The 56,371-nt window shown below is 69.1% G+C and carries 54 protein-coding genes and 4 pseudogenes (2 of these 58 cut by a window edge); 20 read left to right on the top strand and 38 right to left on the bottom strand.

Annotated features, from left to right (window positions below; translation table 11 throughout):
• From ACQEUX_RS12060 to ACQEUX_RS12085, 6 genes are all read right to left on the bottom strand, one after another.
• Window positions 1-177 carry the 5' end (the start) of a lantibiotic dehydratase gene (locus ACQEUX_RS12060; RefSeq protein ID WP_433045710.1) on the bottom strand. Its footprint begins 2,607 nt before the window's first position, so the window shows 177 of its 2,784 coding nt (coding positions 1-177); the start codon lies at window positions 175-177; its stop codon lies off the left edge, out of view.
• Window positions 178-202: 25 nt separating this feature from the next.
• Window positions 203-1,783 (bottom strand): nitroreductase family protein, encoded by a 1,581-nt coding sequence (locus ACQEUX_RS12065; protein ID WP_433045713.1) that lies wholly within the window; start codon window positions 1,781-1,783, stop codon window positions 203-205.
• Between the two features lie 35 nt (window positions 1,784-1,818).
• Complete coding sequence (locus ACQEUX_RS12070; protein WP_433045716.1) at window positions 1,819-3,735, bottom strand: TOMM precursor leader peptide-binding protein; 1,917 nt, start codon at window positions 3,733-3,735, stop codon at window positions 1,819-1,821.
• Entirely contained in the window at window positions 3,725-5,905 is a 2,181-nt protein-coding gene (locus ACQEUX_RS12075; protein WP_433045719.1) for a TOMM precursor leader peptide-binding protein, read from the bottom strand. Before ACQEUX_RS12075 ends, ACQEUX_RS12070 begins: the two co-directional genes overlap by 11 nt.
• Window positions 5,906-5,967: 62 nt before the next feature.
• Complete coding sequence (locus ACQEUX_RS12080; protein ID WP_433045721.1) at window positions 5,968-7,719, bottom strand: BTAD domain-containing putative transcriptional regulator; 1,752 nt, start codon at window positions 7,717-7,719, stop codon at window positions 5,968-5,970.
• Window positions 7,720-8,027: 308 nt separating this feature from the next.
• Window positions 8,028-9,290, bottom strand: coding sequence for an amidohydrolase (locus ACQEUX_RS12085; protein ID WP_433045724.1), 1,263 nt, complete (start codon window positions 9,288-9,290; stop codon window positions 8,028-8,030).
• 213 nt (window positions 9,291-9,503) lie between these two features.
• On the opposite strand from ACQEUX_RS12085, the gene ACQEUX_RS12090 reads away from it, so the two are divergent.
• Together ACQEUX_RS12090 and ACQEUX_RS12095 are read left to right on the top strand one after the other, a co-directional pair.
• Window positions 9,504-10,544, top strand: coding sequence for a LuxR C-terminal-related transcriptional regulator (locus tag ACQEUX_RS12090; protein WP_433045727.1), 1,041 nt, complete (start codon window positions 9,504-9,506; stop codon window positions 10,542-10,544).
• Window positions 10,545-10,705: 161 nt separating this feature from the next.
• Window positions 10,706-10,834, top strand: coding sequence for a hypothetical protein (locus tag ACQEUX_RS12095; protein WP_433045730.1), 129 nt, complete (start codon window positions 10,706-10,708; stop codon window positions 10,832-10,834).
• 518 nt (window positions 10,835-11,352) lie between these two features.
• On the opposite strand, the gene ACQEUX_RS12100 is transcribed toward ACQEUX_RS12095, so the two are convergent.
• On the bottom strand, window positions 11,353-16,053 hold the full coding sequence (locus ACQEUX_RS12100) for a PQQ-binding-like beta-propeller repeat protein (protein WP_433045733.1): 4,701 nt from the start codon (window positions 16,051-16,053) through the stop codon (window positions 11,353-11,355).
• 34 nt (window positions 16,054-16,087) lie between these two features.
• Window positions 16,088-17,224: a HupE/UreJ family protein gene (locus tag ACQEUX_RS12105; RefSeq protein ID WP_433049772.1), complete on the bottom strand. Its 1,137-nt coding sequence runs from the start codon at window positions 17,222-17,224 to the stop codon at window positions 16,088-16,090.
• A gap of 192 nt (window positions 17,225-17,416) precedes the next feature.
• Here ACQEUX_RS12105 and ACQEUX_RS12110 point away from each other — a divergent pair, with 192 nt between their 5' ends.
• The 3 genes and pseudogenes from ACQEUX_RS12110 to ACQEUX_RS12120 all read left to right on the top strand — a co-directional run.
• Complete coding sequence (locus ACQEUX_RS12110; RefSeq protein ID WP_433045736.1) at window positions 17,417-17,890, top strand: DDE-type integrase/transposase/recombinase; 474 nt, start codon at window positions 17,417-17,419, stop codon at window positions 17,888-17,890.
• Window positions 17,891-18,152: 262 nt separating this feature from the next.
• Window positions 18,153-18,952, top strand: a protein-coding gene (locus tag ACQEUX_RS12115; protein ID WP_433049775.1) for an IS5 family transposase whose coding sequence is annotated in 2 segments (ribosomal slippage) — window positions 18,153-18,489 and window positions 18,489-18,952 — 801 coding nt in all. Because the reading frame shifts where the segments join, the coding sequence is not laid out codon by codon here.
• Between the two features lie 533 nt (window positions 18,953-19,485).
• Window positions 19,486-19,869, top strand: a pseudogene (locus tag ACQEUX_RS12120) (transposase); the annotation flags it as partial.
• 342 nt (window positions 19,870-20,211) lie between these two features.
• Here the strand turns inward: ACQEUX_RS12120 and ACQEUX_RS12125 are convergent.
• Window positions 20,212-20,619, bottom strand: coding sequence for an SRPBCC family protein (locus ACQEUX_RS12125; protein ID WP_433045739.1), 408 nt, complete (start codon window positions 20,617-20,619; stop codon window positions 20,212-20,214).
• Complete coding sequence (locus ACQEUX_RS12130) at window positions 20,616-20,921, bottom strand: ArsR/SmtB family transcription factor (RefSeq protein ID WP_433045742.1); 306 nt, start codon at window positions 20,919-20,921, stop codon at window positions 20,616-20,618. Before ACQEUX_RS12130 ends, ACQEUX_RS12125 begins: the two co-directional genes overlap by 4 nt.
• A 125-nt stretch (window positions 20,922-21,046) precedes the next feature.
• Here ACQEUX_RS12130 and ACQEUX_RS12135 point away from each other — a divergent pair, with 125 nt between their 5' ends.
• Window positions 21,047-21,400, top strand: coding sequence for a hypothetical protein (locus ACQEUX_RS12135; protein WP_433045745.1), 354 nt, complete (start codon window positions 21,047-21,049; stop codon window positions 21,398-21,400).
• Window positions 21,401-21,586: 186 nt separating this feature from the next.
• Here the strand turns inward: ACQEUX_RS12135 and ACQEUX_RS12140 are convergent.
• From ACQEUX_RS12140 to ACQEUX_RS12150, 3 genes and pseudogenes are all read right to left on the bottom strand, one after another.
• Window positions 21,587-22,689 (bottom strand): annotated as a pseudogene (locus ACQEUX_RS12140) (IS630 family transposase).
• Between the two features lie 119 nt (window positions 22,690-22,808).
• A complete protein-coding gene (locus ACQEUX_RS12145; RefSeq protein ID WP_433045748.1) occupies window positions 22,809-23,000 on the bottom strand; it encodes a hypothetical protein in 192 nt (63 codons plus the stop codon).
• A gap of 62 nt (window positions 23,001-23,062) precedes the next feature.
• Window positions 23,063-23,407, bottom strand: a complete 345-nt coding sequence (locus tag ACQEUX_RS12150) for a DUF1801 domain-containing protein (protein WP_433045750.1) — start codon at window positions 23,405-23,407, stop codon at window positions 23,063-23,065.
• A 374-nt stretch (window positions 23,408-23,781) separates the two neighbouring features.
• Between ACQEUX_RS12150 and ACQEUX_RS12155 the strand changes: the two genes are divergently transcribed.
• The gene (locus tag ACQEUX_RS12155; RefSeq protein ID WP_433045753.1) at window positions 23,782-24,246 is read left to right on the top strand and encodes a MarR family winged helix-turn-helix transcriptional regulator; all 465 of its coding nucleotides are present in this window, start codon (window positions 23,782-23,784) and stop codon (window positions 24,244-24,246) included.
• A 527-nt stretch (window positions 24,247-24,773) separates the two neighbouring features.
• Window positions 24,774-24,998: pseudogene (locus ACQEUX_RS12160) on the top strand (sigma-70 domain-containing protein); the annotation flags it as partial.
• Between the two features lie 336 nt (window positions 24,999-25,334).
• On the opposite strand, the gene ACQEUX_RS12165 reads toward ACQEUX_RS12160, so the two are convergent.
• Entirely contained in the window at window positions 25,335-26,372 is a 1,038-nt protein-coding gene (locus ACQEUX_RS12165) for a fatty acid desaturase family protein (RefSeq protein WP_433045755.1), read from the bottom strand.
• 599 nt (window positions 26,373-26,971) lie between these two features.
• On the opposite strand from ACQEUX_RS12165, the pseudogene ACQEUX_RS12170 reads away from it, so the two are divergent.
• Window positions 26,972-27,363 (top strand): annotated as a pseudogene (locus ACQEUX_RS12170) (phage holin family protein); the annotation flags it as partial.
• Window positions 27,364-27,634: 271 nt separating this feature from the next.
• On the opposite strand, the gene ACQEUX_RS12175 reads toward ACQEUX_RS12170, so the two are convergent.
• The gene (locus ACQEUX_RS12175) at window positions 27,635-28,084 is read right to left on the bottom strand and encodes a winged helix-turn-helix transcriptional regulator (protein ID WP_433045757.1); all 450 of its coding nucleotides are present in this window, start codon (window positions 28,082-28,084) and stop codon (window positions 27,635-27,637) included.
• Between the two features lie 115 nt (window positions 28,085-28,199).
• On the opposite strand from ACQEUX_RS12175, the gene ACQEUX_RS12180 reads away from it, so the two are divergent.
• A complete protein-coding gene (locus ACQEUX_RS12180) occupies window positions 28,200-29,048 on the top strand; it encodes an enoyl-CoA hydratase/isomerase family protein (RefSeq protein WP_433045760.1) in 849 nt (282 codons plus the stop codon).
• Window positions 29,049-29,434: 386 nt separating this feature from the next.
• Here ACQEUX_RS12180 and ACQEUX_RS12185 read toward each other — a convergent pair whose 3' ends face one another.
• Both ACQEUX_RS12185 and ACQEUX_RS12190 read right to left on the bottom strand, forming a co-directional pair.
• Window positions 29,435-29,638: a hypothetical protein gene (locus ACQEUX_RS12185; protein ID WP_433045763.1), complete on the bottom strand. Its 204-nt coding sequence runs from the start codon at window positions 29,636-29,638 to the stop codon at window positions 29,435-29,437.
• Window positions 29,639-29,703: 65 nt separating this feature from the next.
• On the bottom strand, window positions 29,704-30,282 hold the full coding sequence (locus tag ACQEUX_RS12190; protein ID WP_433045766.1) for a S1 RNA-binding domain-containing protein: 579 nt from the start codon (window positions 30,280-30,282) through the stop codon (window positions 29,704-29,706).
• Between the two features lie 31 nt (window positions 30,283-30,313).
• Here ACQEUX_RS12190 and ACQEUX_RS12195 point away from each other — a divergent pair, with 31 nt between their 5' ends.
• Entirely contained in the window at window positions 30,314-30,724 is a 411-nt protein-coding gene (locus ACQEUX_RS12195; protein ID WP_433045769.1) for a hypothetical protein, read from the top strand.
• Between the two features lie 70 nt (window positions 30,725-30,794).
• Here ACQEUX_RS12195 and ACQEUX_RS12200 read toward each other — a convergent pair whose 3' ends face one another.
• Window positions 30,795-31,745 (bottom strand): hypothetical protein, encoded by a 951-nt coding sequence (locus ACQEUX_RS12200; RefSeq protein ID WP_433045771.1) that lies wholly within the window; start codon window positions 31,743-31,745, stop codon window positions 30,795-30,797.
• A gap of 22 nt (window positions 31,746-31,767) precedes the next feature.
• Window positions 31,768-32,229, bottom strand: a complete 462-nt coding sequence (locus ACQEUX_RS12205; protein WP_433045774.1) for a DUF4913 domain-containing protein — start codon at window positions 32,227-32,229, stop codon at window positions 31,768-31,770.
• Between the two features lie 232 nt (window positions 32,230-32,461).
• Between ACQEUX_RS12205 and ACQEUX_RS12210 the strand changes: the two genes are divergently transcribed.
• Genes ACQEUX_RS12210 through ACQEUX_RS12235 form a run of 6 tightly spaced genes read left to right on the top strand, consistent with a single transcriptional unit; the run spans window position 32,462 to window position 36,649 of the window.
• The gene (locus ACQEUX_RS12210) at window positions 32,462-32,728 is read left to right on the top strand and encodes a hypothetical protein (RefSeq protein WP_433045777.1); all 267 of its coding nucleotides are present in this window, start codon (window positions 32,462-32,464) and stop codon (window positions 32,726-32,728) included.
• Between the two features lie 48 nt (window positions 32,729-32,776).
• Complete coding sequence (locus tag ACQEUX_RS12215) at window positions 32,777-33,328, top strand: RNA polymerase sigma factor (RefSeq protein WP_433045780.1); 552 nt, start codon at window positions 32,777-32,779, stop codon at window positions 33,326-33,328.
• Window positions 33,325-34,203 (top strand): zf-HC2 domain-containing protein, encoded by an 879-nt coding sequence (locus ACQEUX_RS12220; RefSeq protein WP_433045782.1) that lies wholly within the window; start codon window positions 33,325-33,327, stop codon window positions 34,201-34,203. Before ACQEUX_RS12215 ends, ACQEUX_RS12220 begins: the two co-directional genes overlap by 4 nt.
• Window positions 34,200-34,895, top strand: a complete 696-nt coding sequence (locus ACQEUX_RS12225; RefSeq protein ID WP_433045785.1) for a hypothetical protein — start codon at window positions 34,200-34,202, stop codon at window positions 34,893-34,895. Before ACQEUX_RS12220 ends, ACQEUX_RS12225 begins: the two co-directional genes overlap by 4 nt.
• Complete coding sequence (locus tag ACQEUX_RS12230) at window positions 34,892-35,707, top strand: ABC transporter permease (protein WP_433045788.1); 816 nt, start codon at window positions 34,892-34,894, stop codon at window positions 35,705-35,707. Before ACQEUX_RS12225 ends, ACQEUX_RS12230 begins: the two co-directional genes overlap by 4 nt.
• 33 nt (window positions 35,708-35,740) lie before the next feature.
• Window positions 35,741-36,649: an ATP-binding cassette domain-containing protein gene (locus tag ACQEUX_RS12235; protein ID WP_433045791.1), complete on the top strand. Its 909-nt coding sequence runs from the start codon at window positions 35,741-35,743 to the stop codon at window positions 36,647-36,649.
• On the opposite strand, the gene ACQEUX_RS12240 is transcribed toward ACQEUX_RS12235, so the two are convergent.
• From ACQEUX_RS12240 to ACQEUX_RS12305, 14 genes are all read right to left on the bottom strand, one after another.
• Window positions 36,591-36,785, bottom strand: coding sequence for a hypothetical protein (locus tag ACQEUX_RS12240; protein ID WP_433045794.1), 195 nt, complete (start codon window positions 36,783-36,785; stop codon window positions 36,591-36,593). The two genes, ACQEUX_RS12235 and ACQEUX_RS12240, sit on opposite strands and share 59 nt — an antisense overlap.
• 247 nt (window positions 36,786-37,032) lie before the next feature.
• Window positions 37,033-37,614 carry a dihydrofolate reductase family protein gene (locus ACQEUX_RS12245; RefSeq protein WP_433045797.1) on the bottom strand — a complete coding sequence of 194 codons (582 nt, stop codon included), beginning with the start codon at window positions 37,612-37,614 and terminating at the stop codon, window positions 37,033-37,035.
• Window positions 37,615-37,680: 66 nt separating this feature from the next.
• Window positions 37,681-38,520 carry a helix-turn-helix domain-containing protein gene (locus ACQEUX_RS12250; protein WP_433045800.1) on the bottom strand — a complete coding sequence of 280 codons (840 nt, stop codon included), beginning with the start codon at window positions 38,518-38,520 and terminating at the stop codon, window positions 37,681-37,683.
• A gap of 360 nt (window positions 38,521-38,880) precedes the next feature.
• A complete protein-coding gene (locus tag ACQEUX_RS12255; RefSeq protein ID WP_433045803.1) occupies window positions 38,881-39,591 on the bottom strand; it encodes a hypothetical protein in 711 nt (236 codons plus the stop codon).
• A 235-nt stretch (window positions 39,592-39,826) separates the two neighbouring features.
• Entirely contained in the window at window positions 39,827-40,384 is a 558-nt protein-coding gene (locus ACQEUX_RS12260) for a hypothetical protein (RefSeq protein WP_433045806.1), read from the bottom strand.
• A gap of 270 nt (window positions 40,385-40,654) precedes the next feature.
• On the bottom strand, window positions 40,655-40,921 hold the full coding sequence (locus tag ACQEUX_RS12265) for a hypothetical protein (protein ID WP_433045809.1): 267 nt from the start codon (window positions 40,919-40,921) through the stop codon (window positions 40,655-40,657).
• Window positions 40,922-40,947: 26 nt separating this feature from the next.
• Complete coding sequence (locus ACQEUX_RS12270; RefSeq protein ID WP_433045811.1) at window positions 40,948-41,904, bottom strand: sugar kinase; 957 nt, start codon at window positions 41,902-41,904, stop codon at window positions 40,948-40,950.
• Complete coding sequence (locus tag ACQEUX_RS12275; RefSeq protein ID WP_433045814.1) at window positions 41,901-42,677, bottom strand: NAD-dependent epimerase/dehydratase family protein; 777 nt, start codon at window positions 42,675-42,677, stop codon at window positions 41,901-41,903. The genes ACQEUX_RS12270 and ACQEUX_RS12275 overlap by 4 nt, the downstream gene beginning before the upstream one ends.
• 5 nt (window positions 42,678-42,682) lie before the next feature.
• Window positions 42,683-43,819 carry a mandelate racemase/muconate lactonizing enzyme family protein gene (locus ACQEUX_RS12280; protein ID WP_433045817.1) on the bottom strand — a complete coding sequence of 379 codons (1,137 nt, stop codon included), beginning with the start codon at window positions 43,817-43,819 and terminating at the stop codon, window positions 42,683-42,685.
• Window positions 43,816-44,709 (bottom strand): SMP-30/gluconolactonase/LRE family protein, encoded by an 894-nt coding sequence (locus ACQEUX_RS12285; RefSeq protein ID WP_433045820.1) that lies wholly within the window; start codon window positions 44,707-44,709, stop codon window positions 43,816-43,818. Before ACQEUX_RS12285 ends, ACQEUX_RS12280 begins: the two co-directional genes overlap by 4 nt.
• Window positions 44,693-45,511, bottom strand: coding sequence for a carbohydrate ABC transporter permease (locus tag ACQEUX_RS12290; RefSeq protein ID WP_433045823.1), 819 nt, complete (start codon window positions 45,509-45,511; stop codon window positions 44,693-44,695). Before ACQEUX_RS12290 ends, ACQEUX_RS12285 begins: the two co-directional genes overlap by 17 nt.
• Window positions 45,511-46,497, bottom strand: a complete 987-nt coding sequence (locus ACQEUX_RS12295; RefSeq protein ID WP_433045826.1) for a carbohydrate ABC transporter permease — start codon at window positions 46,495-46,497, stop codon at window positions 45,511-45,513. The genes ACQEUX_RS12290 and ACQEUX_RS12295 overlap by 1 nt, the downstream gene beginning before the upstream one ends.
• Window positions 46,494-47,969 carry an ABC transporter substrate-binding protein gene (locus tag ACQEUX_RS12300; RefSeq protein WP_433045829.1) on the bottom strand — a complete coding sequence of 492 codons (1,476 nt, stop codon included), beginning with the start codon at window positions 47,967-47,969 and terminating at the stop codon, window positions 46,494-46,496. Before ACQEUX_RS12300 ends, ACQEUX_RS12295 begins: the two co-directional genes overlap by 4 nt.
• Before the next feature lie 213 nt (window positions 47,970-48,182).
• Window positions 48,183-49,154, bottom strand: a complete 972-nt coding sequence (locus ACQEUX_RS12305) for an acetylxylan esterase (protein WP_433045832.1) — start codon at window positions 49,152-49,154, stop codon at window positions 48,183-48,185.
• A 270-nt stretch (window positions 49,155-49,424) separates the two neighbouring features.
• Here ACQEUX_RS12305 and ACQEUX_RS12310 point away from each other — a divergent pair, with 270 nt between their 5' ends.
• Window positions 49,425-50,243 (top strand): IclR family transcriptional regulator, encoded by an 819-nt coding sequence (locus tag ACQEUX_RS12310; RefSeq protein WP_433045835.1) that lies wholly within the window; start codon window positions 49,425-49,427, stop codon window positions 50,241-50,243.
• A 94-nt stretch (window positions 50,244-50,337) separates the two neighbouring features.
• On the opposite strand, the gene ACQEUX_RS12315 is transcribed toward ACQEUX_RS12310, so the two are convergent.
• From ACQEUX_RS12315 to ACQEUX_RS12335, 5 genes are read right to left on the bottom strand one after another with little or no spacing between them, the layout of a single operon-like run.
• A complete protein-coding gene (locus ACQEUX_RS12315; protein ID WP_433045838.1) occupies window positions 50,338-51,942 on the bottom strand; it encodes a family 16 glycosylhydrolase in 1,605 nt (534 codons plus the stop codon).
• 22 nt (window positions 51,943-51,964) lie between these two features.
• A complete protein-coding gene (locus tag ACQEUX_RS12320) occupies window positions 51,965-52,594 on the bottom strand; it encodes a YesL family protein (protein WP_433045841.1) in 630 nt (209 codons plus the stop codon).
• Window positions 52,591-53,385 carry an SDR family NAD(P)-dependent oxidoreductase gene (locus ACQEUX_RS12325; protein WP_433045844.1) on the bottom strand — a complete coding sequence of 265 codons (795 nt, stop codon included), beginning with the start codon at window positions 53,383-53,385 and terminating at the stop codon, window positions 52,591-52,593. The genes ACQEUX_RS12320 and ACQEUX_RS12325 overlap by 4 nt, the downstream gene beginning before the upstream one ends.
• On the bottom strand, window positions 53,382-54,521 hold the full coding sequence (locus ACQEUX_RS12330) for a mandelate racemase/muconate lactonizing enzyme family protein (protein WP_433045847.1): 1,140 nt from the start codon (window positions 54,519-54,521) through the stop codon (window positions 53,382-53,384). The genes ACQEUX_RS12325 and ACQEUX_RS12330 overlap by 4 nt, the downstream gene beginning before the upstream one ends.
• Window positions 54,522-54,534: 13 nt before the next feature.
• Window positions 54,535-55,452 carry a dihydrodipicolinate synthase family protein gene (locus tag ACQEUX_RS12335; RefSeq protein ID WP_433045850.1) on the bottom strand — a complete coding sequence of 306 codons (918 nt, stop codon included), beginning with the start codon at window positions 55,450-55,452 and terminating at the stop codon, window positions 54,535-54,537.
• A 329-nt stretch (window positions 55,453-55,781) separates the two neighbouring features.
• Here ACQEUX_RS12335 and ACQEUX_RS12340 point away from each other — a divergent pair, with 329 nt between their 5' ends.
• Together ACQEUX_RS12340 and ACQEUX_RS12345 are read left to right on the top strand one after the other, a co-directional pair.
• The gene (locus ACQEUX_RS12340; protein ID WP_433045853.1) at window positions 55,782-56,030 is read left to right on the top strand and encodes a hypothetical protein; all 249 of its coding nucleotides are present in this window, start codon (window positions 55,782-55,784) and stop codon (window positions 56,028-56,030) included.
• A gap of 288 nt (window positions 56,031-56,318) precedes the next feature.
• On the top strand, window positions 56,319-56,371 hold the beginning of the coding sequence (locus tag ACQEUX_RS12345; RefSeq protein WP_433045856.1) for an immunoglobulin-like domain-containing protein. 2,764 nt of this gene lie beyond the right edge of the window; 53 of the gene's 2,817 nt are visible here — the first part of the coding sequence; its start codon is at window positions 56,319-56,321; its stop codon lies off the right edge, out of view.

Below are 56,371 nucleotides of genomic sequence, written 5' to 3' on the forward strand. Positions count from 1 at the left end.
CTCGTGCAGCATCTCCTCGGCCCAGCGGCAGCTGTCCGGGCAGCGAAGAGCGCCGACGGTGACCAGGGGCAGGCCCGCGACCCGGGCCATCAGGCGGGGTTGCAGGGTCCAGCGGGTTTCCGCCGGTCTGCCGGCGGTAGCTGCCGGTGGGAGATCGGGCTCGGTGGTCAGGGTCATCACGGACTCCGTTCGACTCGTTTGATCAGGCGATGTCATAGCGAAAGTCCGCGGGCCGGGCCCGTTCGTGCCCGAGCAGCATGATCAGCAGGGGCGCCTCGCCAGTGACGCCGAGGTCGAGCTCCTCGATGAAGGAGATGTTGTCGAAGCCGAGGGCCACGCCGGCGCCGACGTCCAGCGCCGACGCGGCGGTGTAGAAGTTCTGCGCGACGGCGCCGATCGTGGCGTTGACCAGGCGGTAGCCGCGATCCCCGACGGCATCGAGCACCGCGGTCGTACGCACGGTCGGCACGATCACCACACCCGCCTGCTCAAGGTTGTAGTTGGACAGGAAGTAGTTCCGCTGTAGGAATGGCCCGGGCCGACCCGCCTTGACCAGGTACAAGGCATGTCCGTCCGGGTCGTACTCGTACACGCCCGGGGGCACGCCGTCGACGTGGTTGACGAAGGCATAGAGCTTTGTCAGCCGGGCCGCTCCGGCGCCGCTCGCGGCGTCGGTGAAGGGTGTACGGGCGCTCGCCGCCAGCCCCGTGCCGAGCTGCTGCGCGGTCAGTGGCACCTTCGCGTCGAAGCGGCCGAAGCTGCTGCGCCGACGGCGCAGCGCGGTGCGAACTGGGATGTCGAGCGCGAGCGGGCGCGGCAGCTCGACCCGCGCGCGGCCCGACTGCGGCGGATGAGCCGCAGCAGCCACCAGTTGCCCGGGTGCGGGCGCCACGGTCGCGTCCTGCACCGTCCCTGCGTGGATCTTGGTCATCGTGTCGAAGGTCAGGACGGTCCGCGACCGCTCCTGGTCGCGGTGGCGGACCGACACCCGCCCCGTCGGCCTGCCGGGCCGTCCCGCCGAGCCCCAGGCGAGCGGAACGACGGCGAAGATGCCCTCCTCCTCGTTCGCCACGCCCAGCAGATCGGCGATCCGTGGCTCGTCGAACCAGAGCTCCGGATCCACCACGCGACCGCGGGCACCGGCCCACAGCCGCCAGGTCTGGACGATCGTGCCGATGTCCATCGTGACCGCGTGGAACGAGAAGCTGTTGTACTTGAAGGCGTTCTGCCAGTATTTGACGCTGAGCACAAGGAACTGGTCGTCGTCCTGGCCGGCGCGGGCACCGAGCGCCTCGCGGACGACCGGCGTCACGTCGCCGGTGAGCAGACGCTGCATCGCGTGGTGCTTCGTCGAGTAGTGGTAGACACCCGGCGGCATCGGGCCACTCGGCCCGCAGACCCAGTAGACGCTCACCGGGTAGAGGCCGCCGCCCGACGCGGTGCCACGGTTCCAGTTCGCCGTGGTGTAGGTCGGCAGCGCACGCAGGTCGGTGTTGGCCTGGACGCCGAGGCGACGGCCGACCAGCCCGTACGAATCGTGCAGCATCGCGCCGAGGAACGGCAGGTCGAAGGGTTGTGCCGCGTCCTGTCCCGCGCCGTCGAGCCCGTCCTGGACGGTGGCGTCCCCGGGTGGGCTCCCGTCGTACAGGGGGAAGGTCTCGACGCCGGGGAAGTACTTCCCCTTGCGCGGCTGGTCGGGCCAGTTCGGGACAAAATCCTTCGGCTCCATCAGGACACGACCGCGGTGCATGATGGCGGTCGCGTAGTCATATGCGTAACCCATGTCGGTCCTTGTCTGTCGCGTGGTGGCTCGCGCACTCACGGGAACGGATGCGGGACGAGGTGCAGGTCCGCGACCTCCAGGTCGTGATCCCGCAGGCCGGCGGCGGCCAGTGCGGCGCGCATACGCGGCATGTGCGGCGCCCGCTGCCGGGTCCAGCCGAAGTCGATCGGCAGGAGCCCCGGCGCCAGGACGCTCACCGTGTGCAGGCCCAGGTCCCGCTGCTCGGGCAGCGTCTGGTCGACCACCACCACGTCGAAACCCTGCGCGGTGACGTCGTCCACGCAGCGCCGCAGGTCCACGGCGAGGTCGTCGGAGAGCAACTCGGTGCGGCCGGCGGCCGGGTAGACCTCAGCCATGGCCCGGGACTCCCGAGCGGCCACGAAGAACCCCCCATGCTCGGCCATCTCGGGCAGGCCGTAGACGAGCGGGTGGTCGTGCAGCGCCTGGACGTTGGCGAAGTCGGCGACCATCGCCCGGTACCGCTCCTCGTCCCGCTCTGTCCGGCTGCGCAGGTTGACCGAATCGGTGGCGATCTCGCAGAGGGCCGCCGCCATCGCCGTCTCCGGGTCGAGGCTCGCGCCGGCCCCGAAGCAGATGGCGCCCAGGCCACCGCCGATGCGGGTCGCCACCCCGACGACGACCGGGATGCCGAAGGAGATCCGGGCGTCGAAGAACCGCGCCCGGTATCCGCACATCTCCAGTCGGTCGACCATCCAGCGGGTCTCGGCGCGGGCACTCGTCTGCGGGTCGATCTCCGGCAGCGTGACCCGGCCGTACCAGGAGAGCAGGAACGCGTCGCGCTCGACGACCTCCATCAGGCCGTGGTAGATCGCCTCCTCGGCGCTGCCACCCGACGCGCAGCCGTTCGAACTCTCCTGCACGAACCGGTTCTCCAGCCCCGGCGCGTGGTAGTAGGCCAGAATCTCCGGCACCAGCACCGGCCGGTCGTCCCGCAACGAGTGACCCCAGACCCACGGGATCGACCGATCCGGCGCGAACGGGGTCACCCGGGGGTTCGCCGCGTAGAACGCGTCGGAGTAGAGACCGCAGACCCGCGGGTCGACCGCCGCGTCGCCGAGTTCGTCGTACGACGCCGACACCACGGTCCGTTTGGCCTTGGCGCGCATGCCAGCGATCCGTTCTAGCCCTTCCAGGACGCCGATCCGGGCGCTGCGGGCGTAGCTGTCGGCGTGCCCACCCCAGTAGGTCTCCCGCAGGTAGCTGCCCGAACGCAGCAGGAATCCGCCGCTGACCGCCGACGTGGAGGGTGACAGCGGGTCGTAGGCGACCATGGGACCGACCGGCCCACACACCGGGTTCGCGAACGCCTCCACAGTGAACGGATAGTCGGCGACGGACCGCAGCCGAAACGAGTCGGGCGCTGACTTGCGGGTGGTCCCGATGGGCGGGCGCGCGGCCTCCGGTGTGTCCGGCACGCTGCGGCCGCAGGACGGGCACTCGGCGTCCGGCACCACCGGGAAGCGGCGCACCGCCAGCACGGCGAGGTCGACCACGTACACCGAGGCGTACCCGTCCCGGTCCGTCGTCGGGCCGGCCGCGCGGTCGGCATGCGCGTCGACGAGTGCCGCGATGGCATCGCCGCTGAAGTCTGACCGGAATGGTGACGGTCCGGCCTGCCGGGTCGGGCCGCCCAGCTCCAGCGCGTCGCGCAGCGAGCGCTGCCGAACCGCCTGCCACCGCCGGGCGAGGCACCGGGGGCATGCCGGGTGGGCGGCGTCCTCCCGGAAGGGCCCAACGAGGGCGTACTGCCCGTACAGGTGCACGGTCACGGACGACGCTTCCGGGCCGTCCGACACGGCCAGTTCATCCCGTACGCCGAGCGGCACGACCGAAACCGTCAGGTCCCCGCTGAGTCGCCTCCGCAGCAACTCCTCGAGCTCGGCGCAGTCCCGCGCCCAGTGCTCCGGGGAGCCGACGAGATCAGGCCGCATGGGGGGATCCGCCGGTCAACACGATCCGGACCGTGTGCAGGCCGCCGGCAAGTAGGTCAGGCGGTGTGGTGCGGATCAGCAACACGTCGCCGCCCGCGTTGCGGACCCCGTCGAGCAGGTCGTCCCACGTCACGTCCGGAATGTCGGCCGGGACGCCGGTCACCGCGAGCACGGCCGGGTCGAAGTCGGCGACGAGATCGTCTCCCGGGTCGACATCGGCACCACGCTCCCGGCCCAGCTGCGCCCGGCCGAGCAGGTCTCGCACGGCGGTCACCACGGCGGCGTTCCAGGTCAGCTCACTCCCGGCTGTCCAGAGGACGCCGCCGGTCCGTGGGTCGGTCGCGTAGGCGATTGCCACCGGCGAGGTGCCGAACCGTCCGCCGCGCAGGTTCAGCACGGTGACATCCAACCCGGCGTTCGCCGCGGACCGGCGCAGGAAGACGGTCTCCGGGTTCTCGACGTCGGACAGCCGCGCCGGCGCCACCTCGGCGTGGCCACGGACCGCGTCGATGATTCGGGTGTACGCGACGACCGACAGCAGGCCCCGCGCGGCGGCCTCGGCGGGGGATGTCCCCGCCCCGCCGCCCGCCGAGGTGGCGATGACCGGCCGGTCCGCGTTGTGCTCACCGAACGGCCGGACCGCGGCGGCCGGCACTCCGATCTCCTCCTTCGTGAGCAGCGACGTCGCCGTCACGACCGGCCCGGTCGCGGATGCCGTGCCACTGCACGTGACGATTTCGGCGACCGACACCGTCCGGGCCGGCGCGGCCTGTTCGGCGGGCAGGGGGACACCATGGTCCACGTAGCTGACCGCGGCCGTCCGCAGGGCTGCGAGCCGGGCGCCGGCCAGGGTGTGCAGGTCGAACGTCGCCACCTCTCGGGTACGCCCGGGGCCGGGCGAGAACCGCAGGGTGCTCACCTTCAGCGGAGTCTGGGTCCACGGCTCGTCGCTGAACTCGGCGAAGACGCCGACGTTCGGCTGGATCAGCACCTCGCGGCTGGTCAGTTCGGCCAGCAGCTCCGACGCCTCGACCTGTGCCTCGACGACCCGGGTCTGCGGAATGGCGAGGTCCGTCGTGACCGGCTCGTCGAGCACCGCGTCGCCGGAGCAGAACCCGCAGGCCGGGTGCGGCAGCAGCGGCTCGGCGACCACGTCGAGCGACTCGAGGTCCTGGATGATGACCCTGCCGGTCGTCTCCGCCGGCAGGGCGCCGGTCAGGGTCCGGAACACCTCGTACCCGAGGAGGTTCCCGATCATCGCGGCGAGCGGCCGGCCCACTGCGGCGTCCCGGCGGGCCGTGGCAAGGGACACGCCCTGCCACAGGTCGGCGGCGGCCGCCGGGTCGCCGTTGGCGGCGAGGCGCAGTGCGGCGCACAGCCAGCAGCCGGTGCTGCCGGCCGTCATGTGCGGGCCGATCACAGCGCGCCTGCCGAATGTCCACGCGGTGAGCAGGTGACGCCCGGCCGGCACCCGCTCGCTCAGCAGGTCCAGCGTCTGTCGGGCACCGGCGGACCCGCCGGTCACGACGACGACGTCGTACGCTGCGAGTTCCTCCCAGGTGTAGCGGGGGCCGGCGGCCGCGACGACCTCGATGTCGACCGGGCAGCCCTCGTCGGTGAGCACCCGCGCCTCGGCCCGCACCTCGGCGAACCGGTTGTCGGGGTGGTCCAGGCTCGGCATGATGCCGATGCCCGCCGACCCGTTGCGCACCAGACTCAGGACACACCAGCGTGCCACCAGGTCGTCACCCAAAACCGCCACCCGGGCATCGCGGAACGTCATGAACCGGGCATCCGCGCCGTCGGCGTAGTGATCCACGTACGCGATCTGTGGCGCGAACCGCCCGGCGACCGCCGCCTGTCCCTCGCCGGTGGCCAGGGTTGCCAGCGGCACGTCGCGGGCGAAGCCACGCTCGTACAGCGTCCCGACCAGGTTGGCGACCATGGCCCGCTGCTCCGCGCCGAGCGCCGCGCCGAGGTCCGCCACCTGGTGGTCGCCGGTGAGGTAGGGGACGATCAGGGTGGCCAGCCGGTACGCGCTCCGGCCGCTCAACTGGAAGCCGCCGAGGGAGTTGTGGAACAGGACGCCGTCCGGCGTCTGGGTGTAGAGGACGTCCCGGCGGATGCGCGGCCGGGTCTGGGCGATGTCGTCGAAGGTCGCTGCGGCCATGCGGAAGCACCTCTGTTCTTGTGGATGACGGCAGACGCCGTCGGGACGGGGTGGACCGGCGGTCACGCCGCTAGAGCGGTGCTCGGTTCGCCGTAGCCGTCGACGGCGAAGGCCCGGACCAGTTCGTGCATCGTGTAGGTGCCGGAGCCGCCCTCCAGGGCGCCTGCGTCAGCCAGCAGGTCGAGGATCTGACCGGTGGCGGTGACGGGCTGGTCGAGGACGCCGGCGAGGTCGGCGAGGGTCATGGATTCCGGGTACGAGCATCGGGCGATCCGTACGAGCGCGTCGCTGAGCCGGGGATCGAGTTCGTCGAGCCAGGCCCCGAAGGTCCCGGTGATCGACATCCGCGGGTCGTCGATGAGGGACATCCGGGCAAAGCGGTCGCCCCGCAGCCAGGTGACACAGTCGGCGATCCGGGTGCGCGGGCGTACCTGTAATCGAGCCGCCATGATCCGTAGGGCCAGCGGAAAGTTCCCGCAGAGCGCCGCCAGTTGGTGCACCGCGCCGGGTTCGGCTGCGGTCCGGTCCGGTCCGAGCAGGACCGAGAGGAGTTCGAAGGCCTCGTCGTCGGTGAACGGGTCGAGCCGGTGCACGCGGCCGCCGTGCGTCGCCACCAGCCCGGTGAGGCTCATCCGGCTGGTGATGAGCACGGAGTGTCCACCGTCGAGCGACAGGACCCCGCGGATCTGCTCGGCGTCGAGCACGTCGTCCAGGATGAGCAGGGCCGGGTCTGCCGCCCCGGCAAACTGGAGCCGCACCAGCTCGGCGGTCAGCTCCACGGGCGTCCGGGCCGTACCGTCGGGCCGGCGCATTCGGAGCGTGGCGTGGCCTGCCACGGACCTGGCCCGGAGTTGGTCCGCGACGTGTAGCGCCAGCGCCGTCTTGCCGATGCCTGGCGCGCCGGTCAGCACGACTGTCCGCGGGCCCGGCCGATCGTCACCGAGCCACCCGGTGAGCAGCGCGACATCCGCCGCCCGCCCGGTGAAGTCGCTCGTCGCCATCGGTGGAGGTGGCTCCTCCGTCCTCGCTGCGCCACCGGTCGTGATCGGGACATCGTTGGCCGCGCCGACTGGCGTCAACTCGTCACCGCGCAGAATCGCGGCCTCCAGCCGTTGCAGCGACGGTCCCGGGTCCAGGCCCAACTCGTCGAGGAGGTACTGCTTGACGTTGCGGTACTCGACCAACGCCTCGGTCTGCCGGCCGGTGCGGTACAGCGCCTCGATGAGCTGCTCCGCGAAGCGCTCGTGCCCCGGGTGCGAGCGGGCGGCTCGCCACAGGTCGGGCAGCACCTCCCGGCAGCGGCCGAGCATCAACTTGAGGTCGTGCACCCGTTCGGACGCCCGCAGCCACTCCTCCGTCAGCCGCGGCGCCTCGTCCCGGCACAGCGCGTCGGACGGCACATTGGCCAGCAGCGCGCCACGCCACAGCCCCAGGCCCTCCGTCAGGCTGTGCAGCTCGGACTCGGGATCCGTCTCGTTCTCGGCCCTGCCCACCAGTTGGCGGAATCGCAGCAGGTCGAGCGTCTCGGCGTCCGCGACAATGCGGTAGCCGCCCGGAACGGACTCGATCACGTTGCCGGCGATGCCGTGCTTGGTGAAGAGCCGTCGCAGGCGAAGGACGCAGGTCTGCAGCGCGGCCTTGGCCGACGCCGGCTGATGCTCGCCCCAGATCGCGCCGAGCAACGAGTTGATCGACACTACCGCGTTGGGGCGAAGCAGCAGGGCCGCCAGCAGAGTGGTCGGCTTGGATGGCGGGAGCACGGCGACGTCACGCCCGTTGGTCAGGTTCAGCGTGCCTAGGATTTGAAAACTCATGCGCCGGAATTGGGCTGCGCCTACAGTTTCTACATTCGCGAGACTCGTCATCGCGTCGTCCTGCTCAACAGAGACACACCGTTTCTCCCCCCACTCGACACCGATGACCATTGCGGGATGATTCGACCGCGCTCCCCTCTTGCGGGGATTAGCGCTTTCGCTCTGCGGTGCTCTCTACAAGTTTGTTGAGTCGGCAATAGGAGGGTCAAGGAACGGCCGGCGGTAAGAAGCTGCATGGCAGCTTTCCCACGAATGGCATGGCCGCCACGTCGCAGAATCGCCGCTGGTAGCGGGCCCGTCGTCCGCGGTCACCGCCTCAGGTGGGCGAGAGCGGCGAGCGTCATCGCCGAGATGCCGGTCGGCAGGGCCAGCGCCACGTGCGGGGCGAACGCGGGAGAGTGGTTGGCGGGCACCGGGATCGTCGCCGCCGTCGACCATTGGCGAGGGCTCGCTACGCCCAGCAGCCAGTAGACCGTCGGTATGCCCGAACGGCCGTGCACGCCGCTGCCCTCATCGCCGAAGAGCGGGAAATCCTCGGTCGCCATCGCACGTGGCCAGGGCGCGATCCGCGAAGCGCCGAAGGCGGCCTCGTGCGCCGCGCGTACGACGGCGGTGGCCCTGGCATCCGGCAGGTTCACCGGCGAGGAGGAGACCGTTCGAATCTCGGGTTCACGGTCCACTCCGGACGCCGAACACTCGGCCCTGACTATCCGGGTGACCGCGGCGACGACGCAGTCCAGGGTGGCGGTGGCGAACGCGCGAATCGTCAACCCGATGACGGCCTCACCGGGGATAACGTTGCCCGTCTCGCCAGCTCGCAGCGAGCCGATGGTGAGAACGACCTGCTCAGCCGGGTTCACCTCCCGGGACACGACCGTCTGCAGGCGGAGCACGACGGCCGCCGCGATGACCACGGGGTCGATGGTGAGGTGCGGCGTCGCCGCGTGACCGCCTCGACCGAGGATCGTGATTTCAAGGGAGACGCTGCCGGCCATCACCGGTCCGGTGCCGAACGCCAGCATCCCTGCGGGAAAGGGTGCGCTGTGCTGGGCGAGGACGACGTCGGGTCGACCGGTCAGCTCGTACAGGCCCGCCGCCAGCATGGCCCGGGCCCCCTCCAGGGTTTCCTCAGCGGGTTGCCCGATGATGGCGAGTGTTCCACTCCATTCCTCGCGATCGGCGGCCAGCACGTGGGCGGCCCCGGACAGACAGGCGAGGTGCAGGTCATGCCCGCAGGCGTGCGTCGCCGGCACCTCCCGGCCGTTGGGGCCGGCGGCCATTTCCCCACTCGCGTACGGCAGGCCGGTCTCCTCCTTGACCGGCAGCGCGTCGAGTTCGGCGCGGAGAAGGACGGTCGGACCGGCGCCGTTACGGAGGACGCCAACCACGCCGTGACCACCGATCTCTGTGGACACCCGGTAGCCGTCACGGCGTAGCCGCTCGGCGAACTTGCCCGCCGTACGCGCTTCCGCGCCCGACAGCTCGGGATGGGCATGTAGGTCGATGTAGAAGGCGGCCGCCTCCCGTAGGGCCGCGCTCGGGCCAGACAGGGGCTCAGGGGCTGATTTCATCCAGAAGTCCTTTTAGTACCGGCGATTCCCGGGAAGGTCGCCGAAAGAAGGTGACCACTTCCTGTCCCGTACGGAAAAATTTCCCCAGGCGAGTCCCGCCATCGGCGGATGAGCGGAATTGCAGTGGTCGATCGGTTCTTGCATCACCGCACGGCGACTGATAACTTGCGGGCATTTCAATATGTTGAGCTGTCGGGGTGGTGAGGTGACCCGGTGAAGGCTGAGGACCACCGACAGGTAAGCCGGCCAGAGGGCACAATCACTGTTGAAGCGGCCAATCTCTACCAATGGATTCTGCAACGGGGCCAGGTATCCAGTGGAGAACTGGGGGACGCGGCGGCCACCCTTGGGCAGTCGCCGGAGGAGCTGGCCGAGGCCCTGGCTTCGCTGCTGGCCCTGCGGCTGCTGCGGCGCGCGCCCGAAGAGCCCGACGTGCTGCTGGCGAACAGCCCGGACGCTGCCGTCGCGGAACTCGTCGCCCCCCTGGAGTTCGAGGTGCGCCAGCGCCAGCGCCGGATGGAGGCACTGGAGGCGACCCTGCTGGCCTTCAACCCGATCTACTTCAACACCCGCCATGTCCGCAACCGGCGTGAGGCCATCGACATCATCGACGAGGTGGACCGGGTACGCGCCACTCTCGCCGGGATCGCCCGACGGTGCTCGGTCGAGGTCTTCAGCGCGCATCCCGGAGTGCTATCGGACGGCGCCATCGAGGAATCCCTGCCAAAGGACCTTGAGATGTTGGCACGCGGGATTCGAATAAGAACAGTTCACCAACATCCGGTGCGTGTCCATCCGCGCATGCGCCCTTTCCTCAAAGAGCTCGTCGATGCGGGCTGCGATGTGCGCACCCGAGAAGAGATCACCGACCGGATCATCATCTTCGACCGTGAGATTGCGGTCATTCCGAACCTGCTCGCGAGCGGTGCCGTCGTGTTACGGGAGCCTTCCGTGGTGGATTACCTGTACCGCTCGCTGGAGCAGGTCTGGGCCTCGGCCCTGCCCTTCGATGACGAGACCACGCCAAACGGCGGCTACGGCGTGGCAGGCGACGACCTCAAACGGGCGCTGCTACACCTGCTGGCGGCCGGCCGGAAAGACGAGTTCATCGCTCGCAAGTTGAGCATCTCGGTGCGCACCTGCCGGCGGCACATAGCCGAGATCATGCATGACCTGGGTGCGGAGAGCCGGTTCCAGGCCGGGGTACTCGCGCGGCAGCGCGGGCTACTGGACGATCTCACCGAGGCGGGGTGAGGACGACCGCGCCAGTCAGTCCCAACCCGTGGAGTTCCCGCCACTGAGGATCCGCATCTCGCTCCCCCTTCCGATGGCGATCTTGCCGGTCATTTCACCTGCCCTACCCAAATTTTGCCGAGGGCTGGGCGGCGGCGAACAGCCGCAGGAAGCTGCGTGGCATGTTGTTCCGTGTCCGGCTGCCGCGCGAGCCCGACATGGGTGAGGACGTCGACTTTGATCACGATGACGAGATGCGGCATCGGCTGCCCCGGCTCGCCGAGTTGTTCCTCGGCCCCAGCGAGGATTGATCTCGGCAGCTGAGCCGACGCCTGGAGACGGCGTGGCCACGCCAGGACAGAAGCCTTTCGTGGTGAGCCGTTACTTCCGTCGCCGGTCATCGAGCAGGAGGTTGCCGACCTGCGACAGAGGACCCGCGGGCATGCGGAGGCGTTTCAGGCGTGCATGCGCCGACTTTCCCGCCGCCGTGGACGAGGTGGTCGCCGCCTACCGCACCGAAGATTGCCCGCCTCGCCGTACGAAGACACGATCGACCTGGCGGTGTTCTCCACGAATACGAGCATGTCGCGTGACCCGCAAGGACGACGTTTTCGGCAGGTGCAGCTCCCCTGCGCCAACTCGGCCCCTTGGCGAGCAACTCGTCGTGGCGTTCCTGACCTGGTTCAACGCCTCCGCCGAGCCCCTCGACATCGTGCTGCCCGAGAACGACCGGGCCCAGCGCGGGGTCGTCGTGCTGTCGACCGACGCCGCGCACGGGGCCGGCCCGGTTGGAGTCCGGGCCGGCCCCGTGTGGTGCGGTGCGTGTGCGTTACGGCGCGGAGATGCCGTCGAGGATGCCCACCGCGTCGGTGCCCGGGGTGACGACGAGCTTGCGGGTGAGGGTGTACGAGCCACCCGCCGGCACGTCGACGTTGAACCGACTCATCACCCAGTTGCCCGCGGCGTAGACGTCGAAGGCGCTCGCCGGTGTGCCGTAGACGAGACCGAAGACCTGCGGGTCGGTCCCGGTCATGCCGATGTACGGCTTGCTCGGGGCGTACGCCGCCGTCGCACCCGGCGTCACGATGCCGGCGCCCGGGATGACACTGGCCTGGCCGGCCGCGTCGTGGTCCATCGCGTCACCGGTCCACACGCTGAGTGGAGCCGAGCCGGAGTTGCTCAGCTCCGTCGAGACCGTGGCGAAGTTGTCGCCCGGCTTCAGCGTGTACGTCGTCGTCGCCGTCAGACCCGTGATGCCCTTGACCGGCCCGGACACCCGGACGACGGCCTTGTCACCGGTCGCCTGCACGATCTGGACGTCCGTCGCCGCCACCGACCGGTTGTCCCACGCGCTATCGCCGGTCGGCTGGGTCGCCGAGACGTAGGGCAGGTTGACCCAGTCGAACTGGTCGGCCATGCCGCGGACCGCGATGTCAACCGGCTTGCCGCGGGTGCCACCGGAGAGCTGCGAGTCGTTGTAGGCGTCGGCGATCGCCATCGAGAGCTTGTCGTTCTCGAGCATGACGTCGCCGTAGCCCGCCTCGACCAGACCCGAGCCGATCTGCTTGCCGTAGCTCGCCTCGACCGTGACCGGGCTCAGCGCGACGTCGGCGACGCCGCTGCCCGCCGCCGGCACGGTGACCGTGCCGGCGGCCGCCTGGTAGCCCAGCTTGGACACCCGGACGTCGTACTGACCGGTCGGGGCCTTGACGAGGTACCTGCCCTGGGCGTCGGTGCTCGTGGTCGCGACCACCGTGCCGGCCTGCTCGAGGGCGACCCGGGCACCGGAGACGGCGGCGCCGCCCGCGGTGATCGTGCCGGACGCACGAGCGGCATCCGGGACAGCTGCGTCGTGCAGGTCGATCTCGTCGACCCATTTCGCGATGTTGCGGGTGGGGTCGCCGCCGGCGGTCGCGTAGTCGGCCAGGTGGTAGAAGCTGAACTGCCTGGTCGCACCGGACGCCATTGTGGCGTCGTAGTAGAGGCCCTCGACGTAGCCGTACGCACCGACCGCGGTCGGCATGTCCTGCGCCCACGCGAGACCGTGGGCGGCCTGGCCGTTCGTGGTGGCCGCGTCAGCACCGACGTAGACGTAGTTCCCGGTCCAGCCCGAGGTCTTCAGACCCGGGTTGGTGCCGCTGAACCCGGGGATCCGGCCGTTGTCGACCGAGCTGTCGGGGTCGATCATGTAGTTGAAGTAGCCTTGGTAGTCCGTCGTGCCGGTGTTGGTCAGCTTGACCGTCATCTTCACGATCGGAGCGTCGGGCAGGGTCTCGTAGCGGACCTGCGCCTTGATGGCCGGGTTCGCCCGGTACTGACCGTTGCCGACCACGGCAGCGCCGTCGACCGCGAGGTTGGGCAGATCGAGCTGGTCGTTCGGCCGGTCCCACGAGTCGGGCGGCGTGAGGCTCGGACGCAGCAGCATCTCGCCCCAGTCGAGGGTCTCGGCGCCGTTGGCGTCGTTGAGCATGAGGTCCGACAGCGCGCCCTGGCCCAGACCGCCGACGCCGTTGTTGCCGGCGGCGTACGGCGTCACGGACGCCCGGATCTTGTCGTTGGCCAGGTAGTAGTACTCCGTGCCCGTGACGACGTCCGTGCGCGTGCTGCCGTTGCCGTAGTCCGGCGCGTACGTCGACGTGCCGGCGGTCGGGTGGAGCACCTTGATCAGCTTGAGGTCAGCGGTCGCGTTGCCGGTGGTGCGGACCGTGACGCTGGCCGCTGAGCGGTCGTCGGCGATCAGGCCGCGCTTGGCCGCCGTGACGGTCCAGGTCGACGCCGGCAGACCGATCCGGTATCGGCCTCTGGCGTCAGTGCTGGTCACCGCGGTGTCCTGACCGGTGGCAACGGCGGTGACCTTCGCGCCGGCGATCGGAGCGCCCGTCTCCGGGTCGCTGACCGTGCCGGTCACGGTCGCCCAGCGCTGCGCGGACTCGCCGCCCGGCACGTAGGCGTAGAGGTTGCCGTCCCAGGCGCCTGTCACGACGGTGTTGCCGCTGGCGGCTGGACCGGCGCCCACCCAGGTGCCGATTTCGTGGCTCCACAGGATCTGGCCGGTGTCGGTGGCCAGGGCGTAGAACTTGCCGTTGTTGGCGCCGACGAAGAGCGTGTCGCCAGCCACGACCGGGCTGGACATGACGCCACCGTGGTAGACGTCGCCGGGCAGCGCCCGCTCCCAGAGAACGTTGCCGGTCTGGGCGTCGAGGGCGACGACGGCGCCGCTCGGGAAGCCCATGTAGACGACGCCGTCGGTGACGGCCGCGGCGCTCGGGGTCGAGCCGCTCGAGACGAGCGAGGAACGCGAGCTCCGGTAGGTCCACAGCGTCGCGCCGGTCTTGGCGTCACGGGCGGCGATGCCGTTGTTGGCGCCGATGAAGACCTTTCCCTCGGCCGCGGTCGGTACGCCGTCCTGCCAGCTGCCGAGCGACTCGGATCCGGTCCACTTGCGGGCGCCGGTGGCCAGGTCGTAGGCGAGCACGCGGTCGGCGGTCTCGTTGCCGACGTACACGGTGCCGTCCATGACGGCGGGCGTGCCGTCGCTCATGGTCGCGCCGGACATCGGGGAGGCCCAGATCTGCCGCCCGGTGCGGGTGTCGAGCGCCTTGAGGACGCCTTGGCTGCCGATGCCGAAGCGGGTCTGGTAGGGCCAGAGCACGGTGTGGCCGGAGACGGCCGGCGAGTAGTAGCCGTAGGTGCGCTGGTTGTTCGGGGCCGGTGCCTGCTCGGGCAGGGCCTTCCAGCGCTGCTTGCCGGTCTTCGCGTCGACGGCGTAGAGCTCCGAGCCGAGGGTCGGCGCGAAGATCAGGCCGTCGCCGTAGGCGAGGCTGCCGTGGATCGACTGCGGCACCTCGAGGTTCCACAGCTCCTTGCCGTCCTTGAGCTGGACGGCGTGGATCCGGCTGTTACCGTCTCCGTTCTCGTCGCGGGTGCCTGCGTAGACGACGCCGTCGTGGATGACCGGCGACCCGGTGAGGAAGGTGCCGTCGGTGCGGAAGCTCCAGGCCAGGCGGCGGCCTGCCTCCTGCGCCGGCGCGACACCGGAGTGGGCCTCGTTCCCGTGGTGCTGGTTCCAGTCACCGCCGGCGACCGGCTTGAGCGCCGGCTCGTGGGTGAGGGTGAAGTCCGCCGATTTGGTCCAGGTTTTGCCCGCCGCGTCGACCACCATCACGTCGATGTGGTGCTTACCGACCTTCTGCAGGCTGTTGGGCAGGTTGCTCTGCCAGGTGAACTCGCCGCTGTGGTGCAGCGGCATCCAGTTCTTGCCGCCGTCGATCCGGTAGCGCGCCGAGACCACCTCGTCGCCGGTGTCGTAGGCGTTGATCTGGATGCCCGGGAACTTCGCGGCCGGCACCTTCGAGTCGGGCGCGGGGCTGACGATGGTGAGGTGCTCATTCTCGCCGTACATCCGGAACGGGTTGTCGAAGCCCGGACCCGCCATATGGATGTAGCGGAAGCCGCGGGGCGCGTTGTCGATCGTGTAGGAGCTCGACACGGTCTGGATGTGCTTGGCGGTCGAGGCGAACGCCGAGTTGTTCTCGACGTGGTTGGAGTGCTCGTGGCCGACCAGGATCAGCTGCGCCTTGTACTGCTCGAGTACGTCACCAAAGGCGTCGTACGTCGATGGCGAGCCGAACGGGACGTTCATCGGCTGGTGGGTGAGGACGACGACCTCAATGTCGTTGCCCGGGTCGCGGTCGAGCGGAACGTTCGCGGCGAGGTCGTCCTTGAGCCAGTTCAGCTCCTCGTCGAACGGCGCCGAGCCGTTGTTCTCGAGCACCACGAAGTGCCGGTTGCCGTAGTTGAACGAGTACCACTCCGGACCGACGTTCTTGCGATAGTTGTCGATCTTGGCCGCGTACTCCGACCCGCCCGCGTACTCGTGGTTGCCGACGGCCGGCCACACGCCGACGGCCGACTGCTGGGTGCCGCGACGGTACGTGTCGAACTGCCCCTGGCTGGCGTCGTTGGTGAGGTCACCGCTGACCGCGATGAAGCGCAGGTCCGTGCCCGTAGAGTTGATCTCGCGGATCTGGTCGGGCAGCTGTGCGTTGACGTGCGGGTCGGCGATGTTCGCCCAGGAGAAGTTGTCCCCGTCGGAGAACCGGTCGCGCTCGAGGGCGAAGTCCGCCGCGGGCGTCGCGCCATCGACGAGCTGGCCGAGGTTGGCCCAGAACCTGGGCTCCTTGAATTCGTCGAGGCCGAACTGGTAGCCGCGGGGCTGAGTGGCCCACACGATGTCGGTCGTGCGGCGGTCGGTCGAGATGGTCAGAGAGTAGGTGCCGTCGGCTGCGGTCGTGGTGGCGACCACGCCGTCGGAGACGCGGACGCCGGCCAGACCGGCCTCGCCGTCGTTCCGAACGCCGTCGCCGTTGGCGTCGACGTACACGACGCCACTGACGGTGGCTTCCGGCGGGTCGATCGCGTACGCCACGTATGACGTGAGCGGGCCCGCCACGACGCTGGCGGCGAGCCCCAGCGTAGTGGTGTACAGGACGACGCGCAGGCGCGCGCGTGTCCAGGTGAACGCGAACATCGGGATCCTTCGGATGGGGGGTGGGGACTGGGTGTCAGGTCAGGATCGGCGACCGTTCGACGAACCAGACCAGACCGGCACCAGCGACGGCGACAGTCGCCGCGACGGTGCCGAGCGTGAGGACGCGAGCGGCGGCCGGCGCGGTCGCGGCCCTGCGCAGGAACAGCAGTCCCGGGAAGGCGAGCCCGATGATCGTCAACTGGACGAGTTCGATGCCGACGTTGAAGGAGACCAGGTCGGCCAGCGTCGAGGCCGACAGCGGCCCGTCGACGCTGATCGCGCCCGCGAAGCCGAGCCCGTGCAGCAGCCCGAAGCCGAAGACCACGGGCAGCCGGTGGCTCGTCCTCGGCGACAGTAGATTGTCGACCGCGACGAACGCGATCGACAGCGCGATGAGCGGCTCGACGATCCACCCGGGCACGCTGACCCAGCCGACCGCGGCCAGCACCAGGGTCACCGAGTGTGCGACCGTGAAGGCCGTGGCGACCTCGACGACGTCGCGCAGCCGCTTCGCGCCCAGCAGCAGAGCCAGCAGGAACAGCACGTGGTCGAGCCCGAAGAGCAGGTGCTCCGCCCCAAGCCGCACGAACCGCGGGATCTCGCCGAGCAGGTCAGTACGACCCACCGTGACGCTGGTGCGGGCGGTGTCGAGCAACACCGCACCGCGCCGGCCGCCGATGTCGTAGGCCACCATCGTGGTCGTGTCGTCGATGACGCCGTCGGAGACGCGGAAGATGTCGCTGCGGACGGTCAGCGCGCCGGACGCCGGACAGTCGTAGGCGAGCGCGACCCGCACCGCGCCGGAGTCGGCGAGTTCGACGCGGGCGTCGTCCTTGGCGGTACACCCGATCGAGCTGCGGCTCAGCCGCAGCCGCTCGCCGACGTACGTCGCCACGTCGCTCGCGTGCGCGTCCAGCGCACTGCGCCGCACCTCGGTCGGTATCTCGGCGGCCGCGCCGTCCACGCCGACCGCGTCCGGGCTCAGGGCACCGTCGAGGCTCAGCAGCCGGGCGAGGACGTCGTACTCCACGTCGACGACAGCCGTGACGCCGTCGCCCTGGCTGCGCAGGTCGACCGCGACCGAGGTCGCGCGGACGTGAGCCTGCACCTGCGCCGGAGCGGCGACGAGGAACACGGCAACAAGGGCGGCGAGGAACGCCAGCAGACGCACAGGCAAGCGCTTCCGTGGTGGGGGGAAAGGCGGTCGGTCCCCAACCCTGCAGTGCTCGCTCCACACTCGGCAATGCGAGACGACCCAATTCACCGAACCTTCCGCTGCCGATCATCCACCGGCCGAAAGCCGGTTCCTGGGCGCCGAAGGCCGGGCTTTGGGCCCGGCCACGAGGCCCGCGTACGAAGCCGCGTGAGCGTTCGCCATGTCGTCGTGCACGAGCGGTCCGGCCCGTCTGGTGCAACGCGCTTCACCGCCGACGCACCCAACCGGGTGTGGCCGACCGACATCACCGAACACCCCACAGCCGAGGGCCTGCGGTACCTATGCGCGATCAAAGGCGTGCACTCCGGCCGGATCGGCGGCTACTCCATCGACACCCGGATGAAAGCATCCCCGGCCGTCACCACGCTGCGCAACGCGGTCCGGCTCCGCGATCCCGCCAAGGCGTTGGTGCCTTCCGACCGGGGCAGCCAGTCCCGGTCTCGGAATTTCGTGAAAGCGTGGCACCGCAGCGGATTGATCAACTCAATGGGGCGGGCCAGCGCCTGCGGAGACGCCGAACGAACGTCCAAATCGGTCTTGGCTGGCGGCGGGCGCAGCGTCGACCGACCCTCGCGCGCTTTCATCCGTCTGGTAGTCGTTTGGGTTCCTCCCGCGCCGTAGAGTGCGGGTGCCGCATTCCTGTCGCCACTCGGTTCGTCGTCCCGGCGCCGCTCGGCCCTGCGGGCTACGCGGCCCCTCCGACCAGTGCACGCGTTTCGAGCGGCGCGGCGCGGGATCGAGCTCTTGAAAGTCAATCATCTGCACTCCAAAGATTGCCGATGGCCGACACCCTTAGAGCTCCTAACGAAATGATGTTGGGCGTAACCCTGGGACGTGAGGGTCGTTCTGTCTGAACGTGAGGAGGGGTGAGCAGCCGCCGTGGATCGTCTCGGACGACCTGTGGGCCGAGATCGAACCGCTGCTGCCACCTCGACCACCGCGCCGCCAACGGTTTCCTGGCCGTAAGCCGCTGGATGATCGCAAGGTGTTGTGCGGGATTCTGTTCGTGCTCTACACCGCGATCCCGTGGGAGTACCTTCCCCAAGAACTCGGGTTCGGGTCGGGGATGACCTGTTGGCGCCGGTTGCGGGACTGGAACGACGCCGGCGTGTGGCAACGCCTGCACGAGGCACTGCTCGGCAAGCTGCGGGCCGCCGGGCAGTTGGACATGTCGCGGGCGGTGATCGACGGCTCTCACGTTCGGGCGCTCAAAGGCGGCCCAAAACCGGTCCGAGCCCGGTCGACCGCCGCAAGCCAGGCTCGAAACACCACGTCATCACCGACGCGGGCGGCATCCCTCTCGCCACGGCGCTGACCGGCGGCAACCGCCACGACGTCACCCAACTCATGCCCCTGGTCGACAAGATCCCACCGATCAAAGGCACCCGCGGCCGACCCAGACAGCGACCAAAGCACATCTACGCCGACCGCGGCTACGACTACGACTGCTACCGCCGCGACCTACGCGACAGGGGCATCACCCCGGTCATCGCCCGACGCGGCACCGACCACGGCTCCGGACTCGGCACCCGACGCTGGGTCGTCGAACAGACCATCGCCCTACTGCACTGGTTCCGCCGCCTACGCATCCGCTGGGAGATCCGCGACGACATCCACGAAGCCTTCCTCACCCTCGCCTGCGCCATCATCTGCTGGCGCCGACTCCAACACTCAAAGAGTTAGGAGTTGTTAGTAGGCGGCGCCTAACCCGCCGAGTCGACCGGCTGCACAGCTCGACCACCGCCAGGGGACCCGTGACCCGACCAGTCAGGGAGCATCTCGACCCGCTCGCCTTCAACGACGGCGTGTTCTATATGCCGGCCATGGTCGAGTTGCAGCCGCGACTCGCGCTCTGGGGTCACCCCGACCAACCCGATCTACGCGATCGGCTCGCCAACGACCGCCCCCACGGCGTCGGCGGCGAAAAGCTGCTCTGCCTGCTCAGCATGCGCTATCAGGTCCAAAGAGGACTCGCCCGCGCTCCGGTCTTGCTAACCTTCATCGAAGGGCAGCATGGTCCAATCTTCCGACACGAGAATGGCCGCTCGCCGCACCCGGAACATCAGCCCGAGACCGACACCACAAGGCGCTCAAAGAACGCAAGGCGCGCACGTGGGAGTCCGTCGGCGGCAACGTGCAGGTCGAGGCGTGGCGACCACGCGCCCGCCGCCGATCGGACGTCCTGGCCATCGGCCCAGTCCTGACCGTGGCCGGGGACCGACCCGAATGGGCTGCTGAAGCAGTTGACCAAGACGGTCCTGGAGACCGCGTTAAACGACGAGATGACCGAGCACCTCGGCTACGCCAAACCCGATCCGGCCGGCGTCGGCGTGGGCAACATCCGCAACGGCACTAGGCTGAAGACGGCGCTGACCGACGCATCGGGGCCGGCGCCCATCGATGTGCCGCGAGACCGGGCTGGCACGTTCGAGCCCCAGATCGTCCGCAAGCGGCAACGCCGGTTGTCGGGGGACGACGAGGCCGTGTTGTCGTTGTATGCCAAAGGGCTGACCACGGGCGAGATTTCGGCCCACTTCGCCGAGATCTATGGGGCGCCGGTCAGCAAGGAGACGATCTCCCGGATCACCGACAAGGTGGTCGTGGGTCAAAGCAGCATTACGGTGGAGCACGAAGGCCTCCTGGTTGGCGGAGCGGTTCCTCGACAGCTCCACTCCACAACCGGAGGCCTTCACCTACCTACGACATCAGACCGTGTCGTCACACAACCTCGACCAACCTCCCCGGACAGCACACCTAGTGCGCTGTCCACGAACGTTCACCGGGTTGGTGACACGCCGGAGATGGTCCACTCGGTTGGATGGGGTTGGCCGCGCTCTCGTTAGCGATCACGTTCGTTGTCGGGAGTGGGGTGAGGGGATGGCTGAGCTGGTACGAGCACGGCGGCTGAGCGATGAGGAGGACCGCCGGCTGCAGCAGATCGCTTAGGCGTTCGCGGCTTCAGCTTTAAGAGTGTCGAGGAAGCCGGCCCAGCCGGTGTAGGTGTTTACGACGAGGTTGGGCGGCACGCTGGTGTGGTGCAGGGTCAGCAGGGTGCCGCCGGCGTGTGCCGACAGGGTCACCTCGACCTGGGAGGAGTCGGGCGGCAGGTCGGGCACGCCAGGCGTCGGTTCCCAGCCGAAGGTGAAGACGATCTTCTCGTATGGCCGTAGCTCGGTGAAGCGGCCGCGCACGACGGGCCGTGGGCTGTCGGTGAGCTGGACCGTCAGTTCGCCGCCCGGCGTGGGGTCGAGGTCGGCTGGACCGAGCCAGCGGGCCATGCGTGCCGGGTCGGTGAAGAAGCGCCAGACCACCTCGGGCGGGGCTTCGATCTGGATGGTGCGCTCGATCATCCGTGGTGTTCCTTTTCCACTTCTCGCTTGAGGTGGTCGAGCCGGGCCGCCCACATGGTGTCAAGGAAGCCGACCGCTTCGGCGAAGCCTTCGGCCCGCAGTCGGTAGAGGCGGCGGCTTCCGTCGCGTCGCATGTCGAGCAGGCCGGCGTGGATCAGGACGCGCAGGTGCTGCGACACGGCTGGCCGGCTGATCATCGGGAACTGCGCGGCGATCTCGCCAGCTGCGACCTCGCGGTCGCGGGTGAGAAGGAGGATCCCGCGGCGGGTGGGGTCGGCGACGGCAATGAGTACCTCGTCCATCCACACCCCCTTTGTGTAAGCTCGCGCTTACAAGCTTACACGATGATGGGAGTGTGATTCTGATGATGGAGCGGCTCGAACCCCTGATCGGACGGTGGCGATCCAGTGGCCGCACGGTGGATGCCGTGCAGATCGCCGGCACGGACGCCTATGAGTGGTTCCCGGGTGGCGGGTTCCTGGTGCACCACGTCGACGTGCAGATGGGCGAGGACCGGGTGCAGGTGATCGAGATGATCGGCGATCCGGACCCGAGCGCCGGTGGCCGGCTGCGGATGCGGGCGTTCGACAACCAAGGCGGATACGGCGAGATGTGGGCAAGTGTTGACGAGGCCGGTGTCTGGACGTTCGCCGGGGATGCGACGCGCGCCATGCTGACCATCGACTCGGACGGCAAAACGATGGCCGCGAAATGGGAGCGCTCGCCCGACGGCGCGACCTGGGTGGACTGGATGGACATGGAGTTCGCCCGCGAAGCGTGAGCGCTGGCGCCGCTCGGAGTCAGCGCCTGGCGGCCCAGCCCAGGCAGACACGCGCGCCCGTGACCGGCGTCACCGCACCGGCCCACACCCGGGACGCCGTACTCTGCCAGGCGACCTCGTGCGTCACCGCAGGCATTGCCGCGCAAGCAAGTGCGCTAACGAAGAGAAGGTTCACCGGATGTGAGTTCAGGCGGCCTTGATGCGGGGGCGTCCCCAGCGTTGTTGGCGCTCGCTGCGGATTCGGACGCGTTCGCGGCGTTGAGCGGCCAGGACGTCGGGGTGGCGGGCGTTGGCATTGCGCCAGCGCAGGTACTGCTGCATCTCGCGGGCCAGGACGAGATGGTTGGGATGGTTGGAGCCGGCCATGGTGAAGCGGCGCAGCGGCCCGAACTGGGCCTCGATCGGGTTGGCCCAGGACGCGCTGGTCGGGGTGAGGCACAGCTCAACCTTGTGCCGGACCGCCCAGGCCCGGATAGTCGGGGTCTTGTTCGCCGACAGGTTGTCCAGGATGACGTAGACCGGTGCGCCGTCCGGTCGCGCCTTGCGGATCGACTTGAGCGCGGACAGGGTGTGGTCACCACCCTTGCGGCGGCGCATCACACCCCAGAGTTGGTCGTCGCCGAGGCTGTAGCAGCCGTGGAAGTAACGAATGCCGTGCGTGCGGGTGTAGGTGGCCGTGTTTGCGGTGACCATGACGAGCCGTGGTTCGGACGGATCGACAGCGGCCCGAACTGGTCAAAGGCGAAGCACCGATCCGGGAACCGGGTGGTAACCTCCTCGATCCGGTCGAGCTTGGCTTCCTTGTCCGGATCTGTGGACTCCTTCCACGTGCGGGTGCGCTGGAACGAGATGCCGTTGCGGCGCAGCAACTGCCGCAACCGTTCCCGCCCCAGGTACACCCGCCGGTCCTGGTCTGTGGACAGGTAGTCGGCGAGCTTGCGGACGCTCCAGTGGGTGAACGGACGACCCAGCTTCTTCGGCCGGGCCTTGGCCGTCTCGACGATGTAGGTCTCATCGTCGGGACTGATACGGCGGGGACGACCACCCGCCCAGTTAGGGTCCAGCGCACGCAGCCCGATCTCATTGAACCGGTGAATCAGATCCCGCACGGTGTCCTCATGCGCCGCGACCAGGCGGGCGATCGCCGGCACCGGCGTGCCCGACGCCGACGCCATGATGATCAACGCCCGGCGGACCCGGATCGACTCATGCTTACCTCGCCGCATAGTCTGCTGCAGTCGGCGACTCTCCTCATCGCTCAGCCGCCGTGCTCGTACCAACTCAGCCATCCCCTCACCCCACTCCCGACAACGAACGTGATCGCTAACGAGAGCGCGGCCAACCCCACCCAACCGAGTGGACCATCCCCGGCGTGTCACCAACCCGGTGAACGTTCGTGGACAGCGCACTAGGTCACGTGAGTTGAGATCTCCACACCGCAGGTGGTGTGCGGTTCATGCTCCGGGGGAGGAAACGGATGAGACTTGTCGAGCAGCGTGTTGCTGCGTAATCGGCCTGAGGGCGGGATGTCGCGGCCGGGCACGTTCGTGCCCATCACCAGTCGCTTGATCGGTACGACCTGGGCGTAGGTGCCGGACACGAACGGCCGCCGCCTGGGCTCGCGGTGCCAGGACCAGACCCTGCACGGCATACATCTGGCAGCTACAGGGCAGCCGCGGTCTTTTCCAGGATGCTGGCAAGTGCGCCGTAGTCAACGGTTTGTCCATCTCTGACGTCAACGGCTTTGCGCTCACCGTTGCCCAATGCCCGAAGGAACCCCTTGACCTCCGGAATGTCCGTTGCGTTGAATACCATAAACGAGACCTTGTCCTTGGCCACCGCGATGACGGCCGCGTAGTGCCCATTCTTGAGGTAGTGCGGCTTGCCGTACTGGAGCCGCTCCTCGACATCTGGAATGGTCTGACCGACCATCGCACGTAATTTCTCACACACATCAATCTGCCACGGCTGCGCCTTGTTGATGTACCGGGTGACATCGTCATTCATGGTCTTCTCCTTCATCATTGTTGCCAAAAGTGTGGTCTATATCTAGACCGATAAACATCGATTAACTGGGACTCGTAGCGGTTTCGACCACGCCATCACCTGCAGGCTGGACAAGATGCGGGTCCCGCCGGGGATGACCATGACCGCGCTCCAGGCTCCGCCGGCTCGGACGTCCAGGATGGCCTGCTCGGCGCTGGCCCATCGCGTGTACTTGTCGACGTTGACCCAGGCCGGCCCACACCTTGTCGACCGGGGGGCGGGTCCTCATGGTGTGCGTCTCCTTGTTTGCCCATGGTGGGTGGGGATCAACTGAGGACAAGGTATAGTCACGGTTGTTGATAGTCAAGACCCGTGACTAAACGAAGGATGTTCTGATGACCGCCACCGCGCCGAAGCCGGACCTGGGGGTTTTGACTGGGCGGCTGATGCGAGCCCTGCAGGAGGAGTTGTTCGAGACCCTCGGCGAGCAGGGGCATCCGGATGTGCGCCCGCGGCACGGTGCGGTCCTGGCGTTCCTTGAGCCCGAAGGGGTGCGTGCGACCGATCTGTCGGCCCGCTCTGGCCAGCACAAGCAGATCATCGGCACGATCGTCGATGAGCTCGTCAGCCTCGGCTATGTCCGCCGGGAGCCCGACCCCGCTGACCGTCGAGCCAAGCGCATCGTCCCCACCGAACATGGTCTTGATGAGATCGCCAAAGCACGCGCGATCCTGGCCACCATTGAACAGCGCCTCGAACACGCCCTCGGCGCGCAGCGCTTCTCCACCTTCCGGGAGATGTTCCAAGAGGTCACCCACCATCAGCGAGGCTGGCGGCAAACCCGCAACCCACCCGCCTGAGCTGCACCCTTCCCCGGCCTCCGTCGCGAAAGTCTCTCGCGGGCAGGAACACCCGCACGGAGCGGTTGTAGGTATGCAGGCGCCCGAGCGGCACAACAGCGATGTACGCAACTCGGCAACTGGCCGACGGGTTTACTTAAGATCCTCACGGGCTGCACCGCCGTGCTGCGGCCCGGCGGACGCGTCGCGGTCACCGCCCGCCCTTATCGACGGCGCGGGATGACCTGGCTCAACAAGGTCACGAAGACCTGCCAGTGCTGCGCGCAGGGAAAAGACGACCGCCGGCCACCGAAGAGCCGCAAGTGCTGCGCGGTTGGCCGGTGCTGCCAGGCCCTCCCGGCGGCTCGCACCGTCAAGGGAATCCGCGCCGTCCTCCGCTCGGCGCTTTCCCAAGCCGAAGTGGAATGTCGTCGAGCCGGTCGATGCCGGCCACCACGCATCGCGAGCCGCCGGTCAGCATCGCCATCACGAAGTTCAGCGGCTCGGCGTCCTCGGGGTTGTGCAGCCGGCCGACGTCGCACGTAGTCGATCCGTCCCGTGGGTTTGACTTCGGCGGCGACGCGATCCCCACCATCGTCGGAGAACTCAACCGCCACTTCCGGGACCGCACCTGGGACATCCGGGTGCCCCGCCGTCTGCAGGAAATGCGGCTCGCGATCTCGAATGCCAACAAGGCCCTGCTGCAAACGCTGGGCCGTTCACCGACCGTCGCCGACATCGCCGCCTACCTCAAGCTCACTGAGGAAGAAGTCCCCGCCCCCGCTCGACGCGCGCACGCCGGTGCTCTACCTGCTGGACCATCAGTAGCGGGTGCTACTACCGCCGCTCCGCGGCAACGCGCCGGCCGTGAAGGATTCACATTGACGGCAGGCCCGCCGGACCCGCGTTCAGCACGGCGTCGCTAGCAGCGGCGAGGACGGCAACATCGACGATCGCGCCTCGGTCGCGTCCTGTTCTCCGAACTGGTTACATAGAACATCCCTTCGTGGTCAGTCCGGTATCGAGGCGGCCATCAGGTCTTTCCAACCGGACATTTCGCCTGGATTTTGGCGACGATGGTCGGTAGGCAGGGCGCGCGCGTGACAGTCTCAGTCGTTGCCGGGTCGGGTCGATCCGGTCCCGATTGCCCGCAGGTGCGCCAGTCCCTGCGCCCAGGACTGGATCAGGGTGGTTTCGTGATAGGCGATGCCATGTTCGGTGCAGAACTGGCGGATCAGTGGCTGGGCGTGGCGCAGGTTCGGTCGGGGCATGCTGGGGAAGAGGTGGTGTTCGATCTGGTAGTTGAGCCCGCCGAGTAGTGCGTCGAGGAGCCGGCCGCCGCGGACGTTGCGGGAGGTGAGGACCTGTCGGCGTAGGTAGTCGAGGTTGTCGGCCTCGGTCAGGATGGGCATTCCCTTGTGGTTCGGGGCGAAGGAGCTGCCCAGGTAGAGGCCGAAGAGTGCCTGATTGACCAGGATGAACACGATCGCCTGCGGAACGCTCAGGACCACGAACACGGCCGCGAGGTAGCCGACGGAGTGCAGGACGAGCAGTCCAGCCTCCGCTCGTCGGCGCCTGAGTCCGCTGCGGCAGATGACCGCCCGGACGCTGGCGGCATGCAGATGCAGACCCTCCACCATCAGCAGGGGAAAGAACAGCGCCGCCTGGTGCCGGACGAACAGCGCCCGTAAGCCGCGCTGCGTCGCGGCCTGCCCCGGGGTGAAGGACAGCGGAGCCACCACGATGTCGGGGTCGCGCCCTTCGGTGTTCGGATGCGCGTGGTGGCGGTTGTGCTTGTCAACCCACCACCCGTAACTGATCCCGGTCACCAGGTTTCCACAAACCACGCCGACCGCGTCGTTCGCCCGGCGGGAACGGAAGATCTGCCGATGTCCGGCGTCGTGACCGAGAAACGCCAGCTGCGCGAACAGCATCGCGAAGCCGGCCGCTGTAGCCGTCTGCCACCACGACGATCCGAGCCGGACGAACACCACGCCCATCAGCGCGAGACAACCCAGCACCACCGCCACTCGCGCCGCGTAACGGCGGGGCTGCCGGTCGAGGAGACCCGCGCCTCGGACCAGGCGGGACAGGTCGGCGTAATCACTGCCACGGTCACTGCGGGCGTCAAGATCTGTATCACTCACCGTCGCCACTCCTTGTCAGCCACGACAACCAGCTCACTGACTCCGCCGTCAGCCATGACCGGGGCACGCAACTCACGCGTGACCCCTGCAGAGATCGAACAAGCGAACCGCCACTAATGGTCTCAGTCTTCCTCAGAGCCGCCTCCCACGCAGAAAACCAGCTCACGGTGCCCGAGGCGAGTGGAATTCACTTCATGCATGTCCGCCGATTAGGCACGTGGCTTCGTCCGTCGAGTCTGACAATCAGGACTATGCAGGCATGATGGGCTCAAGGGGTAGTCATGGCACGAAAGAGGAAGTCCGCCGCATGGCGAGCGCTCATCCTTGGCTTCGCGGCCGGGACACTGACCGGAGCGGCGGGCACGCTCACGCTCCGACGTCGCGGCCAGGATGGTGAATTCTCAACAGGAGATGTCGCCGGCCAGCTCGACGGTGGCCTCACTCCGCCGCTCGGCGGGCCTATCAACCCGTTGCCGCAGGGACCTCCTGTCAGCCTGCCCGCGCCGCCGCGCGGCTGACCCCCGCACAGCGTCTCGGACCACTTCCCGGCGAGAGATGTGAGTACTGATGCCAGAACGACCTAGCGGCAACCCGGCGCCGCGTCTGCCGACGCGCCGGTCTCTGAGCAGCGCGCCACCGAGCAGATCACCCGGCTCGTGCGCGACGAGTTGACGATGGCGCGGGCTGAGATGACCGCCAAGGGCAAACGCGCAGGCGTCGGTGCCGGGCTGCTCGGTGGCGGTGCGATGCTCGGGCTCTTCGCTGGCGCGACCGCCGTGGCCACAATCGTGCTGACCCTGGCCGCGATCATGCCCGATGCCGTGGCCGCCTTGATCGTCGCGGTGGTCCTTGCCATCGCCGCCGCAATCGCGGCCCTACGCGGGAAAAGCAGGTCTGTGAGGCTCTGCCCGCCACACCCACAGCGACCAGGGACAGCGTGCGAGCCGACGCCGAGACGATACGTGGCGCAGCGAGTCGGCGGCAGCCATGAGCACACCATCCGGAAGCAGCGCCCCGGGCCCAGACCCGACACGACATCCAGCAGACCCGTGCCGAACTCGGCGAAACTGTAGCCGCACTGACCGCCAAGACCGACGTCAACACCCGTGCGCGCATCAAAGCCACCGCCGCCGTCGGCGGACTCCGACAGCGGGTCATCCAAGCCGGCCAGTCGGCGAAGACCAAAGCGACGCAGCTGGCCATCGCTGCCTCCTCGGCTGTACCACTGAGCCGCTGCGCTGGCTGGATCCGCTCACCGGCGGCTACACGGCGACGAAAGTCACGTCGTCGAGGGCGACAGCCCTGCCGCTTTCATCGACGAACGCCACGTCCAGCTGCGCGCCCGTGCTGCGGCTGCGACGCTGCGCACTGGGCCCGGCGGCCGGTGCGCAGTGCCGATCGCCCCACTGCTGAAGCGCGCCGAGGACGATCCGCAGTTCCTCGCCCGCCGGCGTGAGGTGGTACTCGTACCGAATGCGGTGACCCGGCTCATGGTACGGGCGCTTGTTCATGATGCCGGCCTTGACCAGGGTGGCCAGGCGGTTGCTCAGCAGGTCGGTGGAGATCTCTAGCGCGTCGTTGAACTGCCCGAATCGGGTGCTTCCCGACAATGCCTCGCGGAGGATGAGGAAGGTCCAGCGTTCGCCAACAATCTCCAGGCTACGGGCGATTGAGCAGACCGGGTGCTCCTGATCAAGCGTCACCTTCTTCATGGGGCCAGCGTACATCTAACTTGCTATTCCAAAGTCACGTGCTAGCTTGGAACTTCAAAGTCAGGGGTCGGCCCCCACCCGAGCGCCGTCACCCCGCGAAGCAACGGAGATCCACATGCCGCAGATCCACGTACGCCAGAACAGCGCCACCTACTGGACGGCGACCTTCGACAACGGTCCGGTGAACCTGATGGACCCGGACACGCTCTACGAACTCGACGCCCTCGTGTCACGCCTGGAGACCGATCCCGACGTGCAGGTCGTCGTCTTCGACAGCGCCAACCCCGACTACTTCATCGCCCACTGGGACATGGCCGCCGATCCGCAAACCGTCGTCGGCATGGCGACCGAAAGCTCCAAGCGGCGCGGCATGCACCCGTACACCGACCTCTTCACCCGGCTGAGCCGGCTGCCCGTCGTCACCATCGCCTCGGTGCGCGGACGCGTCCGGGGCGCCGGCAGCGAGTTCATCCTGGCCTGCGACATCCGGTTCGCCAGTCGAGAGCGCGCCGTACTCGGACAGTTCGAGGTCGGGTTGGGCGCCGTGCCCGGCGGTGGCACGACGGCCTGGCTTCCTCGCCTGATGGGACGGGGCCGTGCGCTGGAGGTGCTCCTGGGCGCTGACGACTTCCCAGGCGACCTGGCCGAGCGGTACGGGTACGTCAACCGGGCCCTGCCCGACGGCGAGTTGGACGAGTTCGTGGACGGCTTCGCCAGCCGGATCGCCGGCTTCGACAAGCAGGCGATCGTGGAGACGAAGGCGCTGGTCAACCGCGTCGACCTGCCGTCGGACGACGAATTTGTCGCCGCCCTCGACGGCTATTTCGCCTCCTTCTCCCGCCCCGGCACCCAGGCTCGCGCGGCAGCGTTGTTCGAGCTCGGTGTACAGCAGCCCGGCGATGGCGAACTCCGGCTTGGTCATCACGTAGCGCAGTTCAAGGGCGACGCCGGGGCACAACGCTAACCGGTCCTTCGGGTGAACAGAGCCGCCGAGTTCCGCGGTGGCTCTGTTCACTGTGCTCGCCGATGTGCCAAACATCGGCGAGCAAGAGCGACCAGAACGGCACGGGCCGGACACTGTCATCCGACAGTGGAACAACGAAGGCCGCGACATCCGCTCATCGGCTACTTATCTACTGGTGCTACGACCGCAGCCCGGCCAGGCTTGGTCGAGGTGACCGGCGGGACGGCTCTCTCATCGGCTGCCCACCGCAGTTTGGTGTCGCTCTCATCTGGCTGCGCCCTGCCGGTCACCGTGGCACGGAGAGGCCAGTGCGCTCGGAGCGACGAGATGAGATGGTCCGCGGTTGCGGACTCCCGGTCGGGGTTCCCCGGGTAGCCGGGGCCGGGTCAGATGCCGAGTGACCTCCGGGTGGCCTGGACGGTGTCGAACAGTTCCTCGTAGCAGTCGAAGCCCTGCTCGATGCAGTCCATGTCGACCCTGCATTCGCGCTGTCGAGCCCGCAGCAGCGACTCATCCGGCACGTACACCGGAAAGGTCAGATAATCGACGTCGGGAACCCGTTCCCGGAGCACGGCGACGTCGTCCCGCACGCCTTCCCTGAACTGAAGCCAGCCGCTGAGGTCGTCGTAGACGACCGCGCGTGGTGGGCCACCGATCACCGCGTCGGCGCCGGCTCCAGCCGCACTCGGCGACCTGGCCGGTCCACCTCGGCGATCGTGACGGTGACTATCTCTCCCATTGCTGGATGCCGGGTCAGCACTGACTCGTGGACCAGACCCGCGATGCCGGGCGCGACGCGGACGAAAACACCGAACGGCACCACCTTGACGACCGGCCCGGACAGCACCTCACCAACCCGGTCCGCGAACTGGACCAGCGGATCCTCCTGCAACGCCTTCAGCGACAGCTGCACCTGCCCCCGAGTGGCGTCGAAATCGAGCACCTCGGCGGAGACTTGCTCGCCTGCGTGCACCACCTCGGCAGGATCCCAGAAATAGTCCCAGGTCAGCTCAGGAATCCGAATGAAACCCGTGCCGGGCGAACTGGCCGGATCGCCGTCGAGACGAACAAAGACGCCGAAGTTGTGGATCTCTGAGATGATTCCGCGCACCACCGCGCCGCGCTCCGGCTGACATACAGACATGGCAGGACTGTATAGCTGGGGGGTAGCGATCTCTGGCCCTTGACCAGGGTGCGGGTTCCGCCGCAGATGGCGCACGGCGGGTCGGGCCATCTGCCCCGGACGGACGCAGGAGGATGTGACGGTGCGCCACGAGCATCACGTCTTCCACAACCCGCCGCCGTCGACACCTGCCGAGGTAGACACCGCGCTCGACCGCGGCGATCTGGCTGCCGCGCTGGATGCCATGGTCGGCACCGCCTTGTACGGCGACGGAGATTGGAAAGAGCTGCAGGAACTGCACCTTCGGTTGCTCGGACACGAGGATCCTCAGGTCAGTGCCCTCGCCGCAACGTGCCTGGGGCATCTCGCGAGGGTTTACCGTCAGCTGGACGAGCGCCGGGTAGTAGCCGCCCTGCGCCGAGCGCGGGCCTTGCCACACATCCGCGGCACCGCCGACAACGCGTTGGACGACATCCGGATCTTCCTCCACCCCCGGCGCGCATGGTGGCACCGACGGGTGTGGACCGCGATCCGCCCGTGGACGTGGACCTGACTCGAATGCAGCAGTGTCACAGTGTGCGCGCGGGTAGTGCATAACCGCCCGCGGTAAAGCGTTACAGCGGTCAGCTCTGCTGGTAGTTGACGGCGGCGAAACCGCACGGCTGGTGCAGGTGCAGGTAGTAGGCACCCTCACCGTAGTCGTCCAGGTCCGCGCCGCCGATCAGACCCACATAGTCCATCGGCTGGCCGCAACCGGGGCAGTCGGCGTGCTCGGCGTCCTGGATCCAGTCCGGCCGGCCACCGAGTGTCGAGCCGCCCCGATCCCACGCGCTGGCCTGGTAAGGGCTCTGCCGGGCCGCACCGGGAACCGGCGCGAGCGCCGGCGGGTCCTCCGCTTCGGCAGACCCGAGGTAGTCCGGGCGGGTGTTGCCGGCCCACCAGGCGGTACCGCCGCCCGGCGTGACCTGGCTGTACAACGTCGTGTAGCAGGCGCAGAAGTGGCACGTCTCGATCACCAACCGCCCAGACCAGCCCGTGTGCGCCAGCGCCGCGCCCGTGGCAGGGTCCGCGGTGTCCAGGTCCGCGGCGGTCCACAGCGGCGACGCACACCACGGACAGGTGCCGCCGTCCGCGCGGCGCGGCGTCTCGCGCATGGTCCACCGGTACGCGGTGCCGCCGCACAGGTCCCGCCGTCGCCCGTCGGGTCCGACCGTCCATCCGCCCTCCCGCGCGTAGTCCAACGCACCGACGTGCAGCTCGTCCGCGCCGGCCGGTGGCCGCGTCGACCAGCGACGCATAGCGCTCTCGGCCAGCGGATGAGCGGTGTGCGCCAGGATGATCAGCAGGTGATTGAGCCGGTCCGGCGTCCGGCCGCCGTCGATCCGCTCGACAACCCGGCGGACCACGTCGGCGTCCGCAGCCCGGTACAACTTCCCCGGCCACAACACGTCGCGGTCGAGCAGAAAGCCGAGGTAAGGAGTCAACCTCTCCGGGTCGGTGTCCGCGACCACGGACAGCTCCTCGATCGCCTCGTCGTCCTCGGCCGCGACCTTGCTGATCAACTCTTCGATCATGAGGGGATGTTAGTCATGTCGATCAACCGGCCACGCGACGGATCGACGCCCGCGATGCCGCAGCACGTCGGCGCCAATCCCGTTGACTCGCCGGTACCCGGGCGCGTCGGTATGACGTCTGCGGACAAACAGCGGAGAAGCGCCTGTACGTGGGCAGGCACGCCACGAACGCCGGCCCGGTGTCAGTCCCACCACTTCCACCAGTTCTCTGGTGCCTGCTCGGCTGGCATTCCCGGCGACGAGTGGTGTCGCGTCTCTCCGAGGTCACCGGATGCAGAGCATTGCGGAATGGGCCGTCGTCGCCGTAGAGGACGGGCAGTTGATGGTCGAGTTCTCGTAGCCAGGGCAGCATGCCGGTCATCGGTAGGTGGGCCTGTTCCCAGCCGTACCACAGGGCCGTCAGCCGGGTCACTGCCTCGTCGTGTGCCGGGTCGCAGCGCTCTCTACGAGCTGGGCGCCGCGCTGTCGCCGGGTCGGCACTCATTCGGACCCGCTGGCAAGCACTGGTCACCGGCCTGGAAGCCACCCTGCCCCTACGCAAGCCCCCCGGCAGCCTCACCACGACGGCACCCCACGCCGATTAACCGATGACAGGCGGCGGCAACTACTCAGGGCACTGCGCGCCTCAACGGCTTCAACAACATCGCCGCTGCCAACCGGCATCACGCCCGCGACAGCACCCGCCCGCTCGCCCTACTCGGAATCATTTGACGACTTTGCGGGGGCACTGGGTCGTCGACCTGGGCATCGACAAGCTCGTCCGGTACGCGGCGGAGGCGGGTCCGCGACGGCGAGGTGACCGCCACCGAGCCGACGATCTCCTTCGACGGCGAGAATCTGGCAGTGCGATCGCCCTCGACGGCGACCTGCTGTACGTGGCCAACCAGAACTCGCACAGCGTGGTGACCTTAACGGCCGGCCGCGCACCGGAGCCGACCGGCCAGGTGCTCGAGATCGGCTCGCCCGCGCGCATACTCGTCTGAACCTTTCGCCCCGGCGGCTGCTACTCATCTGGAGTGGGGGGTGAGCGGATGGATCCGGGCAGTGACGACGCGTTGCTGCGGTCGATCGCGGCCGGTGACGCCGCCGCGCTGTCCCGGCTCTACGAGCGGTACTCCGGCGCGCTCTTCGGCTATCTGCACCGGCTGGCCGGCGACCGGATGACCGCCGAGGAGATCCTGCAGGACACGATGCTCGCGGTCTGGCGGTCGGCCGGCGCCTTCGAGGGGCGGTCGAAGGTGACGACGTGGCTGTTCGGCGTCGCCCGCCGCCAGGCGCACAACCGGTTACGCGGCAGGTCCGCGCCCGAGCCCGCCGGCGCCGACCTGCCCGACCGACCCGATCAGGGCGTCGGCCCGGAGGACCTCGCGATCGCGGCGGCCGGCGGGACCCCGGTGGCCGCCGCCATCAACCTGCTCCCCGCGCATCACCGGGACGTGATCGCGCTGGTGTTCGTGGCCGGCCTGCCGCTCGCCGACGTCGCCGAGGTGCTCGCGATCCCGGTCGGCACGGTCAAGAGCCGGCTGTATCACGCTCGGGCCGCCGTCGCCGCGGCGCTCACCGCTCAGGAGGTGCCCGAATGAAGGACCTGTTGCCCGCGTACGCCGCCGGCTCGCTTTCCGGACCGGACCGCGACCGGGTCCGCGCGCATCTCGCCGACTGCCCGCGCTGCCGCGCCGACCTGGCCGCCTGGCAGGCTATCGCGGTGGCCGCCGCGCCGGCCGCGACGCCGCCGGACCCGGCGTCGCTGGTGCGGACGGTGCTGAGCCGCAGCACCATCGAACCCATCGTCCGCCGGCCCCCGCGGCGGGTGCGGCACCTCGTCGCGCTGGTCGCGGCCGAGGCGCGGCTGATCCGGCCGGCCGCGCCGATCGCCTCGGCGCTGGTGATGGCCCTCGGCGCGGGACTCGTGCTGCTGCGGACCACGGCCGGCGCGGACCTGATGCTCTCCCTGATCGCGCCAATCGTCGCCGCCGCGGGGATCGCGGGCACCTACCGTTCCCGCCGCGACCCGGCCGCCGAGCTGCTCGCCGCCACACCCACCTCCGGCCGGCTGCTGCTGCTCATCCGCATCGCGCTGGTGTTCGGCTACGACCTGGTGCTCGCCCTGGGCGCCTCCGCGGTGCTGACCGCCACCGGAGCGGCGGGCGCGGACGGCCTGAACGAGCTCGTCGGCGCCTGGCTCGGGCCGATGGCGCTGCTGTCCTCGGTGAGCCTGTTGATCGCCGTCTTCCTCGGGCCGGACGCGGCGCTGGGCACGGCCGTCGGGTTGTGGGCGGTGCGGGTGCTGGCGGGCGGCGTGCTGATCCCCGACGGCTGGCCGGCCTGGTCGATCATTGAGGTCTGGTCGACGAACGCGCCGGTGCTCTTGGCCAGCGCCGCCCTCGCGATCGTCGCGGTGGCGATGTCCGGCCGCGGTGAACCTCACGGCGGCGGACGCGCTACCCACCCGATGTGAGACCACTGACCCTCTGGCGGTACGAGATGCGTCGGGCGGGCTGGGCGGCCTTCCTCGGCCCGCCCATCGCCCTCGTCCTCGGCATCACGGCCGCGCTCGCGAATCCGCAACCGAGCGACCCGACCACCGCCCGCATCCTGCTCGGCACCCTGGAGATGGCGATACCGCTCGCCGCCGCGGTCGCCTGTTCCTCCCTCGTCGGCCGGGATCCGGCCCGCGAGCTCCAGCTCGCCTCGCCGACGCCGTACCGCGTCACGCTGCTGCGCCGGATGATCGTGACGCTCGGCTGGACCGCGGCGGTCGCCGTGCCGGCGGCGGTCGTGCTGATCGCGACCGGCTGGTGGGCCCGCTGGCCGGAGAACCACGGCGCGTTCGCCGGCCAGCTCACCTGGCTGGCGCCGACCCTGGGCCTGAGCGGCCTGGCCTTCGCCGCGGGCGCCGTCTTCCGCAGCCCGGGCGCGGCCGGCGCCCTGGTCACCTCGGTGTGGGCGATCCAGCAGTTCTTCGCCGGCTCGGCGCAGGCGCACCTGCCGGGCCGGCTGCTCTACCTGTTCGCGACGACCCGGGGCGCGGCGCCCGGCGACTGGACCGCGAACCGCCTGACGTTGCTCGGCGCGGGCGCCGCGCTCATCGTGTTCGCCCTGGTCCTGCTGGGCCGCTCGGAACGCCTCATCGGCGAGGAGGACGAATGACCACCTTTGTTGCCAGCCTGCGGTACGAGTTCCGGATGCAGGTCCGCAAGCGGACGGTGTGGATCGTGCCGGCGCTGACCCTGGTGCTGTTCGTGCTGATCGGGGGCAGCCTGCTGCGGGACCTGTTCGATCCGGGCGAACGGCCGGTCGATCCGCGGACCGCCGTGGTCGGCCTGGCGGTCCAGCTCCACGCGCTGCTGTCGATCGGGTTCGGCTGCCTGCTCGCCGACCGGCTGATCCGCGACGACCGGCTGAAGGTGGCGTCGATCCTGGACGCGACGCCCGCCTCGCCGAGGGCGCGCCTGCTCGGCAAGTACGTGGGCGCCGGCGCCGCGACGGCCATCCCGGTCGCGGTGGCGTACTTCGGCTTCGCCGCGGCGTACGCGGTGGACACCGGGGAGCCCCGGGCGCTGGGCTGGGCGCTGGCCGCCTTCGGGGCGGTGTTCATCCCCGGCCTGCTCTTCGTGGCCGCCTTCGCGATGGCGGCGCCGCTGGTCATGCCGGCGCCGTTGTTCCGTGTCCTGTTCGTCGGCTACTGGCTGTGGGGCAACGTGGTCTCGCCGGACATGATGCCGACGCTCGCACGGACCCTGGTTCACCCCCTGGGCGGTTATCCGCTTGCCGCGCTGTTCGACTTCCACGGCATCGACGGCCAGGAAACCTGGGCCGGCCCGATACCCGGCGCGACGCTCAACGCCCTGCGGCCCGACCCGACGCCGGCGCTGGCCTGGCTGTCCATCGCCCTGCTGTTGATCATCGCCGCCGCCGTGCTCGCGGGCGGCCACGCCCTGCGCGCGCGCCGCGTCCGATAACGAGCCCGCGTTCGACAACGAGAAGGAACTCCCATGCGAATCGAGATCTCCGGCCTGACGAAGACGTACCGCGGTGGGGTGGCCGCCATCGACGGCCTCGACCTGACGGTGCCCACCGGGATGTTCGGCCTGCTCGGCGCGAACGGCGCCGGCAAGACCACGCTGATGCGCATCCTGGCCGGCATCGTCCGTCCGACGTCCGGCCGGGTCACTGTGGGCGAGCACGACCTCGGCACCGGCGCCGGGCGGACCGCCGTGCAGCGTGACCTCGGCTACCTGCCGCAGGACCTCGGCGTCTACCCCGACCTGACCGCCCGGCAGTTCCTCGACTACGTGGCGCTACTCAAGGGCATGGACGACCGGACCGTCCGGCGCCGGCGGGTCGGCGAGCTGCTGGAGGTGGTGGCGCTGACCGAGCACGCGGACCGGCGGCTGCGCGGCTTCTCCGGCGGCATGCGGCAGCGGGTCGGCATCGCCCAGGCCCTGCTCGCCGACCCGCAGCTGCTGATCGTGGACGAGCCGACCGCGGGCCTCGACCCGGAGGAGCGGATCCGTTTCCGCACGCTGCTGTCCCAGTTCGCCGGCCGGCGCACGGTCCTGCTGAGCACGCACATCGTCGACGACATCGGGCAGACCTGCCGGGAGGTGGCGGTGCTCGCCAAGGGGCGGCTCATCTTCCGTGGCACGGTCGAGGAGCTGACCCGCCGCGCCCAGGGGCAGGTCTGGTCGGTCGTCACGGACGGACCGGCGCCGACCGAGGGGACGGTGGTGTCCGCGCTGCCGCACGACGACGGCATGCGCTACCGGATCGTGGCGCCGTCCGCGCCGAGCCCCGGGGCGCGTCCCCTGGAGCCCGGCCTGGAGGACGGCTACCTCGCGGTGGCTACCGGTCGGGGTAACGCTTCGCGGCAGCCAGCTTCGCCGCCAGGACGTCGGCCGTGACCCGGGCCTCCTGCTTGTAGACCACGACGTAGCCGGGAGTGTCGCGCTGGAAGCGCCAACCCTCGGCGAGCGGCCCGGCGTCGTACGCGGCGAAGCCGATCGCGGCGAGGAACTCGCCGACCGTCCGCTTCGCCACGGCATCGTCGCCTGCGATGGGCAGCGGAAGGCGGCAACATCCCGCACCCGCGATGCCCAACGATGCGCATGGATGAGAAACCTGGTTGCCGACCCCGGTAAATGGGAGGTTTGGGGGGACGGCTCAAAACCCATAGGCAAACTTAAAGCCCTGACCAGCGTTTCCGCTGGTCAGGGCTTCTGTCTGCCGGGACGGCCGGATTTGAACCGACGACCCCTTGACCCCCAGGCAACAATCAAGGCGTCGGTCAACAGCGCACCCGATAGCGCAGGTGAAGCACCCGGTTGCCCTGAATCACCACGTCAGGTTCCTCCAACAGGTGCTGCGCGTCGACCGACCCGAAGTAGCGCTTGCCGGACCCGAACACGACGGGTACGACGTCCATGCGCACCTCGTCGACCAGGCCCGCGGCAAGCACCTGGCCACCGACGTCGCCAGCGGCGACCTCGACCATGCGGTCACCCGCAAGCTCCTGCGCCTTGGCCACGGCTGCCTCGACGCCGTCGACGAAGTGAAACGGCGCCTCGGGGTCCCAGCCCTCGGGCGCCGGCCGGTGCGTCACGACGACCACGTGGTCGATCCCGCCCGGAGGCTTCCCGTCCCAGCCGTCCGTCATGTCGAAGACGTGGCGGCCGGCGATTGTCGCCCCGATCTGGTCCCAGTACGGCCGGGTGTAGTCGTAGGACGTTTGTGACACCTTCAGTTCGCCGCTCTCGTCCAACGGGACGTCACCGCTGAGCAACCAGTCGAACAGCGGTCCGGGCTGGTCGTTCTCGTCCGCGATGAACCCGTCTACTGACACCGAGCTGTACATGACTACTTTGCCCATGGGCGCTCCTCTGCTTGGGGGATGTCCTCAGGTTAGAGTTTCGTGGGCTGTCGCTCTTGTAAGAAATCAATCGGCCGGCAGCGGCCAGCCGTCCAGCACGTGGCCGGGATGTTCGCGCAGGAACCGCCGCCGGACTTCGACATATCGTGTCGGTGTGAGCCCGGTGAAGGCCCGGAACTCGTGGCCGAAGTGGGCCTGGTCGAAGTAGCCTGCGCTACTGGCGAGGTCGGCCCAGTCGATCGGTTCGGCGGGGTTGATCGCGAGCACGGTGGCGGCGAAGCGGTAGGTGCGGGCCAGCCGCTTCGGCGTGACGCCGATGAGCTCCTTGAACCGCTGTGCCAGGTGAGTGCTGCTGACACCCGCTGCCACCCTCAGGTCGCCGATCGCCGCCGCCCCGCTGGTCGCCGCGATGACGCTGCTCGTATGGCGGACCAGCCCCAGGCCGGCCGCGTCGCCTAGCCGTCGCATTAGCTCCTCCTCGAGCAGCGTCAGCATCTCGTGCGGTCCGTCCGCCGTGGCCAGCCGGTCTCGCAGCTGAGCAATGGCGGGCCGACCCCAAACCTGCTCTACCGTCACCGGCCGGTCACACAGTTCGGCCGCGGGCATCGGCAGGAACGGCGCCGGCCCCCACGGCTTGAAGTGCACGCCGACGGACCGGGTCCGGGGTGGGTAGCCGAACTCCAACGCGCGGGTGGGCGTGGTGACCACGCAGCCGTCGGCGTACTCGGCCGTCTCGATGTCGGTGCCGGCGCGAATGCGAAACGGTGCCCCGAGGTTGACGATGAGGAACGCCGCCGGACTTGCCGGCAGCGTCAGCCGGGCGTACGGCGACGCACCCTCCAGGTAGTAAAGGTCGTCGATCAGCCCGTCCAGCGGCGGTCGCGGCACTCTGGACACGTACTCCACGCCCACAGTATCGCCGGCATCGCGCGCCGAAATGGTCCAGCCGCGCTGCCGCCAGCATCGAGCCGGCGCCGATCCCGGACGAGCGCCCGGCCGCGGACATTTGCGTGGGATACGCGTGCCGCGTGCGCGATGGAGGATTCTCGGCCCTCCAGTGTCGCGCCGCATGGGGGAGGCGCTAAACCAACCCTCTGCTGCGTTACCGCGCCCTGCTACGCGGCCGCGGGCTGTTCGCCGCCAAAGTCGACCTCGTCCAGCGCGGATGTCTGGGTGTCGGAAGAGCGCCGCCATGAGTGTTGGCTGGTCTGCTCGTTGTAGCGGGATCGGGGATGACGGGGGTGTGCAGGTCGGTCATCCGTGGGGTCAGTTCTGGTTCACCGGCCACACTGCCGCCGGATCGCAGTGGGCCGGGCAGGCCAGCAGGTAGACCTCGTTGCCAAGAAACAGCCAGTAGGTGTCGGCGCGGATGTTGTAGGCCTGCTCTGGCTGGCCGGGGTGAACGGCGAACTCCATGCCCTCCGGAACCTGGCAGACGTACACCAGATCGGCGCCGCACGCGCACCTGTAGTACTCGGGATCCTGCGCCCAGGACGGAGTACCACCGACCTTGAAAAGCTGGGCTCCGAGCCCTCGCGAATTGAGGGTGTCCATCAACGGCCGCAGCGTCAGGGGCAGTGCGCACACGGACGGTTCGGCCTCAGCCGCTGGCAGCACCGCGTGGCGCTGGAGCAGCACCCGCCAGAACGGGCGCGGGTAGGGCGGCTGCGGAGCGTCCCAGTACCGGGGTACAAGCCGACCGCCGGCCGACTCGGGTTCGGATGCGTCGTTGTGGGCACGGCAGTGGAAGACCAGCAGGTGGTCTCCGCCGAAAATCTCGACGTCCGGGGGTATGTCGAGTTGAAAGAACAGAGCCATCCGCTCGCCGCAGAAACACTCAGGCCATTCCTGGCCGTCGTCGAGGAATGGCCAGCCGCCCACCGAGTTCCGCATCGGCCGGTCCAGCGGCTCGGTCCCGACCTCGACCACGTGGACAGGCGACATCGCCCCCACTTTCCCCAGCTCACGTTCGACCACCCGCTCACCCTAAGGGCTGTCGTATGGCTGCTGTTGCGGCGTACTGGCGCACCAACCTCGAGGAAAGACCAAGATCGTCTAGCCGGACGTGTCACGGATCAAGTGACAGCGATCCGTAACGCATCAAGTGGAGCCCGACAAACGGGCACCATGCGCTGTCCCGTCACGGGACATGCATGACACTCGCGTCTCAACAGATGCTTGACATGATCAAGTTGGGGCTCTCGCGCTGCGCTTACTCAGTGTTCAGAGGAACCGTCTGCCCTTGCCTCGCTTCGAGGACCACCCGCTGGCGCAGAGGTTGAGCCAAGTTCAGGGTGGCAGTTCGTGAGTAGCCGGCAAGCGTGCATACCTCGTTGGTGGCATGAGGTTGGGCGATGACGATGACGATGACCGCGTTGGCCGATTCGACGGCCTCAGCGTGGTAGTCGGCACCGCAAGGTCTGGTTGCCGGTTCCCGAGTGCCAGTGAAGGTGACAGTCAACCGGGTGCCGGCCCTGGTACCGGTGGCTGATTCGATGGAGATGCCAGGTGGGGAGTTCCATGGCGGCGGTGTCACAGTAACGGTCGCTGAACCACGCGCGTTGATGACCGCCTGGTCATAGCGGGTCAGGGCCTCGCCCGCTTGCTGGCGCATCTCGCCCAAGCTTTCCCCCTTGGGTAGTACACCCTCGTGCGGGTTGTTCACCTCCGAGCTGCAGCCACCCAGCACTGCCACTGCCGCAGCACCCAAGAACAGCCAGCGGCGTCGGGCCATCATCAAGCCACCTCCGCAGCTCATGTCGAAGCTCATCGCCTGAGCACACCGGCCGAATCCGCGAGGTCGACCGGTGAGCGGCCTTCGGCAGCCGCCAGGGGACGATGATCACCAAGAGTATCGACGGAGGAGGGCATGTCTAGGCCAACGTCAAGCACCTCGTGGGACGGATTCGTCAAGCATGTGGTGACGATGGGTACGGACCTGCCGCCGCGAGCTGCTCGACCGAACCCTCATCTGGAACCAGCGTCATCTCCTGCACGCCTTACGCGAATACGAGGCGTTCTACAACTCGCACCGGCCGCACTAAGGCATCACCAACGCCAGACCACTCCAGCCGCTGCCCGAACCGATCACCGATCCGGTGCCCGCGCCGACCGGCCGGCCGCGCTCGGCTCCGGCTCGCACCGCAGCAGCCAGCGCGGCGACCTGCTCCGGCCGGCCGATCGGCACCTCGACGGGAGTGATGCCGGCATCCCAGGCCCGACCGGCCAGTGCCACCGTCTCCCCCGGTGGCCGGCCCCGCAGGATCACCATGATCCGCTGATCATCGAACAAGTCCTCGAAGGACATCGCCGCTCTCCCATCCCGCGCCACGGTTACGTCCTGGTAGCGACCTGCACCAGCGTGTCCGGTGGCAGCTCGCCGAGGTCACCGACCGCCCGGAGCGCGGCAGCCGCCACCAGGTGCCCCAGCCTCAGCCGGGCCCTCTCCGGCAGGTCCCGGACCAGCCCATACAGGTAGCCGGCGGCGAACGCGTCGCCGGCACCGACCGGCTCGACCACCTCGACCACGGGTGCCGGTTCGAACGTGCTCCCGCCCGGACCGTACGAGGTAGCCCCGACCGAGCCGTCCTTGACCACCAGCGTCCCCGGACCCGGCAGGCGCTCGCGCACCTCGTCGGGATGCCTGGTGCCCCACAGGGTCGCCGCCTCGTCCAAGCCGACCAGCACGAGGTCCGCCTGATCAGCCAGGCCGGCCAGCACCGGCCCCGCCGTCCGTACCGGCCACAACGCCGGTCGGAAGTTGACGTCGAAACTGATCATCGCGCCTGAGACCGGCCGCTCGGCGAGCGCGTACGAGACCAGGTCGGCACAGGCCTCGGAGAGCGCGGCGGTGATGCCGGACAGATGCAGCACCGTGCTGCCGGTCAGCTCCGGTGTCCGCCAGAGGGAGCGGTCCATCGCTGCGGCGGCCGAACCCCGCCGGTAGTAGTGCACGGTGGTGCCGCCCGGACCAGGATCCTTGAAGAACACACCAGTCGGCGCGATCGGGTCCACCTCGACCAGGCTGACGTCCACACCCGTGGCGCCGATACGGGCGGTGAGCAGGTCGCCGAGCGGGTCGGCACCCACCCGACTCTGCCAGGCCACCCGCAGGCCCAGCGCGGCCAGGTTCATCGCGACGTTGGATTCCGCGCCGGCCACGTCGAGTCGCGTCGTGCCGCCCTCGCACAGCGGCCGGGGTGGATCCGGGACCACCAGGGCCATCGACTCACCGACGCAGACCACGTCATATCCGGTGCCGGACGATGCCGTTCCGAAGACCGAGGTCATCGACGCTCCCCCGTTGAGAGCCGGGCCGCACACATCGTCGGCGGGCCGTCGGGCACCGACTCCGCGTAGGTTTCCGAGTTCTCCGTTGGTGCGTAGCCCAGCTCGCGTCGGGCTGCACCGAGGTCGCACATGCCACGGGTGTTGGCCGAGGTGATCGAGTATGCACCGAAACCGATCTCGGCGCTCAGCGCACGGCGTACCGCCTGGCCCAGGTCGGCGGTGCCCAGCCAGGTGTCCAACCATCCGCGATGCGCCGGCGCTGGCCGCACGCCCCCGAGCCGCAGGCAGACCACGGACATCGCACCCGAGTCGGCGTACACCCGCGCCGCCGCCTCGGCGAACACCTTGGTCGCGCCGTACCGGCAGCACGGGTGGGGCAGCCAGTCGTCCCGCACCGGGACGGCTTCGGGCCGGCGGGCCAGCGGGTGGTAGCCGCCCATCGCATGTACGGAGCTGGCCAGTACGACCCGGCGCACGCCTGCCAGGACGGCCGCCTCCAGCATCGCCGTCAGTACGTCGACGTTGGGTCCGCGCAGCCGGTCCCAACCGTCGCCGGGCCGGGGATTGCCAGCCAGGTGCACCAGGGCGTCGACGCCGTCGCACAACCGCTCGGCCAATCCCGGATCGGCGAGGTCGCCGACCACGACCTCGTCCGCGACCGCGCCGCCCGGCGGGAGACGGACGTCGGTCAGCCGGAGCTGATGCCCGGGAGCCAGCTCCGGTGCCAGCAGTTGGCCAACCCCACCGGCCGCACCGGTGATCAGTACACGCATGCTCGTCACCAGTTCGTGAACGATCCGTCGCGCCGGCGCAGCCGGGGCAGCGGCGCCGGCCCCCGGAGATCGAGCCGGCGGGCGGCGGCGAGATCCAGCTCGACGCCGAGGCCCGGCCGCCGCGTCGGAGTGACCCGACCGGCGCGCAGCTCGGGCCAGGCGGTGATCACCTCCGAGGGCGCGAACTCCGGCTGAGGCTGCTCCTGCACGGAGACGTTGGGCAGCACCAGGTTCAGGTGCGCCGACGCCGCGGCGGTGACCGGTCCGAGCGGATTGTGGGTAGCCAGGTTGATGTGGTGCACCTCGGCCAGCGCCGCGATCTTGCGGGCCTCGGTCATCCCGGTGTTGGCGACATCCACCCGGGCGTGGTCGATCAGTTCGCCCTCGAGCAACGCGCGGAACTCCCACTTCGTACCGAGCTGCTCACCGGCGGCGAGCGGCACCGTACTGCGCTCACGCAGCATTCGGTAACCGTCCAGGTGCTCGCTGCGCAACGGGTCCTCGACGAAGTACGGCCGCAGCGGCTCCAACTCCCGGCACAGGGTCACCGCCTGCGCCGGATCGAGTCGGGTGTGTACGTCGAGCAGCAACTCCACCTCGTCACCCAGCGCCGTGCGCAGCCGCTCCATGGTGGCGAGGGTGTACCGCAGCGCGGCCCGCTGGTCGTACTCGCCGCCGGCGTCCGGACTGTTCGCCGCCACCCGCAGGTGCCGCCATCCCGCCTCGACCAGCCGTTCGCACTCCGCGACCATTGTTGCCGGTTCGCTGCTGCGCACGTGGACGTAGCACTCGACATGGTCGCGGGAGGCCCCACCGAGCAGCTCGTACAAGGGAACACCGAGGGTCTTGCCGCGAATGTCCCAGAGCGCCACGTCGATCGCGGCCAGCACGGAGCCCAGTACGCCGGACGCGGGGAAGAAACCCGAGCGGAACAGCAGCTGCCACAGGTGCTCGATCCGGCCGGGGTCGGCTCCGACGAGCAGTTCGGCGAAGTCGTCCACCGCGCCGCGTACGGTACGCCAACGGGCACGCATGCCGACCTCACCCACGCCGTACTCGCCGGAGTCGGTGCTGACGACCACGAGCAGCATCACGCTGCCGCCGTCCGGCACGGTCAACAACTCCAATTCGGTGATCTTCAAACTGTCCCGTCCCAGGTGTATCCCGGAGCCGCACCGACCCCGACCGAGGCTGCGAAGATGAGTCCACTGTCTGGTGCCGCCCCTCGGGTGGCGTCATCCAGCCCAATGAACGCTGAGGTGATCACCAGCATCCCGTCGACCAGGCAGCAGGCGGTCGGCCGGGGCACCGGTACGTCCACTCGGGCGAGCGGGGTGCCGTCCGGGGCGAACCGGCGCACACTCCAGCCGTCCCACATCGCGATCCACAGGCAGCCCTCGGCATCGACGCAGAGCCCGTCGGGGGTGGCGTCGGTGAACACCACGAGGGGGCGCCGGTCGCGGGCGGTACCGGTGGCCGAGTCGTACCGGTAGCTGTCGAGCCGCCGTCGCCGACTGTCCACGTGGTACATGGTGTCCCCGGCTGGGCTGAATCCCAGCCCGTTGGCGCACCCGATGCCGGTCAACACGGTGGCCACCGTGCCGTCCGGATCCAGCCGGTACAGTGCGCCGGACCAGGGCTCGGTGCCGCCGAGTATCTGGCTACCGGCGAGAAAGCGGCCGTACGGGTCGCAGGCACCGTCGTTCATCTGGGTGCCCGGGGCGCTGACCTCGCCGCCCAGCGAACGTACCGCGCCGGTGGCCGATACATGGTGGAATCCCCGGCCGGCCGCCACCACCCAGCCGCCGCCGAGGGCCGTCACCGGCGTGACCACCCCGGTCGGCGCACCGATCCGGTACTCGGCCAGCACGTCGATCCGATTGCCGGCCAGCCGTCCGCGAAGCAGCCGGCCGGCGGAGATGTCGACCCACAGCAGTTCGCCGGTCCGTGGATCGAGCCGCGGTCCCTCGCCCAGGTGGTAGCGCTCGGTCGAGACCGGGTGGGCGACCAGCCGTTCAGGATTTGACCGCACCGGCGATCCCGTCGACGAACGTGCGCTGTAGCAGCAGGAAGATGGCGATGATCGGCAGCAGGCTGATGGTCGCCCCGGCGGCCAGTCCGCCCCAGTCGGTGGCTTCCTGCCCGAAGAAGCTGTACATGCCCACGCCGAGCGTTCGCAGCTCCGGCCGCCCCAGGGTGAACACCAGCGGGATGAAGAACGCGTTCCACGCGGCCATGAAATTGAACAGCGCGACGGTACCGATCACCGGCTTGGCCAGCGGGAGCATGATCCGGAAGAAGATGCGGGGATAGCCCGCACCATCGATCCGGGCGGCGTCCTCCAGCTCCTGGGGCATGCCGGAGAAGTACCCCATGAAGAGCAGGATGGGTACCACGAGCGCCGGCCCCGCGGTCGCCAGCACGGCACCGAGCAGCCCATTGTTGAGTCCGAGCCCGTCGACCAGCTTGAAGATCGGGATGATCGTGTAGCCGTGCGGGATAAACATCGTCGCGATGAGCAGCCCCACGATGAACTTCTTGCCGGGCACGTCGCCCCGGCCGAGGGCGTAGCCCGCCGTGGCGGAGGCCAGCACCACGATGAGCACCGTGGTGACCGAGAAGACGACGGTGTTGGACAGGTACGCGCCGAAGTGCGCGGTTTCCCATGCTCGGCTGAAGTTGTCGAGGGTCCACTGCTTGGGAAGCACCGACAGCCCGCCGAGGAACACCTCCCGCTCCGACTTGAACGCGGTGGAGACCATCCACACGAACGGGTAGATCCATACCACGCTGAGCGGGATCAGCAGCACATGCCAGAGGTGTATCCGGCGCACTAGCGACCTCCCCTCAGGTACTGCCGGCGTAGCAGAGGCCCTTGCAGGACCGTCATCACCAGCGTGATCACGCCGAAGACGACTCCGGCGGCACAGGCGAAGCCGTACCGTGGCGCGTTCAGTTCGGGGTTGAACGCGTACCGGTAGATGTAGGTGCCGACGACGTCGGTGGCGTAGTTGGGGCCGGCCTGGGTCATCGCCTGCACGAGGTCGAACGGGTTCATGCTCTTCTGAAAGGTGAGCAGCAGGATCACCACGCCGATCGGGGCGATGATCGGGAGCGTGACGTGCCGCAGCGTCTGCCGGCCGTTCGCCCCGTCGATCTTCGCCGCCTCGTACAGGTCATCGGGCACGGTCTGCAACGCGGCGAGCCAGTAGATGAGGGTGATGCCGAATCCCTTCCACACGTCGATCGTCATGACCGTGGGCAGGGCGTACGACTCGGAGAGGAAGGTGATCGGCGAGTCGACGAGCCCGGCGGAGCTCAGGGTCTCATTCACGAAGCCGCCGGCCGGGTCGAGCATGATCGCGAAGACGATACCGATCACCGCGGTGGTGGTGACCACGGGCAGGAAGAGGAACAGCCGGTAAAGGTTGCGCCCCCGCAGCCGCCGGCTGTTGAGCAGGATCGCGGCGAGCAACGCCAACGGCATCTCCACGCAGATCGCGACCAGGGAGAAGAGGAACGAGTTACGGAAGGCATGCCAGAACCGGCCGCTCTGCAACACCTCGGTGAAGTTCGCGAAGCCGACCCAATCGGTGGCCGGGCCAACGCCGTCCCACTCGAAGAACGAGTACCACCAGCTCGCGACCATCGGCCAGAGCGTGAAGGCCACGAAGAGCAGCACCGTCGGAGCGAGGAAGACATAGTGCCAGGCGTACCTGCGCAGGCGGCCGGGGCGGCGGCGGGCCGGGGGTGCCACGCGCCGGGGTGGCGCGGCCGGATCGGCCGCGCCGCCCCGGTCGATCAACGGGGCGTTAGTCACTTCTTGCTCGGCGTGTAGGGCTGGAGCGGGTCCCAGCCGGCGAAGGTGAGATCGGCGCGGGATGCCTGCACCCCCTTGCCGGAGAGCGCCGTGACCTGCTCGTCGATGAAGGCGTCGAGCTTGGCGTTGAGTTGCGCGGCCGGGCCGGCGAAGGGCTGGTTACGCAGGATCGCGGGCAGCGCGATCTCCGACCACTGGAGGTCCTGCTTGCCGCGGATGGCCGACATGAGCTGCATTCCGCCGGGGCTGACCAGCGCCGGGTTGGGGACGAGCCGTACCGTCTCCGCAGCGATGTCCATGATCGCTTTCTGGTCCGGATTGGCCGCTGCCTTGTCCTGCCAGGCGCTTTCCAGAGCGGTGAGGGTGCCGAACTTGTCGTAGTACGCCCGGTGGAAGTCCTGCGAGGCGAGGAAGTCCATCACCTTCCATGCCTGCTCCGGGTGCTTCGACTGGGCCGACATCGACCACAGTGGGCTGAAGCTCGAGCCCTGCCCCGAGTAACCGCCCCGGCCCGCCGCCGGCTCCGGCACGGCCGCGATGGACATGTCGAGATCGGGGTTGAGCTTGCGCACCTCGTTGATCTGGAACGGTGCGGCGACGAACATCGCCAGCTCGTTCTTGGCGAACGCGGTCTGCACCTTGCTCGCGTCGGTCCAGGTCTCCCACCCCGGGGTCATGACCTTCGCCGCGTGCATCCGTTTGAGCAGATCGACCGCCCCGCCGAGGGACGGGTGGGTGATGGCGGCCCGACCGGTACGCAGGTCGATGCCGTTGTCGATCGAGGAGGGCCCGCTGGTGTTCTGGAGCATCCGGGCCAGCAGGCCTTTGCCCCAGGTGCCGGCGAAGCCGAACGTCTTGCCCCCGCCCGCCCGCGTGACGGCGTTCGCGGCCTGCTCCAACTCCTCCCAGGTCTTCGGCGCTGCGGTGACGCCGCCCAGCTTGGCTGCGGTGTTGTTCACCAGCAGGAGCCGGACGGAGGACCACTTGCCCCAGACCAGCGGCAGTGTGTACAGCTTGCCGTCGCGGTGCAGGCCGGAGGTGGCCGGGTCGAGCGAGCCCGCGGGGAACCGGGAGGTGAACTCGTCGGTGACGTACTGGTCGAGAGAGGCGACCCAGCCACGGTCGAAGATGCGGTCGAAGTTGGTGTCCTGAGCCCGGAACACGTCCGGCGGGTTGCCCTGCTGGAAGCCCAGCTCGATGGCGTTGGCCTGCTGGTCGGAGGGGTTCTCGATGACCTGGACCTTGATGCCCGGGTTCTGCTCTTCGAAGCGGTCGAACTGCTCCCGGTAGAACTGGGACGCGCCGGAGGGATCGGGCACGAGCGCGACCTTGATCGTTACCTGGTCCCCGCTGGACTTCTCACTACTGCCAACCAGGGTGCAGGCGGAAGTCAGTCCGCCCGCCGCGGTCGCGGCCGCACCCACGCCCATGATCCGCAGCAGGGACCGCCGGGACAGCTCCAAATCCTTCATCGTCTTCTCCTAGTCCGGGCACCGGCCGGCGAAGCCGATCGGCCAACAAGGACGGAATTAGTGTTTCGGTGCCGTGAAGAGTGTGTTGAGGACAGTAGCTTCACCGACCACTTGATGCAATAGTCATCTGCTATATGGGTCAGACACGCACAGCGCTGCCCGTGCGGTACCCCAGCCGGAAGGAGACCGGGCCCTCCACCCTCGGACGGCGACTCATCCCGCCAGCACCTTTCCGACATACCGGATCTGCTCTACCTTCTGAAAAACTCCCCCGCCCTCGTGCCCGTTGTACGGCCACACCCGGATGTCCTTGGTCCCGGCGTAGTGGTTGTACGCGGCGAACACCGTCGAAGGCGGACAGACCGCATCCATCAACGCCACAGAGAAGAGGGCCGGTGCGGTGGCGTGCGCGGCGAAGTTGACCCCGTCGAAGTAGCGCAGGGTCTCGAAGACCTGATCCACCTGGTCACGGTGGGTGGAGCAGTAGGTGGTCAGTTCCGCATACGGCGCGGCATTGGTGATCTCGGTGGCCCGACGGTAGTGGCAGAGAAAGGGCACGTTGGTCACCACGGCGGCAAGCCCGTCGACGAGCCCAGCGACCGCGAGCGCGATCCCGCCGCCCTGACTGCCGCCGGCCACCACCACCCGATCCGGGTCGACCAGTGGGTGCGCGCGGGCCGTCTCGACCGCACGGACGGCGTCGGTGAAGACCCGGCGATAGAAGTACGTGTCCCGGTCGGTAATGCCGCGGGTCATGAAGCCGGAGGTGGCCGGTCCACCGGCTGGGGCCGGGTCCGGGGTGTCGCCGACCATCGACCCGTTGCTGCCCTGACCACGCGTGTCCATCACGAGGTGGGCGTACCCGGCGGCGCTCCAGTGCAGCCAGTCGTGCGGCAGGCTGCGACCACCGCCGTACCCGATAAACTCCACGACGCAGGGCAGCGGCGCGACGGCGTCGCGGGGGGCCAGGAACCAGCCACGAATCCGGTGGCCATCAAACCCCGCGAAGGTCACGTCAGACACGTCGACGTTGACCAGACCACCGTCGTACGGCGCGAACCGCGCCGGGAACGCCTGAGCCCGCGCTTCGTCCAGCGTCTCCTGCCAGTACGCACGGAAGTCAGCCGGTTCGTTCCGGTCAGGCCGGTACTCCCGCAGACGATCCAGCGGCCAATCGACAAACATGCGCCCACCTTCCGTATCCGACCCCCGGCGGGGCCGTGATCACATTAATGATCCGTCACATAGATATGAAGCCCATAATGCCGAGGCAACATCGCCTGATCTCGCCTCGTGGTATGCGGTAGCGCTGCGGCGACCGGTGCGCCGGGTGGTCTCCACGGACGACACCGAGACGCCGGCCGCCAGCCAGGGCAGCCGGACCATGGCTGCTGCGGCCACGCGACTTGGTTATGTATGATCCGTAATCTGGATGGCACACCTACCTTTTGAGGGATGAGCATGCCACGGTCCACCACCCGTGAGGTCGGCGGCGGTACGCAAAGCGTCGAACGCGCCCTGTCACTGCTGCGCGCGTTCACCGAGGAGAACCCGGAACGGCGCGTCTCCGAACTGGTCCAGCTCACCGGCCTGGGCCAGTCGACCGTCTCCCGCCTGGTCGGCACGCTGGAGGCGCTGGGCTTCGTCACCCACGACCCACACAGCGGGCTCTACCGGATCGGACCCACGGTGGTGAGTCTGGCGGGTATCGCGCTGAACCAGACGGTGGTGCACCGCCAGTCTCGACAGATTGCCCAGGACCTCGCCTGCGAGTTGGGGCTCGGCGCGAATGTCGCCGAACGACACGGCGCCGAGTTGTTCTACCTGTGCAACTTCGAGGGCCGGCTCGCCCCGCGCTCGTTCACCCTGGTCGGCCGGCGCGGCCCGCTGCACGCCACCGCGATGGGCAAGGCGCTGCTGTCGGACCTGACCCCCGACGAGGTCGAGGCACTGTTGGGGTCCCAGTACCCGGCGTACACCCCCAAAACCATCACCGACCTGGACGGGCTGCTCGCCGCACTCGCTGAGGGCCGCAGCCGTGGCTACGCCACGGAACTGGAGGAGCTGGCCTTCGGCCGGGCCTGCCTGTCCGCCCCGGTACGCAATCGGTCCGGCCGGGTGGTCGCTGCACTGTCCGTCTCTGGCCCGTTGTCCGCGATGAACCTGCACGACCGCCAGGAGGAACTGGCCATGAAGGTCATCGAACAGGCCGACCAGATTTCCACCGGGCTGGGTTACGACGCTTCCGTCGTCCGGCTGTCCGCCGCCCTCTGACCGGGCCACGCCGCCGCGCTGCCCCCGCCCCGCCGATCCCGCAGCTGTGGGCGTGCAACCACAACTGCGAGATCGACGGTGAGGTCGGGGTACGTCAGCGGCGCACCAGCTTGACCGCGTCAGCCCGGATGCAGCCGGCACCATCGCGCGCCAGTGCCAGCGGATAGTCCTGCCCGGCGACCAACGAATGGGCACCGAGCGGCAGCCAGCCGCTTCCGGGAACGGAGAGGTCCACCGTGGATTCGGCACCATTGAAGGTCACTCGGGCCGTGGACTGCCCGCCGGTGCCGCCCACCCGGTAGAGATACGCGTCGTACTCACCGGTCCCGGTCCCTTCCGGGCGCAGCGTCCAGGTCGCGGTCGCACCGAGCCCACACGACTGGCGAGGGGTCAGCGCACCGAAGCCCGGCAGGCCCGAGTCACCCCACCCGGTGCCGGTCTCGGCGTAACCGTTCGGAGCGTTGTTGTCCCCGTACACGTCCCTTGTGTAGTAGCGGAAGTAGTCGAAGGTGACCGTGGCCGGCAACTGCGCGTCGTCCGGGAAGTCGTTGTACGCGACCGCGGTCAACCACACCTTCATGTAGTCGTGCACGAACGGACCCGCCGGGTACGGCAGGTACGACGTCTGCCGCCCGTCGACAAAGAATCGCACTCCGGCCTCGTCGTACAGGTAGCCGAAGGTGTGCCAGCCCTGGGACAGATCGGCACCCACGTCGTACCAGCCGGAGGTCACCTGGCGGCGGGGCGCGCGGTGGTCGAAGACGTTGTGGATGACCCGCCTCGGGTTGATCGAGTCGATCTCGAAACCGTCGATCTCGGCGAGTTGGCAGTTGTGCACGCCGTTGGCCCCGCCACACATCGACCAGAACGCCGGGTGCCACCCGGGACCTTCGTTGATCCGTACCCGGGTCTCGTAGTAGCCGTACCGGTAGCGATCCTTGGAAACCAGCCCACCACCGGTGTACGCCTTGCCCCGGTCGGACTCCTTCTTGAGATCGATGACGAGTGCACCGTCGGCCAACCGGACATTCTCGGCGCGCTGCGAGCTGTTGCCGCGCACGTCGGTGCGGGGGTCCCAGACCGTCCAGTCGATCCCTGGACCGTCGAACTCGTCGGCGAAGGCCAGGTCATAGCCGGCGAGATTCGGCCCCCGCCACGTCGGCGGATTCGCCGGGCCGCCCTGCCGCAGCCGCACCGCATAGCCGCGGGCGTACTCGTCGTCGAGGTTGGCGGGGGTCAGGTCGGGACCGACGGTCAGGGTTACGGTCAACGCCTGGCCGTCGCCGGCCCGTACCCGGCCGAGCGGGCGCCAGTAGCCGCCGCCCTCGCGTTGATCGACCGTGACGGACAGTCCGCCGGGGCTGATCGTGTAGCCGGCGTTGCTGGCGCTGGTGTGGAACGGCGGATACCAGACGTCGACAGCGTAGGAACCGCCCTTTGGAGCGACCAGGGTCCAGCTCGCGGTCGAGCCGGGGATGCGGCCGTACCGCGTCTGCTCCCCGCCGAAGCCGGCCAACGAGCTGGCGAACCAGCCCGCCGACTCGGTGTAGCCGGGATCGGCGACCGTGCTGACCACGGTGACCGGGGGACGCGGGTCGGACCTGGTGGCGGATGCGGGGGTGGTGACGAGCATCGAGGCGGCGACGGTCAACGTCGCTAGGGCGCTGGTCCAGCGACGGCGGTGGGGGTGAGGTGACACGCGGATTCCTTTCCTCGAGGGGCTACCGATGTGGGGAGTGGGTCGATATGGGGAATGTGCCGAACACCCGCGCCGCGACCAGGGTTACCAGAGCGGCCGGAGCACTGGGCAGAAAGAACGGAATGGCCACGGGCAGGGCGTACACCATCGCCAGGACCAGCACAGCCAGGGCCGATCCCAGGCCCAGCGTCCAGAGTGGGGCGCGCCAGGCCGCCAGGGCGGCGATCCGCCAGGCCACGGTCGCCGGCACGTCGAAGTGCGCCAGCACCGCCGGCACGTAGATCAGCGCGGCCAGGTACACCACCGCGGGGACGGCGACCGCCAGGGCGACCGGGGTCCCCCGCGCGGCCAGCAGGTAGAACAGGAACACCCACAGGGTCAGCAGCGGTACGCCCAGCCGCAGCTGGGACCGGCCGAACTCGGCCCGCCAGTGGAGCCAGAAGTCGTGCCACGGTCGCGGGGAGCCGCCGCGCAGATAGGAACGCAGCAACGCGAAGAGCGCGACCGTCGCCGGGGAGAGCCCGGCGACCACCCCGCCAGCGAGCACACCGGCCAGCCAGAGCACATTGAGCCCGACCAGTCGCAGTGGCCAGTCCAGCAGCCGGTAGAACCGGCCGAACCGGCCGTCGACGACCAACCCCGGACCACTCACCGGACGACGGTGACCCGGTCCAGGACGGCCGGATCCGCTCCGGCCGACTTCTCCGGGGCGGCCGTTGGCCGCAGGTCGGCCAGCCGCTGGCGCAGATCCGCCCGCGCGAAGGTCGCGGGCGAGGCGATGGAGAGACCGCCGTCGACCGGCAGCACCGTGCCGGTGATCCCGCTGGCGGCGGTGGAGGCGAGGAAGTACACCGCCTCGGCGACCTCCTCCGGGTGCAGCGTTCGACCGATCGGATAGCCGCCCGCGGCGTCCGGCAGCCGCTCACCGCCGACCAGGCCCGGCGCGACCGCGTTGATCCGGATCCCCTGCCCGGCGTAGTCCAGCGCGACCTGTCGGACCAGGGCCTCCACCGCGCCCTTGGCCGAGGCGTACGCGGCCACCCAGGGTGCGGCGAGGAACGCGTTGACCGAGGAGACCGCGACCACCGAACCCCCGGGCGGCAGCGACGGCAACGCCGCCCGCAGCGGGAAGAACAGGGTGTCCAGGGTGCCGGCGAAGGCGGCCCGCCACTGCTCGTCGGTGGTCCGATGGGCCGGCGCGATCGGCATCGCCCCGGCGGCGGCGACCAGTACCTCCAGGCCACCCAGCCGCCGACGGGCCTCCGCCACCGCGGTGGCGGCCCCTTCGGCCGTGGCACAGTCGCCGGTCAGGTCGGCCAGCAGGCTGGGTTCGTCGGCGGGCTCCAGGCTGTAGCCCACCACCCGGTCACCGGCCGCCGCGAACCGCGCCGCGATGGCCCGGCCGATCGCCGTCGACGCGCCGATCAGCAGTACCCGCCTCATCCCCGGCCCCAGGTGCTGTAACGGGCAACCGCCTCGACGTCGACCGAGACGCCCAGGCCCGGCCCGGCCGGCAGCGGAATCGTGGTCGCGGTCGGCTCGATCGGCACAGTGAGGATGTCGTTGACCCGGTCGAACAGGATCGGGTGGAACTCGAAGGCGACCAGGTTGGCGCAAGCGGCAGCGACGTGCAGGCCGGCGGCGAGCGCCAACCCGAGCCCAGCCGAGTGGTGCGGGGCGACGCCCAGGTGGTACGTCTCGGCGTACTGGGCGATCGCCAGCCCTTCGGTGATCCCGGTACGGCCGATGTCCGGCTGCAACAGGCTCGCCGCGCGGGCCGCGACGAACGGCTGGAACTCCCAGCGGTGCCGCAGGCTCTCCCCCAGCGCCACCGGCAGGTCCAGCCGCGCGGCGAGGTCGGCGTGCCCCGCCACGTCCTCGAAGGCCAGCGGCATCTCCAGGAACCAGGCGTCCCGTTCTACCAGGCCCCGGCCGAGCCGCACCGCGTCGGCGAGCCCGTAGACGCCGTGCACGTCGACGGCGATCCGCAGGTCGGGGTGCACCTCGCGGAGCGCGCTGACGGTGGCCAGGTCGGCGTCCACGCCGTACCCGAGACCAACCTTGAACTGCCGGGCGCCGCGCGCCGCCCAGTCACGTGCCTGGGCGACCCGATCGGCATCGGCGCGGCCGGGCAGCCCGGAGACGTACGTCGGCACCGCATCGTGGAAGGCGCCGCCGAGTAGTTCGACCACCGGCCGGTCGGCGAGCTTGCCGGCGAGGTCCCAGAGAGCGATGTCCACCGCCGCGATCGCGTCGGCCTGGTGGCCGCCCAGGTGCCCACGCTCGCGCATCAGCTCACCGAGTTGGTGGCGCAGCGGGCGCACCCGGCGCGGGTCCGCGCCGAGCAGCACCGGGGCAAGCAGCCGGCGCACGATCTCGCCGGGCACCTCCGGGGCGACCGGCGCCAGCGCCTCGCCCCAACCGGTTGTACCGTCGTCGGCGGTCAGCCGCACCACCAGCGTTTCCCGGTGGTTGCCGTAGACGCTCTTCCACGGCGGCGATGTGGCGTAGGTGCGCGGCAGATCGTCCGGGCGCGGCAGCACCAGCGGAAAGACGTCCACCGCAATGATCTTGGTCATGCCGGCCAGCCTCTCACGCCGACCAGGCCGGCAGCGGGGCCAGCCGGAGGATCGAGTCCAGCGCCGCGCGACTTCCGGCATCAAGTGCCACGGCGGGATCACGCACGGTGGCCGAGTCGATGATGCCGCGCCGCACCAGCACCTCCTTGTGTACGGCCCAGGCCAGCCGAGGCTGCAATCCGAACCGCACCAGTGGCAGCAGCCGGTTGAACGCCTCGTGTGCCGCTTCGTGCCGACCGGCCTGCCAGTCGGCCAGGATCGGCGCGAGCACATCGGTGAACTCGCAGGCCGGCATGGTGCCCACCGCGCCGCGTGCGTACTCCTCCAGCACGAAGAACGCGTTCTGGCCGCCGAGCACGTCGAACTCGCTGTCGGTGGCGGTCACCACCTCGCCCACCTTGGGCGCGGTGGGCTGGGTCTCCACCTTCACCGACTCGACGCCGACCAACTTGCTCAGCTCCACGATCAACGGAACCGGCATGGCCACCCCGGTGGCCGCCGGGGCGTCCTGCACCATCACGTGCAGCCCGCTGTGCTCGGCGACGGTGCCGTAGAAATCTACGACTTGGCCACCGGAAGGCTTGGCCAGGAAGGGCGGCAGGACCATCAGCGCGTCCGCGCCCCCGTCTCGCGCCGCCGTGGCGAGTTCCAGCGCGGTGGCCGTGCTGGTGGCACTCACACCGGCCACCAGCGGCAGGTCCGGTCCGGCGATCGCCCGGGTCTCGGCCAGGATGGTGGCCCGCTCGGCCGTGGTGAGCGCGAAACCCTCACTGGCCATGCCAAAGACGGCGAGCCCGGCCGCACCAGCGGCGAGTTGGAACTCCACCAGCCGGCGCAGTCCCGGTACGTCCAACGCGCCGGCGGCGTCGAAGGGGGTGGCGAGGATCGGGACCAGCCCGCGCACGCGGGTCCGGGGTTCGGTTGTGCTCAACATTCCTCCGCGAGTCCAGTGACAGTGGGAAGTCCATCTCGATGCCGAGACCGGGCCCGTTCGGCACGGCGAAGCCATGCGGGCCACCGGGCAGCGGCCTGGCGAGGATCCGAAGCAGTCCACTGCTTCGATCCGCTCCCGGGCCATCAGACCCCACCCCTTCGTCACCGCCATATTATGGAAGTAGATTCCACACTACGGATCAGGCGTCCGTCAAACCTTGTTTGCGGTGAGGCGGATCGGGCGGCGTGGCCTTAACAGACACAGGCGAAGCGGCCACCACCCTCAGTCTGGGCGGTTTTTGGATTCTAGGCCCGCATTGCAGATGTTTGGCCCGAGCGCCGGGCCGGGCCCGGTACCTACGGCAGCGGCTGATCGCGTGCAGCCTCCTACCCCCGGTCGACCGGCACCTGATCGACGTTGAGGTGTGGCTGCACCGGCGCCTGGCCGAACTCGCCGAACACCCACACGAGCGGCTGTTGCGCCAGTTCGCGCTCTGGCACCAGCTACCCACGCTGCGCGCCACCGCCGCGAACCGCCCGCCGCGCTCGACCGCGAAGCCCTACGTCACCGAGTGACAGGCCGACCGGTGGGGCAAATCAACCACGGGGCTCCGTGGGCTCGGGCCGCAACGCATTGCGTTGACCTGGCAGTACGCCCTAGTTAGCGTTAACAAGCCTCGTCCACTGAAGAGGGAGCCCACACCGGTCAAGGAGGATCAATTGAGACTGCGACAGCGAAGGCCACGTCCCAGGCTGAATCGGAAGGGTAGAGGTGTCGCGGTCCTGGCACTGGGTGCGCTTCTTTCGGTCACGTTCGCGGCGACGCCCTCGCACGCTGCCGAGGAGCAGCTCAACGAGGGTCTGGTGCACCACTTCGCCCTCGACGAGACCAGTGGGACGACGTTGGTCAACTCGGG

It is taken from the genome of Micromonospora sp. CA-259024 (genome assembly GCF_050936255.1).
GTDB lineage: Bacteria > Actinomycetota > Actinomycetes > Mycobacteriales > Micromonosporaceae > Micromonospora.

What these genes read in the sequence shown, in the direction of transcription:
- ACQEUX_RS12065 (WP_433045713.1), bottom strand. Translation starts at nt 1,783, where the DNA reads ATGGGTTACGCATATGACTACGCGACCGCCATCATGCACCGCGGTCGT.
- ACQEUX_RS12070 (WP_433045716.1), bottom strand. Translation starts at nt 3,735, where the DNA reads ATGCGGCCTGATCTCGTCGGCTCCCCGGAGCACTGGGCGCGGGACTGC.
- ACQEUX_RS12075 (WP_433045719.1), bottom strand. Translation starts at nt 5,905, where the DNA reads ATGGCCGCAGCGACCTTCGACGACATCGCCCAGACCCGGCCGCGCATC.
- ACQEUX_RS12080 (WP_433045721.1), bottom strand. Translation starts at nt 7,719, where the DNA reads ATGAGTTTTCAAATCCTAGGCACGCTGAACCTGACCAACGGGCGTGAC.
- ACQEUX_RS12085 (WP_433045724.1), bottom strand. Translation starts at nt 9,290, where the DNA reads ATGAAATCAGCCCCTGAGCCCCTGTCTGGCCCGAGCGCGGCCCTACGG.
- ACQEUX_RS12095 (WP_433045730.1), top strand. Translation starts at nt 10,706, where the DNA reads ATGTTGTTCCGTGTCCGGCTGCCGCGCGAGCCCGACATGGGTGAGGAC.
- ACQEUX_RS12100 (WP_433045733.1), bottom strand. Translation starts at nt 16,053, where the DNA reads ATGTTCGCGTTCACCTGGACACGCGCGCGCCTGCGCGTCGTCCTGTAC.
- ACQEUX_RS12125 (WP_433045739.1), bottom strand. Translation starts at nt 20,619, where the DNA reads ATGATCGAGCGCACCATCCAGATCGAAGCCCCGCCCGAGGTGGTCTGG.
- ACQEUX_RS12130 (WP_433045742.1), bottom strand. Translation starts at nt 20,921, where the DNA reads ATGGACGAGGTACTCATTGCCGTCGCCGACCCCACCCGCCGCGGGATC.
- ACQEUX_RS12150 (WP_433045750.1), bottom strand. Translation starts at nt 23,407, where the DNA reads ATGAATGACGATGTCACCCGGTACATCAACAAGGCGCAGCCGTGGCAG.
- ACQEUX_RS12155 (WP_433045753.1), top strand. Translation starts at nt 23,782, where the DNA reads ATGACCGCCACCGCGCCGAAGCCGGACCTGGGGGTTTTGACTGGGCGG.
- ACQEUX_RS12175 (WP_433045757.1), bottom strand. Translation starts at nt 28,084, where the DNA reads ATGAAGAAGGTGACGCTTGATCAGGAGCACCCGGTCTGCTCAATCGCC.
- ACQEUX_RS12180 (WP_433045760.1), top strand. Translation starts at nt 28,200, where the DNA reads ATGCCGCAGATCCACGTACGCCAGAACAGCGCCACCTACTGGACGGCG.
- ACQEUX_RS12190 (WP_433045766.1), bottom strand. Translation starts at nt 30,282, where the DNA reads ATGGCCCGACCCGCCGTGCGCCATCTGCGGCGGAACCCGCACCCTGGT.
- ACQEUX_RS12200 (WP_433045771.1), bottom strand. Translation starts at nt 31,745, where the DNA reads ATGATCGAAGAGTTGATCAGCAAGGTCGCGGCCGAGGACGACGAGGCG.
- ACQEUX_RS12205 (WP_433045774.1), bottom strand. Translation starts at nt 32,229, where the DNA reads ATGAGTGCCGACCCGGCGACAGCGCGGCGCCCAGCTCGTAGAGAGCGC.
- ACQEUX_RS12215 (WP_433045780.1), top strand. Translation starts at nt 32,777, where the DNA reads ATGGATCCGGGCAGTGACGACGCGTTGCTGCGGTCGATCGCGGCCGGT.
- ACQEUX_RS12220 (WP_433045782.1), top strand. Translation starts at nt 33,325, where the DNA reads ATGAAGGACCTGTTGCCCGCGTACGCCGCCGGCTCGCTTTCCGGACCG.
- ACQEUX_RS12230 (WP_433045788.1), top strand. Translation starts at nt 34,892, where the DNA reads ATGACCACCTTTGTTGCCAGCCTGCGGTACGAGTTCCGGATGCAGGTC.
- ACQEUX_RS12235 (WP_433045791.1), top strand. Translation starts at nt 35,741, where the DNA reads ATGCGAATCGAGATCTCCGGCCTGACGAAGACGTACCGCGGTGGGGTG.
- ACQEUX_RS12245 (WP_433045797.1), bottom strand. Translation starts at nt 37,614, where the DNA reads ATGGGCAAAGTAGTCATGTACAGCTCGGTGTCAGTAGACGGGTTCATC.
- ACQEUX_RS12260 (WP_433045806.1), bottom strand. Translation starts at nt 40,384, where the DNA reads ATGAGCTTCGACATGAGCTGCGGAGGTGGCTTGATGATGGCCCGACGC.
- ACQEUX_RS12265 (WP_433045809.1), bottom strand. Translation starts at nt 40,921, where the DNA reads ATGTCCTTCGAGGACTTGTTCGATGATCAGCGGATCATGGTGATCCTG.
- ACQEUX_RS12270 (WP_433045811.1), bottom strand. Translation starts at nt 41,904, where the DNA reads ATGACCTCGGTCTTCGGAACGGCATCGTCCGGCACCGGATATGACGTG.
- ACQEUX_RS12275 (WP_433045814.1), bottom strand. Translation starts at nt 42,677, where the DNA reads ATGCGTGTACTGATCACCGGTGCGGCCGGTGGGGTTGGCCAACTGCTG.
- ACQEUX_RS12300 (WP_433045829.1), bottom strand. Translation starts at nt 47,969, where the DNA reads ATGAAGGATTTGGAGCTGTCCCGGCGGTCCCTGCTGCGGATCATGGGC.
- ACQEUX_RS12305 (WP_433045832.1), bottom strand. Translation starts at nt 49,154, where the DNA reads ATGTTTGTCGATTGGCCGCTGGATCGTCTGCGGGAGTACCGGCCTGAC.
- ACQEUX_RS12310 (WP_433045835.1), top strand. Translation starts at nt 49,425, where the DNA reads ATGAGCATGCCACGGTCCACCACCCGTGAGGTCGGCGGCGGTACGCAA.
- ACQEUX_RS12325 (WP_433045844.1), bottom strand. Translation starts at nt 53,385, where the DNA reads ATGAGGCGGGTACTGCTGATCGGCGCGTCGACGGCGATCGGCCGGGCC.
- ACQEUX_RS12330 (WP_433045847.1), bottom strand. Translation starts at nt 54,521, where the DNA reads ATGACCAAGATCATTGCGGTGGACGTCTTTCCGCTGGTGCTGCCGCGC.